53 protein-coding genes and 1 other RNA gene (1 of these 54 cut by a window edge) are annotated in these 55,768 nt (G+C 63.0%); 26 read left to right on the top strand and 28 right to left on the bottom strand.

The features are described 5' to 3' along the window. The 3 genes from secD to QCE49_RS01655 form a co-directional block, all read left to right on the top strand. Nucleotides 1-1,968, top strand: partial view of a protein translocase subunit SecD gene (gene secD / locus QCE49_RS01665; RefSeq protein ID WP_250433685.1) — the 3' portion only. The gene continues 99 nt to the left of window position 1, outside the view; only the last 1,968 of its 2,067 coding nucleotides appear in the window; its start codon lies beyond the left edge, outside the window; it ends in the stop codon at nt 1,966-1,968. 26 nt (nt 1,969-1,994) lie between these two features. After that, a complete protein-coding gene (gene secF / locus QCE49_RS01660) occupies nt 1,995-2,945 on the top strand; it encodes a protein translocase subunit SecF (protein WP_008351514.1) in 951 nt (316 codons plus the stop codon). A 345-nt stretch (nt 2,946-3,290) separates the two neighbouring features. Then, complete coding sequence (locus QCE49_RS01655) at nt 3,291-3,818, top strand: hypothetical protein (RefSeq protein WP_152563176.1); 528 nt, start codon at nt 3,291-3,293, stop codon at nt 3,816-3,818. A 58-nt stretch (nt 3,819-3,876) separates the two neighbouring features. Here the strand turns inward: QCE49_RS01655 and QCE49_RS01650 are convergent, their stop codons facing one another. From QCE49_RS01650 to QCE49_RS01635, 4 genes are all read right to left on the bottom strand, one after another. Continuing rightward, nucleotides 3,877-4,176: a hypothetical protein gene (locus QCE49_RS01650; RefSeq protein ID WP_250456597.1), complete on the bottom strand. Its 300-nt coding sequence runs from the start codon at nt 4,174-4,176 to the stop codon at nt 3,877-3,879. Between the two features lie 155 nt (nt 4,177-4,331). Continuing rightward, complete coding sequence (locus QCE49_RS01645) at nt 4,332-4,922, bottom strand: YceI family protein (RefSeq protein ID WP_008351520.1); 591 nt, start codon at nt 4,920-4,922, stop codon at nt 4,332-4,334. A gap of 59 nt (nt 4,923-4,981) precedes the next feature. After that, nucleotides 4,982-5,536 carry a YceI family protein gene (locus QCE49_RS01640; RefSeq protein ID WP_008351522.1) on the bottom strand — a complete coding sequence of 185 codons (555 nt, stop codon included), beginning with the start codon at nt 5,534-5,536 and terminating at the stop codon, nt 4,982-4,984. 116 nt (nt 5,537-5,652) lie between these two features. Continuing rightward, a complete protein-coding gene (locus QCE49_RS01635; protein ID WP_008351524.1) occupies nt 5,653-6,222 on the bottom strand; it encodes a cytochrome b in 570 nt (189 codons plus the stop codon). A 454-nt stretch (nt 6,223-6,676) separates the two neighbouring features. On the opposite strand from QCE49_RS01635, the gene QCE49_RS01630 reads away from it, so the two are divergent. From QCE49_RS01630 to QCE49_RS01610, 5 genes are all read left to right on the top strand, one after another. Continuing rightward, nucleotides 6,677-7,336 carry a paraquat-inducible protein A gene (locus QCE49_RS01630; protein ID WP_250456598.1) on the top strand — a complete coding sequence of 220 codons (660 nt, stop codon included), beginning with the start codon at nt 6,677-6,679 and terminating at the stop codon, nt 7,334-7,336. Then, nucleotides 7,333-8,013, top strand: coding sequence for a paraquat-inducible protein A (locus QCE49_RS01625; RefSeq protein ID WP_250456599.1), 681 nt, complete (start codon nt 7,333-7,335; stop codon nt 8,011-8,013). Before QCE49_RS01630 ends, QCE49_RS01625 begins: the two co-directional genes overlap by 4 nt. Further along, entirely contained in the window at nt 8,006-9,685 is a 1,680-nt protein-coding gene (locus QCE49_RS01620) for an intermembrane transport protein PqiB (protein WP_250456600.1), read from the top strand. The genes QCE49_RS01625 and QCE49_RS01620 overlap by 8 nt, the downstream gene beginning before the upstream one ends. Further along, the gene (locus QCE49_RS01615; RefSeq protein ID WP_008351532.1) at nt 9,682-10,386 is read left to right on the top strand and encodes a PqiC family protein; all 705 of its coding nucleotides are present in this window, start codon (nt 9,682-9,684) and stop codon (nt 10,384-10,386) included. The genes QCE49_RS01620 and QCE49_RS01615 overlap by 4 nt, the downstream gene beginning before the upstream one ends. A 144-nt stretch (nt 10,387-10,530) precedes the next feature. Continuing rightward, nucleotides 10,531-11,142: a glutathione S-transferase C-terminal domain-containing protein gene (locus QCE49_RS01610; RefSeq protein WP_250456601.1), complete on the top strand. Its 612-nt coding sequence runs from the start codon at nt 10,531-10,533 to the stop codon at nt 11,140-11,142. A gap of 292 nt (nt 11,143-11,434) precedes the next feature. Here QCE49_RS01610 and QCE49_RS01605 read toward each other — a convergent pair whose 3' ends face one another. From QCE49_RS01605 to QCE49_RS01595, 3 genes are all read right to left on the bottom strand, one after another. Continuing rightward, nucleotides 11,435-11,992, bottom strand: a complete 558-nt coding sequence (locus tag QCE49_RS01605) for a TetR/AcrR family transcriptional regulator (protein ID WP_034470623.1) — start codon at nt 11,990-11,992, stop codon at nt 11,435-11,437. Nucleotides 11,993-12,150: 158 nt separating this feature from the next. Then, on the bottom strand, nt 12,151-13,281 hold the full coding sequence (gene mnmA / locus QCE49_RS01600) for a tRNA 2-thiouridine(34) synthase MnmA (protein WP_008351536.1): 1,131 nt from the start codon (nt 13,279-13,281) through the stop codon (nt 12,151-12,153). 7 nt (nt 13,282-13,288) lie between these two features. Next, a complete protein-coding gene (locus QCE49_RS01595; RefSeq protein WP_175979798.1) occupies nt 13,289-13,771 on the bottom strand; it encodes an NUDIX hydrolase in 483 nt (160 codons plus the stop codon). Between the two features lie 223 nt (nt 13,772-13,994). Here QCE49_RS01595 and QCE49_RS01590 point away from each other — a divergent pair, with 223 nt between their 5' ends. The 12 genes from QCE49_RS01590 (at nt 13,995) to ruvB (ending at nt 26,617) form a co-directional block, all read left to right on the top strand. After that, the gene (locus QCE49_RS01590; protein ID WP_008351538.1) at nt 13,995-15,140 is read left to right on the top strand and encodes a Re/Si-specific NAD(P)(+) transhydrogenase subunit alpha; all 1,146 of its coding nucleotides are present in this window, start codon (nt 13,995-13,997) and stop codon (nt 15,138-15,140) included. Nucleotides 15,141-15,152: 12 nt separating this feature from the next. Further along, nucleotides 15,153-15,473: an NAD(P) transhydrogenase subunit alpha gene (locus QCE49_RS01585; protein WP_008351539.1), complete on the top strand. Its 321-nt coding sequence runs from the start codon at nt 15,153-15,155 to the stop codon at nt 15,471-15,473. Further along, nucleotides 15,474-16,916 carry an NAD(P)(+) transhydrogenase (Re/Si-specific) subunit beta gene (locus tag QCE49_RS01580; RefSeq protein WP_008351540.1) on the top strand — a complete coding sequence of 481 codons (1,443 nt, stop codon included), beginning with the start codon at nt 15,474-15,476 and terminating at the stop codon, nt 16,914-16,916. 153 nt (nt 16,917-17,069) lie between these two features. Next, a complete protein-coding gene (locus QCE49_RS01575) occupies nt 17,070-18,374 on the top strand; it encodes a class I SAM-dependent RNA methyltransferase (RefSeq protein WP_033536536.1) in 1,305 nt (434 codons plus the stop codon). Nucleotides 18,375-18,502: 128 nt separating this feature from the next. Continuing rightward, nucleotides 18,503-19,900, top strand: a complete 1,398-nt coding sequence (locus QCE49_RS01570) for an aminopeptidase P N-terminal domain-containing protein (RefSeq protein WP_250456602.1) — start codon at nt 18,503-18,505, stop codon at nt 19,898-19,900. A 2-nt stretch (nt 19,901-19,902) separates the two neighbouring features. After that, complete coding sequence (locus tag QCE49_RS01565) at nt 19,903-21,093, top strand: UbiH/UbiF/VisC/COQ6 family ubiquinone biosynthesis hydroxylase (protein WP_250456603.1); 1,191 nt, start codon at nt 19,903-19,905, stop codon at nt 21,091-21,093. Between the two features lie 214 nt (nt 21,094-21,307). Continuing rightward, nucleotides 21,308-22,402, top strand: coding sequence for a tRNA dihydrouridine synthase DusB (gene dusB, locus QCE49_RS01560; protein ID WP_034470615.1), 1,095 nt, complete (start codon nt 21,308-21,310; stop codon nt 22,400-22,402). Then, the gene (locus QCE49_RS01555; protein ID WP_008351548.1) at nt 22,399-22,632 is read left to right on the top strand and encodes a Fis family transcriptional regulator; all 234 of its coding nucleotides are present in this window, start codon (nt 22,399-22,401) and stop codon (nt 22,630-22,632) included. The genes dusB and QCE49_RS01555 overlap by 4 nt, the downstream gene beginning before the upstream one ends. 64 nt (nt 22,633-22,696) lie before the next feature. Beyond that, entirely contained in the window at nt 22,697-24,262 is a 1,566-nt protein-coding gene (gene purH, locus QCE49_RS01550) for a bifunctional phosphoribosylaminoimidazolecarboxamide formyltransferase/IMP cyclohydrolase (protein WP_250456604.1), read from the top strand. Between the two features lie 91 nt (nt 24,263-24,353). Next, on the top strand, nt 24,354-24,896 hold the full coding sequence (gene ruvC / locus QCE49_RS01545) for a crossover junction endodeoxyribonuclease RuvC (RefSeq protein ID WP_008351552.1): 543 nt from the start codon (nt 24,354-24,356) through the stop codon (nt 24,894-24,896). 21 nt (nt 24,897-24,917) lie between these two features. Then, nucleotides 24,918-25,499 carry a Holliday junction branch migration protein RuvA gene (ruvA, locus tag QCE49_RS01540; RefSeq protein WP_008351554.1) on the top strand — a complete coding sequence of 194 codons (582 nt, stop codon included), beginning with the start codon at nt 24,918-24,920 and terminating at the stop codon, nt 25,497-25,499. 56 nt (nt 25,500-25,555) lie between these two features. Next, complete coding sequence (gene ruvB / locus QCE49_RS01535; RefSeq protein ID WP_008351556.1) at nt 25,556-26,617, top strand: Holliday junction branch migration DNA helicase RuvB; 1,062 nt, start codon at nt 25,556-25,558, stop codon at nt 26,615-26,617. On the opposite strand, the gene QCE49_RS01530 is transcribed toward ruvB, so the two are convergent. From QCE49_RS01530 to tyrS, 3 genes are read right to left on the bottom strand one after another with little or no spacing between them, the layout of a single operon-like run. After that, a complete protein-coding gene (locus QCE49_RS01530) occupies nt 26,614-27,264 on the bottom strand; it encodes a histidine phosphatase family protein (RefSeq protein ID WP_250433659.1) in 651 nt (216 codons plus the stop codon). The genes ruvB and QCE49_RS01530 overlap by 4 nt on opposite strands. Beyond that, nucleotides 27,261-27,704 carry a D-aminoacyl-tRNA deacylase gene (gene dtd / locus QCE49_RS01525; protein ID WP_250456605.1) on the bottom strand — a complete coding sequence of 148 codons (444 nt, stop codon included), beginning with the start codon at nt 27,702-27,704 and terminating at the stop codon, nt 27,261-27,263. The genes QCE49_RS01530 and dtd overlap by 4 nt, the downstream gene beginning before the upstream one ends. A gap of 4 nt (nt 27,705-27,708) precedes the next feature. Next, the gene (gene tyrS, locus QCE49_RS01520) at nt 27,709-28,947 is read right to left on the bottom strand and encodes a tyrosine--tRNA ligase (RefSeq protein ID WP_008351563.1); all 1,239 of its coding nucleotides are present in this window, start codon (nt 28,945-28,947) and stop codon (nt 27,709-27,711) included. Nucleotides 28,948-29,260: 313 nt separating this feature from the next. Between tyrS and QCE49_RS01515 the strand changes: the two genes are divergently transcribed. Further along, nucleotides 29,261-30,391 carry an anhydro-N-acetylmuramic acid kinase gene (locus QCE49_RS01515; protein ID WP_409017202.1) on the top strand — a complete coding sequence of 377 codons (1,131 nt, stop codon included), beginning with the start codon at nt 29,261-29,263 and terminating at the stop codon, nt 30,389-30,391. A gap of 52 nt (nt 30,392-30,443) precedes the next feature. Here the strand turns inward: QCE49_RS01515 and erpA are convergent, their stop codons facing one another. The 3 genes from erpA to rplM form a co-directional block, all read right to left on the bottom strand. Further along, nucleotides 30,444-30,809: an iron-sulfur cluster insertion protein ErpA gene (gene erpA, locus QCE49_RS01510; RefSeq protein ID WP_008351567.1), complete on the bottom strand. Its 366-nt coding sequence runs from the start codon at nt 30,807-30,809 to the stop codon at nt 30,444-30,446. Nucleotides 30,810-31,004: 195 nt separating this feature from the next. Next, the gene (rpsI, locus tag QCE49_RS01505; protein ID WP_008351569.1) at nt 31,005-31,397 is read right to left on the bottom strand and encodes a 30S ribosomal protein S9; all 393 of its coding nucleotides are present in this window, start codon (nt 31,395-31,397) and stop codon (nt 31,005-31,007) included. 11 nt (nt 31,398-31,408) lie between these two features. Beyond that, nucleotides 31,409-31,837 carry a 50S ribosomal protein L13 gene (gene rplM / locus QCE49_RS01500; protein ID WP_008351572.1) on the bottom strand — a complete coding sequence of 143 codons (429 nt, stop codon included), beginning with the start codon at nt 31,835-31,837 and terminating at the stop codon, nt 31,409-31,411. Between the two features lie 583 nt (nt 31,838-32,420). On the opposite strand from rplM, the gene QCE49_RS01495 reads away from it, so the two are divergent. Further along, nucleotides 32,421-32,843, top strand: a complete 423-nt coding sequence (locus QCE49_RS01495) for an OsmC family protein (RefSeq protein ID WP_014190403.1) — start codon at nt 32,421-32,423, stop codon at nt 32,841-32,843. A gap of 66 nt (nt 32,844-32,909) precedes the next feature. Here QCE49_RS01495 and rnpB read toward each other — a convergent pair. The 3 genes from rnpB to pyrC form a co-directional block, all read right to left on the bottom strand. Continuing rightward, nucleotides 32,910-33,322: RNase P RNA component class A (gene rnpB, locus QCE49_RS01490), an RNA gene on the bottom strand. Between the two features lie 13 nt (nt 33,323-33,335). Next, on the bottom strand, nt 33,336-34,148 hold the full coding sequence (locus tag QCE49_RS01485) for a DUF3025 domain-containing protein (protein WP_033536582.1): 813 nt from the start codon (nt 34,146-34,148) through the stop codon (nt 33,336-33,338). Nucleotides 34,149-34,158: 10 nt separating this feature from the next. Then, a complete protein-coding gene (pyrC, locus tag QCE49_RS01480) occupies nt 34,159-35,223 on the bottom strand; it encodes a dihydroorotase (RefSeq protein WP_175979792.1) in 1,065 nt (354 codons plus the stop codon). A 180-nt stretch (nt 35,224-35,403) separates the two neighbouring features. Here pyrC and QCE49_RS01475 point away from each other — a divergent pair, with 180 nt between their 5' ends. Beyond that, nucleotides 35,404-36,306, top strand: coding sequence for a class II glutamine amidotransferase (locus tag QCE49_RS01475; protein ID WP_075583487.1), 903 nt, complete (start codon nt 35,404-35,406; stop codon nt 36,304-36,306). Between the two features lie 50 nt (nt 36,307-36,356). Here QCE49_RS01475 and QCE49_RS01470 read toward each other — a convergent pair whose 3' ends face one another. The 6 genes from QCE49_RS01470 to QCE49_RS01445 all read right to left on the bottom strand — a co-directional run bounded on the left by QCE49_RS01470 (nt 36,357) and on the right by QCE49_RS01445 (nt 42,126). Beyond that, on the bottom strand, nt 36,357-37,082 hold the full coding sequence (locus tag QCE49_RS01470) for an amino acid ABC transporter ATP-binding protein (RefSeq protein WP_033536539.1): 726 nt from the start codon (nt 37,080-37,082) through the stop codon (nt 36,357-36,359). Then, nucleotides 37,079-37,756 carry a glutamate/aspartate ABC transporter permease GltK gene (gltK, locus tag QCE49_RS01465; protein ID WP_008351586.1) on the bottom strand — a complete coding sequence of 226 codons (678 nt, stop codon included), beginning with the start codon at nt 37,754-37,756 and terminating at the stop codon, nt 37,079-37,081. The genes QCE49_RS01470 and gltK overlap by 4 nt, the downstream gene beginning before the upstream one ends. After that, nucleotides 37,757-38,497 (bottom strand): amino acid ABC transporter permease, encoded by a 741-nt coding sequence (locus QCE49_RS01460; RefSeq protein ID WP_008351587.1) that lies wholly within the window; start codon nt 38,495-38,497, stop codon nt 37,757-37,759. A 68-nt stretch (nt 38,498-38,565) separates the two neighbouring features. Beyond that, a complete protein-coding gene (locus QCE49_RS01455; protein ID WP_008351588.1) occupies nt 38,566-39,459 on the bottom strand; it encodes a glutamate/aspartate ABC transporter substrate-binding protein in 894 nt (297 codons plus the stop codon). Between the two features lie 273 nt (nt 39,460-39,732). Then, on the bottom strand, nt 39,733-41,046 hold the full coding sequence (locus tag QCE49_RS01450; RefSeq protein WP_008351589.1) for a Glu/Leu/Phe/Val dehydrogenase: 1,314 nt from the start codon (nt 41,044-41,046) through the stop codon (nt 39,733-39,735). A 108-nt stretch (nt 41,047-41,154) separates the two neighbouring features. Then, a complete protein-coding gene (locus QCE49_RS01445) occupies nt 41,155-42,126 on the bottom strand; it encodes a LysR substrate-binding domain-containing protein (protein ID WP_008351590.1) in 972 nt (323 codons plus the stop codon). Between the two features lie 275 nt (nt 42,127-42,401). On the opposite strand from QCE49_RS01445, the gene QCE49_RS01440 reads away from it, so the two are divergent. Beyond that, entirely contained in the window at nt 42,402-43,790 is a 1,389-nt protein-coding gene (locus QCE49_RS01440; protein ID WP_250456606.1) for an MFS transporter, read from the top strand. Between the two features lie 10 nt (nt 43,791-43,800). Here QCE49_RS01440 and QCE49_RS01435 read toward each other — a convergent pair whose 3' ends face one another. Further along, nucleotides 43,801-45,684: an ABC transporter ATP-binding protein/permease gene (locus QCE49_RS01435; RefSeq protein WP_250456607.1), complete on the bottom strand. Its 1,884-nt coding sequence runs from the start codon at nt 45,682-45,684 to the stop codon at nt 43,801-43,803. Nucleotides 45,685-45,922: 238 nt separating this feature from the next. On the opposite strand from QCE49_RS01435, the gene QCE49_RS01430 reads away from it, so the two are divergent. Beyond that, entirely contained in the window at nt 45,923-46,318 is a 396-nt protein-coding gene (locus QCE49_RS01430) for an acyl-CoA thioesterase (protein WP_008351593.1), read from the top strand. 10 nt (nt 46,319-46,328) lie between these two features. On the opposite strand, the gene QCE49_RS01425 is transcribed toward QCE49_RS01430, so the two are convergent. Next, nucleotides 46,329-49,451: an EAL domain-containing protein gene (locus QCE49_RS01425; protein WP_309805638.1), complete on the bottom strand. Its 3,123-nt coding sequence runs from the start codon at nt 49,449-49,451 to the stop codon at nt 46,329-46,331. A gap of 176 nt (nt 49,452-49,627) precedes the next feature. Continuing rightward, a complete protein-coding gene (locus QCE49_RS01420) occupies nt 49,628-50,107 on the bottom strand; it encodes a nitrate reductase associated protein (RefSeq protein ID WP_008351596.1) in 480 nt (159 codons plus the stop codon). Between the two features lie 190 nt (nt 50,108-50,297). Here QCE49_RS01420 and fdhD point away from each other — a divergent pair, with 190 nt between their 5' ends. Beyond that, entirely contained in the window at nt 50,298-51,125 is an 828-nt protein-coding gene (gene fdhD, locus QCE49_RS01415) for a formate dehydrogenase accessory sulfurtransferase FdhD (protein WP_250456609.1), read from the top strand. A 24-nt stretch (nt 51,126-51,149) separates the two neighbouring features. On the opposite strand, the gene QCE49_RS01410 is transcribed toward fdhD, so the two are convergent. The 3 genes from QCE49_RS01410 to QCE49_RS01400 are packed head-to-tail and all read right to left on the bottom strand — an operon-like array spanning nt 51,150 to nt 55,603. Continuing rightward, nucleotides 51,150-51,914 (bottom strand): enoyl-CoA hydratase, encoded by a 765-nt coding sequence (locus tag QCE49_RS01410; RefSeq protein WP_008351601.1) that lies wholly within the window; start codon nt 51,912-51,914, stop codon nt 51,150-51,152. A 53-nt stretch (nt 51,915-51,967) separates the two neighbouring features. Continuing rightward, a complete protein-coding gene (locus QCE49_RS01405; RefSeq protein WP_034470589.1) occupies nt 51,968-53,167 on the bottom strand; it encodes an acetyl-CoA C-acyltransferase in 1,200 nt (399 codons plus the stop codon). A gap of 15 nt (nt 53,168-53,182) precedes the next feature. Then, nucleotides 53,183-55,603, bottom strand: coding sequence for a 3-hydroxyacyl-CoA dehydrogenase/enoyl-CoA hydratase family protein (locus tag QCE49_RS01400; RefSeq protein WP_309805636.1), 2,421 nt, complete (start codon nt 55,601-55,603; stop codon nt 53,183-53,185). Nucleotides 55,604-55,768: the final 165 nt, after the last annotated feature.

Below are 55,768 nucleotides of genomic sequence, written 5' to 3'. Positions count from 1 at the left end.
GTTCAGGTATCGAGCGGCAAGGCGACGGTCAAGCTCGACTCGACCACGCTTTCGAACGTCGAAGCCGCGCTCGCCGCGAGCAGCATCAAGGCCGACGAAGTCACCTTCGACAATTCGCAGCTGAACGCGAACATCCGCGTGCGTCTGAAAGACACGGACACGCAGCTGCATGTGAAGGATCTGCTTTCGAAGGCGCTGAACACCGATCCGAGCGATCCGCAGTACATCGTCGCGCTGAATCTGCAGAGCGCCTCGCCGCGCTGGCTGACGGCCCTGCACGCACTGCCGATGTACCTCGGTCTCGATCTGCGCGGCGGCGTGCACTTCCTGCTGCAGGTCGACATGGCCGGCGCGCTCAACAAGAAGCTCGACTCCGACGCCGCCGATGCGCGCACCTATCTGCGCGACCGCAATATCCGCGATGGCGGCGTGAACCGGGTCGGGCAATCGGTCGTCGTGAGTTTCTCGGATCAGGCGGGCGCGGACAACGCGCGCACGCTGCTCCAGACGGGCGTGTCCGAACTGCAATGGACGACGCGCCAGGGCGGTGATGGCTTTCAGGTCGTCGGCACGTTCTCGCCCGCCGCGCAGAAAGTCGTCGAGGACAGCGCGCTCAAGCAGAACATCACCACGCTGCATAACCGCGTGAACGAACTCGGCGTCGCGGAGCCGGTGATCCAGCAGCAAGGCTCCGACCGCATCGTGGTCGAGCTGCCGGGCGTGCAGGACACGGCGAAGGCGAAGGACATCATCGGCCGCACGGCGACGCTCGAAGCGCGTCTCGCGGATCCGGTCAACACCTATATCGGCCCGAACGACGCGGTGCCGCCCGGCGACGAAGCGTTCAAGCAGGGCGATCGCATCGTGCTGCTGCGCAAGCAGGTGATCTTCACCGGCGACCGCATCATCGACGCGTCCGCGGGCTTCGACGACCATCAACGACCTTCGGTCAATATCCGTCTGGATTCTGCGGGCGGACGCGCGGTGTCGTCCGTGTCGCGCGACAACATCGGCAAGCCGATGGCGATGGTGCTGTTCGAAAAGGGCAAGGGCGAAGTGCTGACGGTCGCGACCATTCAGTCCGAACTCGGCGACCGCTTCTCGATCACCGGCCAGCCGACGCCGCAAGCCGCAACCGATCTCGCGCTGCTCCTGCGCGCGGGTTCGCTCGCCGCGCCGATGGACATCATCGAGGAACGCACGGTCGGCCCGAGCCTCGGCGCGGACAACATCAAGAAGGGCTTCGATTCGGTCACGTACGGTTTCGCCGCGATCGCCGTCTTCATGATCGCGTACTACCTGCTCTTCGGCGTGTTCTCCATGCTGGCGCTGTCGGTGAACCTGCTGCTGCTCGTCGCCGTGCTGTCGTTGCTTCAGGCGACGCTGACCTTGCCGGGTATCGCGGCTATCGCGCTCGCGCTCGGTATGGCGATCGACGCGAACGTGCTGATCAACGAACGTATCCGCGAGGAACTGCGTAACGGCGCGCCGCCGCAGACCGCGATTCAGGAAGGCTTCAAGCACGCGTGGGCGACGATTCTCGACTCGAACGTCACGACACTGATCGCCGGCCTCGCGCTGCTCGCGTTCGGTTCGGGTCCGGTGCGCGGCTTCGCGGTGGTGCACTGTATCGGCATTCTGACGTCGATGTTCTCGGCGGTGTTCTTCTCGCGCGGCCTCGTGAACCTGTGGTACGGCGGCAAGAAGAAGCTGAAGTCGCTCGCGATCGGTCAGGTGTGGCGTCCGGAAGGCACGAATGCCGAAGCGGCCGCGGCGGCTTATCTCGCGGCGCAACGCGGCGATGAATCGCCCGTCGACGAAATCGTGAAAACGGCCAAGGGCAAGACGAAGACCGCAGTGGCCGCGCCGCGCCAGACCGAACAAGCGCCGGCGCGCACGGGCAAGCCGACGGTGCGCCGTCGCTCGGGCCCCGGCATCGATCAACAGAAACCGGGCGAGTCCCGCTGAATCCGCTGAGTCCGGAGCAATAGACAATGGAATTCTTCCGCATTCGCCGCGATTTGCCGTTCATGGAGCGCGCGTTGATTTTCAACGTGATTTCGCTCGTGACATTCCTCGTGGCCGTATTTTTCCTCGTGCATCGCGGGCTGCATCTGTCGGTGGAATTCACCGGCGGCACGGTCGTCGAGGTGCAGTATCCGCAAGCCGCGCAACTCGAACCGGTGCGCGCGTCGATGTCGAAGCTCGGCTATCCCGACGCGCAGGTGCAGAACTTCGGCACGTCGCAGGACGTGTTGATCCGTCTGCCGCTCAAGCAGGGTTTGACGTCCGCGCAGCAGAGCGATCAGGTGATGACCGCGCTCAAGGCCGACAACGCTGCCGTGAAGCTGCAGCGCGTCGAGTTCGTCGGTCCGCAGGTCGGCAAGGAACTCGTGACGAACGGCCTGCTCGCGCTCGCGTGCGTGGTCATCGGCATCGTGATTTACCTGTCGTTCCGCTTCGAGTGGAAGTACGCGGTCGCGGGCATCATCGCGAACCTGCACGACGTGGTCATCATTCTCGGCTTCTTCGCCTATTTCCAGTGGGAGTTCTCGCTGTCCGTTCTGGCGGCGATTCTCGCGGTGCTCGGCTATTCGGTGAACGAGTCGGTGGTTATCTTCGACCGGATCCGCGAAACGTTCCGCAAGCAACGCAAGATGAGCGTGAAGGAAGTGATCGACCACGCGATCACGAGCACGATGTCGCGAACCATCATCACCCACGGCTGTACGGAAATGATGGTGCTGTCGATGTTCTTCTTCGGCGGCCCGACGCTGCATTACTTCGCGCTGGCGCTGACCGTCGGTATTCTGTTCGGCATTTACTCGTCGGTGTTCGTCGCGGCGGCGCTCGCGATGTGGTTCGGCGTGAAGCGCGAGGATCTCGTGAAGGACAAGAAAGACAAGTACGATCCGAACGATCCGAATGCGGGTGCGCAGGTTTGAGCGTTGCGGCGCACTGAAAGCTGAAACCAAAACGGGCCAGTCATCGTGACTGGCCCGTTTGCTTTTCCGGCTCCCGAATTTCATCAAATTTCGACGCAAGAACAAAAGACAACCTCGACTTCGACTAGGCTCGAATCCGCACGCAATGCGCTGCCGAGCAAATCAGTCCGTTAACCGTACGTTATGTCGTCCTCACAGAAAAACAAAATCGGGATTTTCATCCCGACTTACAATCGCCCGGAATTGCTACGGAGTTGTGTCCTGCAACTGCTCGCCCAAACGCGACGCCCGGATATCATTTGCGTGCATCAGAACGGAGCCGGAGACAACTACGCATGGTGCGTCATGGATCTCGGCGCACCCGTAGTATGGATGTACACGCCCCAGAGCATTCCCCAAAACGACTGGTATCGGATTCCGTTGAATCATCTCATCCAGGAGGACTGCACTCATTTTTTCTGGATGGATCACGACGACATCTATCTCACCAATCACATCGAAACCTGCGTCGCCGAACTCGATAGCGGCTACGACTTCAGGATCTCAAAACATTGCGGCATCCTTATTTCCCGTTCGGAGAAATACGAGTACCTACCGCATGCTTTATTCAAGGACATTCACGCCACGGGCGGAATGAGCGCTTCGATGGCGTTCACCATGCCGTTCGCGACGGCGCTGTCCGCCGACCTGAGCAATCCCGAGTTCAACCACGTCTTTTCGGACGAAGTTCTAGCGCGCCATACCATGCCGCGTTTCCGCTGCCTGCAGTCGACAGAGAGAACAACCATTTACTTTTCTCATGCGATGTCGCTGTCGTCCGCACATTGGGTTCGTGAGGAAACGTCTTTCCCCGAGTATCGAAGCGATGCGTGAAATACGTCGAGCCGATAAGAACGACCGGGCCTGTCTTCGCGGACAGGCCCGTTTTCATTCAGGCGATGAAGCGCTCAGGAGCCTCCGCCCATCGCGCCGCCTCGCGCAATCGATCTTCGCAAAATGAGATGCACAGTTGCGACACCGCGGCGGAAAAGCCGCAGTCAGTCAACGTATCCCTGATATGTTCCGCGCTTACCGTCTCCCGCATGCGGGCATACAGGATCTGCGCCGTCGCGACGTTCTGGGTGCCAACATAGTTGCCATATAGCGCGATCATGGCCCGCCCCGAAATCGTGCTCGGATGCGCGATCTGAAGCAGTTCGATCAATTCCGCCTCGCTGATATAGCGGTGCATATTGTGTGGCGAGTGAAAACCGAATGTCGGTCCGCTCGGCTGGGTGTTTTCGTATGAGAATCGATCGGCGACGTTGCCAAACCCAAAACTCGATCCACAAAAAAGGCTTCGCGCATGACACGCGAAGCCTTCTCTAAGCAGCAATGGAGCGCGAGTTACTGCTTCACGCCCTCAGCCTGAATATGCAGCACCGTCGTCAGGCTGAAACCATACGACTTGCCGTAATCCATCCCGAAGTCGCCGCGATCGAAGGTCGCCGTCGCTTCGACGCCGCACACTTCCTTCTTCATCATCGGGTTCATGAAGCACTTGAAGCTCTCGATCTTCAGGTTCATCGGCTTCGTCACGCCGTGCATCGTCAACGTGCCGATCACTTCGGAAGGCTTGTCGCCGTCGAATTTGATCGACGTGCCCTTGTACTCGGCTGTCGGATATTTCGCGACGTCGAAGAACTCGGCCTTTTGCAGATGCTCGTCCAGCTTCGCATTGCCGGTGTTGACCGAAGCGATGTCGATCGTCACGTTCACCGTGCCCGTCTTCGCCGCGCGGTCGAGCGTGACTTCACCGCTGCTCTTGTTGAACTTGCCGCGCCACGTCGACACGCCACCGAAGTGGTCCGCCTCGAAGCTCGGATAAGTGTGGTTCGGGTCGAGCTTGTACGTGTCGGCGGCGAATGCGCTCACCGAGGCGCCGAACGACAGTCCCAATGCGAGCGCGCTCGCGGCAATGATCGAAAGCTTTTTCAAGTTCTTCTCCTGACTAACCAGATACGCCGACTATGCGTCGTGTGTGACAAAAACGCCGCTCACTTCTTCGCGGCAACGATGTGAAACTTGATGACGACGTCGTCCGCGACGATCGACGTATCTTTCCATTCGCCCGTTCCGACATCGAACTGGGTGCGCTTGATCGGCAGCGCGCCGTCGAAGGTTTCCGTCGCGCCCTGCTGCGTGACCGTCACCGGCACCGTGACCGTCTGCGACTTGCCCTTGATCGTGATCTTGCCGGTCACGTTGTACTTGTTGCCGCCCGCCGGGGCGATCGCGCTGGAGACGAACGTCGCGCTCGGATACTTGCCCGCGTCGAACCATTCCGCGCCGCGCACCTGCTTGTTGTAATCGTCGTCGCCGAGGTCGTAGCTGCCGGTGTCGATCGTGATGTTCGCCGAGCCCGCCGTCGGCTTCGCCGGATCGAACGCAATCTGCGCGCTGAACTTGTTGAACTTGCCGTCGGTGGGCACGTTCATCTGCTTCGACGTGGCTGTCACCGTGCTCTTGCTCATGTCTACCTGCGCATGCGCGCCCGCGATCATCGCGAACGAAGCAGCGGCTGCCATCCAACGGTTGAGTTTCACTTTCATGTGTGCCCTATTCAAACGGTTCGAACGAACAAACCGGTATTGGAAATCATAAGTACGCGATCACAATCAGCCGCCGGGAAACGCCTTGCCAACGGCGAGGAAACAATGACACGCGTTCATCTGAGAAACGGCAGCATGCGGCCGAGCAGGCCGTCGCGATCGACGAAATGATGCTTCAGCGCAGCCAGAACGTGCATCACGACGAAGAACAGCAACGTGTAGTTCAACGCGATGTGCACGATGCGCAGCGTCGCCTTCAGCGCCTTGTCCGGCCCGATGATCGTCGGCAGCGGCAGCACGCCGAGATACACGACCTGAATGCCGGCCGCCGAGCTGTACAGATAACCCGACACGGGAATGACGAGCATCAGCGCGTAAAGCAGAATATGCGTGAGATGCGCCGCGCCCTGTTGCCAGCGCGGCATGCCATCGGGCATCGACGGCGCCTGGTGCGTGGCGCGCCAGACGACGCGCAGCAGCGCGAGCGCGAACACCGTTACGCCGATCCACTTGTGCCACGAGAAGTATTTGAGCTTCGTCGGCGTGAAGCCCGGAATGTCCGTCATGATCCAGCCGAGCCAGAAGCCGCCCACGATCAACAACGCGATCAGCCAGTGCAGGCCGATCGCCGTGGCGCTGTATCGTTGCGCCGGCGCGCTCGCCGTGATGCCAGCGGTGCTTTCCATATTGCTCTCACCCAAGTGTTCGATGTCGCACGGCCTGCCGCCGCCTGACGACAAGTGTTCAAGGCCGCCATGCTACCTCAACGATAACGAATTGCCAGCGCGCGCAAAAAGCCCGCGCCGAACCGGCAAACCCAGTCCCGACGCGGCTTTGCGGGCTTTCGAGCCGGCTCGGCGAGCCTCGTGTGCCGCCCATGCAACGAACTATTCCATGCGTGCAACGGTCGATGAAGGCGCGAACCGCGACCGATTCCGGCATCGATGTATTAACGGGCGGCCTGGCAGTTTAATTCCGCTTGTAAAGAAGCGTTCTGTCCAAATTCGCCCGCCCCGCGCCATTTGATACCATGCTGCTACCAATCTCGCTGGCCCGCCGTTTGCTATGCCCGGTCGGAGCCGGTCTCGCGGCGCCCGACCAATACGCTCGACAAGCCTCGGGCCTCGACCATGAACGCGAATGAACGCGAACGAATCCGATGACCTGATCGCGTGTCACGAATGCGACGCGCTCTTCCATAAACGTGCATTGCCTCGACGCACCTCGGCGAAATGCCCTCGCTGCGGATCGCTGCTCTATCGAAGCATCTCGTCGAACCTCGACAAGATCTCGGCGATGACGCTCGCCGCGCTCTTCACGTTCCTGATCGCGCAAGGCTTTCCCATCGTCGAGCTGGAGGCGAACGGCCTCACGTCGGAGACGACGCTCATCGGCGCGATCGTCGCGTTGTGGAACGAGCAGATGGAAATCATGGCGGTGCTCGTCTTCTGCTCGACCATCCTGTTTCCGTTGTGCGAACTCGTTGCCCTGCTCTACGTGCTGCTTCCGCTGCGTTCCGGTTACGTGCCGCCTGGCTTCAACGCAATCCTGCGGGGCATTCAGCTCGTGCGTCCGTGGGGCATGATCGAAGTCTTCATGCTCGGCGTGCTCGTCACGCTCGTGAAGATGGTGAGCATCGCGCGCGTGATTCCCGAAGCGGCGCTCTTCGCGTTCGGCGCGCTGACGCTCATGTTCGCCGTCGTCGTGAGCTTCGATCCGCGCGCGTTGTGGGACATCGCGGCAAGGCTCCGTCCGCTCGAATCGAAGCGCGTCACAACCACGGCGAGGCAAAAATCGTGAGCGATTCCATCGATCCGAAAACCGGCGAAGCGGCGCGCGAAACGCAGTTCATCACGGCGTCGCGCGCGAATGTCGTGTCGTGTCATGCGTGCGGACTCGTGCAGCCGCTCGCGCACACCGTCGAGAAACAGCGCTGCACGCGCTGCGACGCCGTCGTGCACCGGCGTCATCCGGACAGCATCGCGCGTACGTGGGCACTGCTCATCAGCGCGGCGATTCTCTACATTCCGGCGAACCTCTTTCCGATCATGCATACGTCGTCGATTCTCGGTTCCGAGGACGACACCATCATGAGCGGTGTCGCGCTCTTCTGGAACGACGGCGACTATCCGCTCGCGGCGGTGATTTTCATCGCCAGCATTCTCGTGCCGATGCTCAAGCTCGTCACGCTCGCCTTTCTTACCATCAGCGTGCAGCGGCGCTCCACATGGCAGCCGCGTCAGCGCACGACGCTCTTTCGCATCGTCGAGGGCATCGGGCGCTGGTCGATGCTCGACGTCTTCGTCATCACGCTCACCATCGCGCTCGTGCGCTTCAAGTCGCTCGCCGTCATCACGCCGGGTCCGGGCGCGCTCGCGTTCGCGTCGGTGGTCGTGCTGACGATGATCGCGTCCATGCAATTCGACCCGCGCCTCATGTGGGACAACATCGAACCGTCAGGAAAGAAACATGACTAGTGCCCAAGGTCCGAACGACCCGAAGCAGCCCGCGCCGCCCGCCAGCAACGCCGGCAGCGGTAACGGGGACAAGGGCGGCCTCCCGCCGAACCTCCCCGAACCCGTGATCGAGCCGCGCAGCCGCTGGCTGCCCTCGCTCGTGTGGGTGATTCCGCTCGTCGCGGCGCTGATCGGCGTGATTCTCGTCGTGAAGACGGTGTCGAGCCGCGGACCGACCGTGACGATCAGCTTCGTTTCCGCGGAAGGCCTCGAGCCCGGCAAGACGAAAGTGAAGTTCAAGGACGTGGATATCGGCACGGTGAAGACGATCACGCTGTCGAAGGATCACGCGCGCGTGCTCGTCGAAGTGCAGCTCACCAAGGAAGCCACCGATTTCGCCGTCAAGGACACGCGCTTCTGGATCGTGCGTCCGCGCGTTGCGGCAAGCGGCGTGACCGGCCTGTCGACGCTTTTGTCCGGCGCGTATATCGGCGTCGATGCGGGCAAGTCGACCGACGATGAGACTTATTTCGTCGGGCTCGAAACGCCACCCGCCGTCACCGGCGATCAGAAAGGCCATACCTTCACGCTGCACGGCGAATCGCTCGGCTCGCTCGATATCGGCTCGCCCGTCTATTACCGGCGCGTGCAGGTCGGCCAGGTCGTCGCGTTCTCGCTCGACAAGGACGGCACCGGCGTCACGCTGCAGGTATTCGTCACCGCGCCTTACGATCAGTACGTCGGCACCAACTCGCGCTGGTGGCATGCGAGCGGCGTCGATCTGCGGCTCGATTCGAGCGGCTTCACGCTCAACACGCAATCGCTCGCAACGGTCGTGCTCGGCGGCATCGCGTTCCAGACGCCGCCGAACCAGCAATCCGGCCCGCAGGCGCAAAACAACGCGACCTTCCGCCTGGCCGGCGATCAGTCCGACGCGATGCGCGATCCGGACGGCGAGGCCGTGCACGTCGTGATGAACTTCAATCAGTCGCTGCGCGGCCTGTCGGTCGGCGCGCCGGTCGATTTCCGCGGCATCGTGCTGGGGCAGGTCACGGGGATCGGCGTGCAATACGATCAGAAGTCGCATTCGTTCATGATGCCGGTCACGATCGACCTCTACCCGGATCGCCTCGGCAAGCGCGCGCGTCAGGCGCTGCCGGAGCAAGGTTCGGTGGCGAGCCAGGACATGCTGCAACTGCTCGTGAAGCGCGGGCTGCGCGGACAGTTGCGCACCGGCAACCTGCTGACGAGCCAGTTGTATGTCGCGCTCGACTTCTTCCCGAAAGCGCCGCCCGCGAAGGTCAGCGTTGGCAACGATCCGATCGAACTGCCGACCGTGCCGAACACGCTCGACGAGCTGCAGCTGCAGATCGCCGACATCGCGCGCAAGATCGACAAGATTCCGTTCGACGAGATCGGCACGAATCTGAACGGCTCGCTCAAGAACGCCAACGCGCTCTTCGACAAGATGGACAAGGAAGTCCTGCCGGAAATGCGCGACACGCTCACGCAGGCCAAGCAGACGTTCGGTCAGGCGCAATCGACGTTGCAGTCGGATTCGCCGCTTCAGTCGGACGTGCATCAGGCGCTGCAGGAACTCACGCGCACGCTGCAATCGCTCAACTCGCTCGCGGATTATCTGGAGCGCCATCCGGAATCGCTCTTGCGCGGAAAATCGGGAGATAAACCATGAAGTTCGGCTCGTTGATGTTGACTCTGAGCGCAGCGGCGATGCTCGCTGCCTGCGCCTCGCCGACGAGCCGTTTCTACACGCTCGGCGGCGGCGACGCGCGGCCCGTGCCGTCGACGCAGGCTTCGTTCTATTTCGAGCTTGCGCCCGTCGACATGCCGCAGCAGGTCGCGAAGAATCAGTTGGTGGTGCAGACGAGTCCCGCGCAGGTGCGCGTGCTCGAAGAGGAGCGCTGGGCATCGCTGCCGGGCGACGAAGTGCGGCGCGCACTCTCCGCCGATCTCACGCAGCAGCTCGGTGCGATCGACGTCTACGGCACGCCGCATCCGGAATCGGTGCCGGTGTATCGCGTGAAGGTGAACGTGCAGCGCTTCGAATCGTGGCCGGGCGCGCAAGCGGTGATCGACGCCGTGTGGAGCGTGCGCGCCGCCGGATCCGATACGGTGCTGACATGCCGGACGCTCGCGCAGGAACGCGTCGGCTCCGGTTACGACGCGCTCGTCGACGGCCATCGCAAGGCGGTCGACGAACTCGCCGCCGCGATCTCCGCAGGTGTGCGCAGCCTCGGTTCCTTGCCGCACGCGACGGCGAGCGCGCCTTCGGCATCCGCGAAGGGCAAGAGCGGCGCCAGTTCCAAACCCGCCGCGGCGCCGGTGCTGCCGTGTCCGCCAATGGGCGCGGCAACCACTGCCAGCGCGCAGTGATCCATGACGCCCGGCGCGCGCCGGGCGCGCTTCATGTTGTCGGCAGGCGACATTGTCGGCCGCCGCTATCTCTAATTCGCCGATGGTTCGCGCGCGCCGGTTAAGATCGTCGACGCCCGCATTTCGAATCAACGTGAAAATTAGATGATGAAACTGATCGGTTCGCACCCCAGCCCATTCGTCCGCAAGGTGCGGATCGTCATGGCGGAAAAGAAGATCGACTGCGAACTGGTGCTCGAAGACGTCTGGGCATCCGATTCGAAGATCCACGACTACAACCCGCTCGGTAAAGTGCCGTGCCTCATTCTCGACGACGGCGAAGCGGTATTCGATTCGCGCGTCATCTGCGAGTTCGTGGACACGCTCACGCCGGTCGGCAAGCTGCTGCCGCAGGAGCGGCGCGAGCGCACCGAAGTGCGCTGCTGGGAAGCGCTCGCCGACGGCATGCTCGACGCCGCCGTGCTGATCCGTCTCGAAGGCGTGTTGCGCCAAGAGGAACATCGCAGCGACAAATGGATCGCGCGGCAACGTCACAAGATCGAAGACGGCTTGCGCGCGATGGCGCGCGGCATCGGCTCGAAGCAATGGTGCTCGGCGAATCGCTTCACGCTTGCGGATATCGCCTGCGGCTGCGCACTGGGCTATCTCGATTTCCGTATGCCCGATCTGAACTGGCGCGACGCACATCCGAATCTCGACAAGTATTACGCGCGTATTTCGCAGCGTCAGTCGTTCGTGGATACCGCGCCGGTCTGATTCCTTTCTTGGACCAAGCTCCCGCGCGCGGCGGGAGCTTCCGGCGCACTCGGAAGCGCAAAGTGAGATCGAAGATTATCTACTGCTAGATAGATCACCGGCGAAGGGCGCGATCGACCGATTCTCTCCCAAACCCCTTTTCTTCCTGAAACCATCGGTCCGCGTGCGGCGACATGGTTCGAACGACGAATCGGGTCAGAGAAATGCTCTATTCCGCCAAAATCTATCTACTCAACGGTAGATAATCAACGCCCAGTTCAGGGGTTTTTCACAAGGTTATCCACAGGCTTATCTACCGCCGAAATGCGTCTGCGACCTCTTCAAGCCGCGACCGCGTCTGAAACAGGCGGCATGCAAGCAAACTCCCCTGAAACGCTGCATACAAGGTGCGTGCCGCCGCTTCAGGCTTTCCGCCAGCGTCGAGCGTGTCTTGCGCTTCGCCTTCGGCCAGAACTTTCGCCAGCCAGGTTTCATTCGCCTTGTAGAACGATTGCACCGCGTGCCGTACTTTCTCCGGCAGCGACTCGATATCCGACGCAAGCATGCCGCACAGACAAATCTGATTGCCGTCGCCGATGATCCTTCCAAATAGCTTCGTATAGCGGTCGAGTTTCTTGTCGGCCGGGGCGGAGCTGTCGATCGCGTAGATCGTCGACATCACGTCGGCGCTATACGCATTCACCGCTTCGAGCGCGAGATCTTCCTTGGTCGGGAAATAATAGTGAATGCTCGACGTTTTCACGCCGACCAGTTCGGACAAATCCCGAAAACTGAAGCCGTTATAGCCGCGCGTCATCAACAGCGTCTGAGCGTGATCCAGTAGAGCGTCGCGTACCGTGTTCTTGTCCATTTCGCGTATCTCTGCAATTGTCCCTGCATTCGGTGTGCGTTAATTATCTACTACTAGATAGACGATCAAGCGACTGTTTCAAAAAAGTTTTTATCGGATCGATAGGAAAAAGCCCCGACCGAAGTCGGAGCTGATCGCTCGTTTGCCGCCGGAGATGCTCAACGCGCCGCAGCGAGCGCCGCAACTTGCGGCGACTCGTGCCCAGCCGCCGCGTGTTCGATGATTCCGCCACCCAGACACACGTCTTCCTGATACAGCACGGCGGATTGTCCCGGCGTCACGGCCCACTGTGCGTCGTCGAAATGAAGCGCGAAACGGCCATCGTCCGCGTTGGCGAAGCGGCACGCCGCATCCTGCTGCCGATAGCGCGTCTTCGCGCCGCACGCCGCGCCCTCTTCCGGCGCGAAACCCGCGACCCAGCTCGTGTTTCCGGCCACGAGCGTCGGCGACAGCAGCCACGGATGATCGTGCCCCTGCACGACATAGAGCGTGTTCGACGCCATGTCCTTGCCCGCGACGAACCACGGTTCGCCGCTGCCGTCTTTCGCGCCGCCGATGCCGATGCCCTTTCTCTGCCCGAATGTGTAGAACGCAAGCCCGATATGCTCGCCGACGATCTTGCCTTCGGCCGTCTTCATGGGGCCGGGCTTTGTCGGCAGATAGCGGTTCAGGAATTCGCGGAACGGCCGCTCGCCGATGAAGCAGATGCCGGTCGAGTCCTTCTTTTTGGCGTTCGGCAGGCCGATTTGCGCGGCGATCTCGCGCACTTTCGTCTTCGGGATTTCGCCGAGCGGAAAGAGCGTCTTCGACAGTTGCGCCTGATTCAGTCGATGCAAAAAGTACGACTGATCCTTCGTCGAATCCGTTGCCTTGAGCAACTGGAAAAGTCCATCGCGCTCGCGCACGCGCGCGTAATGTCCCGTCGCGATGGTTTCCGCGCCGAGCGACATCGCGTGATCGAGGAACGCCTTGAACTTGATTTCGGCGTTGCAAAGCACGTCCGGATTGGGCGTGCGGCCGGCCGAATATTCGCGCAGAAACTCGGCGAACACGCGGTCCTTGTATTCGGCGGCGAAGTTGACCGCTTCGACGTCGATGCCGATCAAATCCGCGACGGAAACGACGTCGATCCAGTCCTGACGGGTCGAACAGTATTCGCCGTCGTCGTCGTCTTCCCAGTTCTTCATGAAGAGGCCGACGACGTCGTAACCCTGTTCCTTGAGAAGCCATGCCGTTACGGACGAATCCACGCCGCCCGACATGCCCACCACTACTCGTTTCTTGCTCATAGGGATATCACGCCCGCACCACCGGCGCGACCGAATGCGTATGGATGAAATCGAGCGGGACGCGCCGCCCGGATAAATAATCGTCGACACACTTCATCACGAGCGGCGTCCGATGCCGGTCGACCGATGCGCGCAATTCGTCCGCGCTGAGCCACATCGCGCGCACGATGCCTTCGTCGAGCGCGCGGCCTGCTTCTTCGCCGAGCGACTTGCCGCAAAACGTGAAACGCAAATACGTGACGTCGCGCCCCGGCCGCGCGAAGTGCGTCATATACGCGCCGACGATTGCCTCCGGCTCGAAGCGATGCGCCGTTTCTTCGAGCGCCTCGCGGACCACGGCATCGACGAGCGTTTCGCCCGCTTCGAGATGACCGGCCGGTTGGTTGATTCGCAGCCCTGCCGACGTGTGCTCCTCGATGACGAGGAAACGACCATCCTTTTCGATGATGGCAGCCACCGTAACGTGGGGGGCCCAAGTGTCTGATTTCATGGTGAGATATTTTACCGTCCTCGCACAGATCTCGCGCACGCGGACTAAGGGAAAGCGCTGACTGTGGCAAAACGGAACGGGTGCCGGATCGGATTCTTGCGCGTGCAATCTTCGGTTACAGTTGAGATAGCCGTCAGTTCCAGCATTTGAAATAAAACTCAGCCTTAAGCCTTCCTAAGCCTTGCCCGGGCGAAAAAGGCAACAAAGACAGGAGGATTACAAGATGCACATTGGAGTGCCTGCTGAAACGCGGGCGAACGAGGCGCGCGTCGCCGCCACGCCCGAAACGGTCAAAAAGCTCGTCACGCAAGGACATCGTGTTTCTGTCCAGAGCGGCGCGGGCTTGCCGGCAAGCTATATCGACGATGCGTTCGCGCAAGCAGGCGCGGACCTTGTCGATGCCGCCACGGCCTTTTCCGCCGAGATCGTCCTCAAGGTGCAATCGCCGAGCGAAAGCGAACTGGCGATGCTCAAGCCGGGCGCCGTGCTCATCGGCATGCTCGATCCCTTCAATACAGAGAACACCGCGCGGCTCGCGTCGGCGGGCGTCACTGCGTTCGCGCTCGAAGCCGCGCCACGCACGACGCGCGCGCAGAGTCTCGACGTGCTCTCTTCGCAGGCGAACATCGCCGGATACAAGGCCGTGCTGATGGCCTGCCAGTATTACCAGCGCTTCATGCCGATGCTGATGACCGCCGCCGGCACCGTGAAAGCGGCGCGCGTGCTCGTGCTCGGCGCAGGCGTCGCGGGCTTGCAGGCAATCGCGACGGCCAAGCGTCTGGGCGCGGTCGTCGAAGCATCCGATGTGCGTCCGGCGGTGAAGGAGCAGATCGAATCGCTCGGCGCGAAGTTCGTCGACGTGCCGTTTGAAACCGATGAGGAACGGGAAGCGGCGGAAGGCGTGGGCGGCTACGCGCGCCCGATGCCCGCAAGCTGGCTCGCGCGTCAATCGGCGCAGGTTCACGAACGTGCGAAGGCGGCGGACATTGTCATCTCGACGGCGCTGATTCCCGGCCGCCCCGCCCCGACGCTGATTTCCGTCGAAACCGTCAAGCACATGAAGCCGGGCAGCGTGATCGTCGATCTCGCCGCCGGACGCGGTCCCGAGTTCGAGGGCAGGAAAGGCGGCAACTGTCCGCTCACCGAAGTCGACACGGTGGTGATGAAGCACGGCGTGCATATCGTCGGCCACACGAATCTCGCTTCGATGGTCGGCGCCGATGCCTCCGCGCTCTACGCCCGCAATCTTCTCGACTTCCTGAAGCTGATCATCACGAAGGAAGGCACGCTCAACATCGATCTCGCGGACGATATCGTCGCGGCCACGCTCCAGTGCCGCGACGGACAACTCGCCCGCGCCACGGCCTGAACGGAGACGCACATGGATGTCATCAATCACACGGTGATCAACCTCATCATCTTCGTGCTGGCCATTTACGTCGGCTACCACGTCGTGTGGAACGTCACGCCCGCGCTGCATACGCCGCTCATGGCCGTGACCAACGCGATTTCGGCGATCGTCATCGTCGGCGCGATGCTGGCTGTCGGCCTGACGGTCGGCGCGGCGGGCAAGTTCTTCGGCACGCTCGCGGTGCTGCTCGCGGCCGTGAACGTGTTCGGCGGCTTTCTCGTCACACGGCGAATGCTCGAGATGTTCAAGAAGAAAGAGCCCAAGAAGATCACGAGCAAGGAGGGCGCGTAAATGAGCCTTAACGTCGTTACTCTCCTGTATCTCATCGCCTCGGTGTGCTTCATTCAGGCGTTGAAGGGCTTGTCGAATCCGAAGACCGCGCGCATCGGCAATACGTTCGGCATGGCGGGCATGGCGATCGCCATTCTCACCACGCTCGCGCTGATCGTGAAGCAGGCCGCGTTTCTCGAAGCGAATCTCGCGCTCGGGCTGTCGCTGCTGTTCGTCGCGCTGATCATCGGCGGCGGCGCGGGCGCGTACATCGCGGCAAAAGTCGAGATGACGAAGATGCCCGAGCTCGTCGCGGCGATGCACTCGCTGATCGGTCTCGCGGCTGTCTGCATCGCCTATGGTGTCGTGGCGGAGCCCGCCGCGTTCGGGCTCGCACCGCTCGGCGAGCCGATTCCGTATGGCAATCGGGTCGAGTTGTTCATCGGCACGTTTGTCGGCGCGATCACGTTCTCGGGCTCGGTCATCGCGTTCGGGAAGCTCTCGGGCAAGTACAAGTTCCGGCTCTTTCAGGGCGCGCCGGTCACGTACTCGGGACAGCATCTGATCAACCTGCTGCTCGCCATCGCGATGATCGGCTTCGGCGTGATCTTCATGCTCACCGAATCGTGGCTGCCGTTCATCATCATGACGATCATCGCGTTCGCGCTGGGCGTGCTCATCATCATTCCGATCGGCGGCGCGGACATGCCCGTGGTCGTGTCGATGCTGAACTCGTACTCGGGCTGGGCGGCGGCGGGCATCGGCTTCTCGCTGAACAATCCGATGCTGATCATCGCGGGTTCGCTCGTCGGCTCGTCGGGTGCGATTCTGTCGTACATCATGTGCAAGGCAATGAACCGCTCGTTCTTCAACGTGATTCTCGGCGGCTTCGGCGGCGAGGCGGGCGGTGCGGCGGCGGGCGGATCGACGGAGCAGCGCCCCGTCAAATCCGGTTCCGCGGATGACGCCGCGTTCATGCTCGGCAACGCGGAAAGCGTGGTGATCGTGCCGGGTTACGGCCTCGCGGTCGCGCGCGCGCAGCACGCGTTGAAGGAGCTGACCGACAAGCTCGTCGAGAAAGGCATCGATGTGCGGTACGCGATTCACCCCGTCGCGGGGCGGATGCCGGGGCACATGAACGTGCTGCTGGCGGAAGCCGAAGTGCCGTACGAGATGGTTCAGGAGATGGAGGACATCAATAGCGAGTTCGGTCAGACGGACGTGGTGCTCGTGCTCGGCGCGAACGACGTCGTCAACCCGGCCGCGAAGACCGATCCGAAATCGCCGATCGCGGGGATGCCGATTCTCGAAGCGTACAAGGCTCGGACGATCATCGTGAACAAACGGTCGATGGCGGCAGGTTACGCCGGCCTCGACAACGAACTGTTCTATATGGACAAGACGATGATGGTGTTCGGGGACGCGAAGAAGGTGGTCGAGGAGATGATGAAGGCGGTGGATTAGGCGCCAAGCCGGTTCGAATCCCCCGAACCGATCGCGCCAGCTTCCGCATTCGAGGAAGCTGGCGCTTTCTTTTTCCGGCAACGAAACCGCACCGCATGCCAGCTGTAACACCCCGCGTACAATACCGCCTTTACACGTCCGAAAAAGCACCACATGGCCTCCCCCCTCTTCGACTGGTTCGTCCCCTGCCCGCGCGGTCTCGAAGCACCGCTTGCCGCCGAGTTGGCGGAGATCGGGGAAAGGCACGTGGCCGACGCGCCCCTTTCCGGCGGCGGATCGCTGATCGTCGGCACGCAAGTGCCCGGCGGCGTGCACTTTCGGGGCGGCTGGGTCGCGGGCATGGCGGCGAATCTGCATTCGCGCATCGCGAGCCGCGTGCTTCTCAAAGTCGCGCAAGGCCCCTATCGCAACGAGCAAGACATCTACGAACTCACGCATCGCCAGCGCTGGGAGCAATGGTTCACGCCCAGCCAGACGATGCGCGTCGATCTCACCGCAATCAAATCGCCGGTGAAAAGCCTCGAATTCACGACGCTGCGCGTGAAGGACGCCGTCTGCGATCGCCTGCGCGACGTGGCCGGCGCGCGCCCGAGCATCGACACCGCCCAGCCCGACGTCCGCGTGTTCGCGTTCCTCACGCTGAACGAGTGCACGCTCTATCTCGATACCTCCGGCGAGCCGCTCTTCAAACGCGGCTGGCGCCTGGACAAGGGCGCCGCGCCGCTGCGCGAGAATCTCGCCGCGGGCATTCTGCGCCTGACCGGATGGACGCCCGGCACGCCGCTCTTCGACCCGATGTGCGGCAGCGGCACCTTCCTCGCCGAAGCCGCACAAACGGCGCTCAACATCGCGCCGGGCAACGATCGGCGCTTCGGCTTCGAAAAGCTGAAGCCGTTCCATCCCGGCATGTGGCAGAAGCTCAAGACGGCCGCGCTCGAACAACGCCGCGCCGCGCGTGCGTCGCAAGCCGAGTTGAGCATCTTCGGCAGCGACATTTCCGGCGATATGCTCGAAAAAGCGCGCGCGAACCTGACCCGCGCGGGCATCACCGACCTTTCGCTCAAGCAAGTCGATGCCCGCAATATGGTCCCGCCGACCGACGCGCCCGGCATTCTGATCGCGAATCCGCCGTACGGCGAGCGTATCGAAGTGCGCGGACGCGGCCCGCGCGGCGAAATTCGCGATACGGCGCGCTCCCGCCGCGAAGACGAGGACGCCTTCGCCCGCGCGCAACCCGATCCGGCCGACACCGAGTTCTTCGTCTCCTTCGGCAACGCGCTCAAACAGCGCTTTCCGGGATGGCGCGCCTACGTGCTCACGTCCGACCGCAAGTTGCCGGGCTTGCTGCGGCTGCGCGAATCGACGAAAACGCCGCTTTTCAACGGCGCGCTCGAATGCCGCCTGTTTCGCTTCGATCTGATCGCGGGCAGCGTGCGCAATCGTCCCGCTGGCGAATGAGTATGCGGCGCGGTCACTCGCCGCGCCACTAGGCCGAATGGCATAGGCAAATTCACGCGTCGCCGTCGTTTTGGCCTATGTCGAATGGCCGAGTGCGCGCATCGTGAAGCCGGCGCTACAATCGGCGCATGAACTCATCGACCGAACTCGCCAGCCCCATCGCCGTCGACATTTACCGTGCGCGTCGCGAGCGCGTGCTCGCCGCGTTGCGTGCACGCGGCGGCGGCGTCGCCATCGTGCCGACCGCGCCGGAAGTCCTGCGCAACCGCGACACGGACTACCCTTTCCGTCACGACAGCTACTTCTACTATCTGACGGGCTTCAACGAACCCGAAGCGACGCTCGTGCTGAACGCGAGCGCGCAGGACGGCGAGCCCGTGTCGATCCTTTTTTGTCGCGAGAAGAACGCGGAGCGCGAAACCTGGGAAGGCTTCCGCTTCGGCCCCGACGCCGCGCGCGACGCTTTCGGCTTCGACGCCGCGTTTGCCATCGATTCGATCGACCAGGAGATGCCGCGCCTGATCGCCGACAAGCCCGCGCTTCACTACGCGCTCGGCACATCGGCGGAACTGGATGCCCGGGTGCGCGCCTGGCTCGCCGCCGTGCGCGCGCAAAGCCGCACCGGCGTGCGCGCTCCCGCCCGCGCGGAGAACCTGCTGCCGGTTCTCGACGAGATGCGGCTCGTGAAAGACGCGCACGAAATCTCGATCATGCGCCGCGCGGCATCGATCTCCGCCGAAGCGCACCGTCGCGCGATGCGCGCGTGCCGCCCGGGCATGCGCGAGTACGAAATCGAAGCCGAATTGCTGTACACGTTCCGCCGCCACGGCGCGCAGTCGCCGGCGTATGGATCGATCGTCGCGGCGGGCGCGAACGCCTGCGTGCTGCACTATCCGGCTGGCAACGCGATCGCGCGCGACGGCGACCTGATTCTCATCGACGCCGCGTGCGAGCTGGACGGCTACGCATCCGACATCACGCGCACGTTCCCCGCTAGCGGCCGTTTCACTCCGGCGCAGCGCGAACTGTACGAAATCGTGCTCGCCGCGCAAGCCGCGGCCATCGAGGCCACACGCGCCGGCGTCAGCTTCGACGCGCCGCATCAGGCTGCGTTGAAAGTGCTGTCGCAAGGCTTGCTCGATACCGGCATCCTCGACAAGGCGAAGTTCGGCAGCGTCGACGACGTCCTCGCGCAACGTGCCTACGCGCGCTTCTATATGCATCGCACGGGACACTGGATCGGCATGGACGTGCACGACGCGGGCGAATACCGCGAAGCCGACGGCCCGCTCGACGAGCAAGGCGCACGACCATGGCGCGCGCTCGCGCCCGGCATGGCGCTCACGATCGAGCCGGGTCTCTACGTGCGCGCCGCCGAAGACGTGCCGGAACAATATTGGAATATCGGCATTCGCATCGAGGACGACGCCATCGTCACCGAAAACGGCTGCGAGTTGCTCACGCGCGAAGTGCCCGTCGCCGCCGACGAAATCGAAGCGCTGATGCGCGAATCAAACGCAAATTGACCATGAGCGACGTTCAAGGCATCGAACCGCATTTCGATTACGACATCGCCATCGTCGGCGCGGGGCCGGTCGGGCTCGCGCTCGCCGGCTGGCTTGCCCGGCGCAGCGCGACGTCACGGCTGTCCATCGCGCTGATCGATGCGCGCACGCCCGCAGCCGCCGCCAACGATCCGCGCGCGCTCGCGCTTTCGCACGGAAGCCGCGTGATGCTGCAGCCGCTCGGCTTTCCGGGCGATGCCACGCCGATCCGCCGCATCCATGTCTCGCAGCGCGGGCATTTCGGCCGCACGTTGATCGAGCACGACGAGCACGAGTTGCCCGAACTGGGCTACGTGGTGCGCTACGGTTCGCTCGTCGGCGCGCTCGCCGATGCGGTCCGCGCAACGAAGGTCGACTGGCTCACCGACACGTCCGCGCTCGCGCCGCTGCAGGACAACGACGGCGTCACCTTGCCGCTGCAATCGGCGCAAGGCGAGCGCTCCATCCGCGTGAAAGTGCTCGTGAACGCGGAAGGCGGTCTTTATCAGAAAGGCGAGTCATCCGATGAGCGCCGCGCGCGCGATTACGGGCAAACGGCCATCGTGGGCACGGTAAGCGTGTCCGATCCGCGCGCGAATGTCGCGTGGGAGCGCTTCACGCCGGAAGGGCCGATCGCGCTTTTGCCGTGCGGCGGCCAGCGTCACGCGGATTATTCGCTCGTTTGGTGCTGCTCGCCCGACGAAGCCGCGCGCCGCATGCAGCTCGACGACGACACTTTCCTCGCCGAACTCGGCGCTGCGTTCGGCACGCGCATGGGCCGTTTCACGCGCATCGCGTCACGCGCGGCGTTTCCGCTCGGGCTGACCGCGCTCGACGTGCTCGTCGACCGGCGCACCGTCGCGATCGGCAATGCCGCGCAGACGCTGCATCCGGTTGCCGGACAGGGCCTGAATCTCGGCCTGCGCGACGCGCTCGCGCTCACCGACGCGCTGTCCGCCGACGGTCCCCGGCCGCTCGCGCTCGCCCGTTTCGCGCAGCGCCGTGCGCTGGACCGGCGCCTGACGATCGGCGCCACCGATACGCTCGCGCGCATCTTCACAGTCGATTTCCCGCCGTTTGCGGCGATGCGCGGCCTCGCGCTGACCGCTCTCGAATTCCTTCCGCCGGTAAAAACGGCCCTCGCCCGTCAGATGATGTTCGGTCAAAGGCGCTGATCTAGCACGAAAAAAGGGCAATCGTCCAGGCGAAGTCCGGGAACTTATCCTCTATGGCCGGCCGTTCTTTCATAGAAGATTTAATGACTTGCACGCGATTGCTCTTAATTTCAGCACGCTCTTCGCGTTAAAATAGCTGTTTCCCCTTCAGCAACGTTGCATCCGCCTGACGCGGCTTCTCGCCGGCATCGACAGCGCGGATCGTTTAGCCTTCATGCCCACAATCGGTTCACACGTCCTGCGCAATAACCTGTTCGTCGCACCGATGGCAGGCGTCACCGACCGCCCGTTCCGGCAGCTCTGCAAGCGCATGGGCGCGGGCTACGCGGTGTCGGAGATGGTCGCGTCGAACGCGCAGTTGTGGAAGAGCGAGAAGACCATGCGCCGCGCCAACCATGCGGGCGAGGTCGAGCCGATTTCCGTGCAGATCGCGGGCGCGGATCCGCAGATGCTCGCCGAGGCCGCGCGCCACAACGTCGCGAACGGCGCGCAGATCATCGACATCAATATGGGCTGCCCGGCGAAGAAGGTCTGCAACGTGGCCGCGGGTTCCGCGCTGCTGCAGAACGAGCCGCTGGTCGCGCGCATCGTGGAGGCCGTCGTCCAGGCGGTCGGCGTGGGGCCGGACGCGGTGCCGGTCACGCTCAAGATTCGCACGGGCTGGAATCGCGAGAACAAGAACGCGCTGACCATCGCGCGGATCGCGCAGGAAGCCGGCATTTCGATGCTCACCGTCCACGGCCGCACGCGCGCCGATCTCTACAAGGGCGACGCGGAGTACGAAACCATCGCGGCAGTGAAGGCGTCGGTGAAGATTCCGGTGGTCGCGAACGGCGACATCACCACGCCCGAAAAAGCCCGCGACGTGCTCGCCGCCACGCACGCCGACGCCATCATGATCGGCCGCGCGGCGCAGGGCCGTCCGTGGCTCTTTCGCGAGATCGAACACTTTCTGAATACCGGCGAGCGCCTGCCGCCGCCGCGCATCGACGAGATCCAGCAGGTGATGAACGAGCACCTCGAAGATCACTACGCCTTTTATGGGGAATTCACGGGCGTTCGGACTGCGCGCAAGCATATCGGCTGGTACACTCGCGGCCTTTCCGGCGCCAACACCTTCCGGCACCGGATGAATACGCTGGACACGACCAAAGAACAATTGCTCGCTGTCAACGAATTCTTTGACGCGCAAAAGGCGTTGTCGGACCGTCTCGTCTATGTGGACGAGGCCGGTGACGCCGAGGACGCGGACGGGGAAGAATCGTGCGGCGGGCTCAACAACACGACAGACCGACTGATTGCCGCATGAGCAGACATAACATCGAACAATGCGTCCGCCAGAGCCTCGACAACTATTTTCAGGACCTGGACGGCTCCAACCCGCACGACGTGTACGACATGGTGATTTCGTGCGTGGAAAAACCGATGCTCGAAGTGGTGCTCGAGCAGGCGGGCGGAAACCAATCGCTCGCGGCCGAGTATCTCGGCATCAACCGCAACACCTTACGCAAGAAGCTTCAGCAGCACGGATTGATTTGATTCATCGGACTGAGGCGCGCGCCTTGGTCCGGCCTGGTTTCCCTTTTCGGTTTCAGTGTTCATCATGATCAAGCAAGCGCTCCTCTCCGTTTCCGACAAATCCGGCATCGTCGATTTCGCCAAATCGCTGTCGGCGCTTGGCGTCAAGCTCCTCTCGACCGGCGGCACGGCGAAACTGCTCGCCGACGCGGGCCTGCCCGTGACCGAAGTCGCCGATTACACCGGCTTTCCGGAAATGCTCGACGGGCGCGTGAAGACGCTGCATCCGAAGGTTCACGGCGGCATTCTCGCGCGCCGCGACCTGCCCGAGCACATGGCCGCGCTGGAAAAGCACGACATTCCGACCATCGATCTGCTGGTGGTGAATCTGTATCCGTTCGTGCAGACGGTCTCGAAGGAAGAGTGCTCGCTGGAAGACGCGATCGAGAACATCGACATCGGCGGTCCGACGATGCTGCGCTCGGCGGCGAAGAATCATCGCGACGTGACGGTCGTCGTCGATCCGGCCGATTACTCCGCCGTCCTCGACGAGATGCGCGCAAACGGCAACAACGTCGGCTACCAGACGAATTTCCGTCTCGCGACGAAAGTCTTCGCGCACACTGCGCAGTACGACGGCGCGATCACGAACTATCTGACGAGCCTGACCGAAGAGCTGCAGCATTCGAGCCGCAATACGTATCCGGCGACTTTCAACCTCGCGTTCGAGAAAGCGCAGGATTTGCGTTACGGCGAGAATCCGCATCAGAACGCGGCCTTTTATCGCGATCTGAGCGTGCCGGCCGGCGCGCTCGCGAACTACGAGCAGTTGCAGGGCAAGGAACTGTCGTACAACAACATCGCAGATTCGGACGCCGCGTGGGAATGCGTGAAGACGTTCGACGCGCCGGCGTGCGTCATCATCAAGCACGCGAATCCGTGCGGCGTGGCGCTCGGCGCGAATGCGGCCGAAGCGTATTCGAAGGCGTTCCAGACGGACCCGACTTCGGCGTTCGGCGGCATCATCGCGTTCAATCGTGAAGTGGACGAAGCGGCGGCGCAGGCTGTCGCGAAGCAGTTCGTCGAAGTGCTGATCTCGCCGTCGTTCAGCGAGGCGGCGCGCGCCGTGTTCGCGGCGAAGCAGAACGTGCGTCTCTTGCAGATCGCGCTCGGCGACGGCCACAACGCGTTCGATCTGAAGCGCGTCGGCGGCGGTCTGCTCGTGCAATCGCTCGATGCGAAGAACGTGCAGCCGCACGAGTTGCGCGTCGTGACGAAGCGTCATCCGACGCCGAAGGAAATGGACGATCTGATGTTCGCGTGGCGCGTCGCGAAGTTCGTGAAGTCGAACGCCATCGTGTTCTGCGCGAACGGCATGACGATGGGCGTCGGCGCAGGCCAGATGAGCCGCGTGGATTCGGCGCGCATCGCGGGCATCAAGGCGCAGAACGCCGGCCTGACGCTGAACGGCTCGGCGGTGGCATCGGATGCGTTCTTCCCGTTCCGCGACGGCCTCGATGTCGTCGTGAACGCGGGCGCGACCTGCGTGATCCAGCCAGGCGGATCGATGCGCGATGACGAAGTGATCGCCGCCGCCGACGAGCACAACATCACGATGATTTTCACGGGCACGCGGCATTTCCGCCATTGATCGCGGCCGCTTCATTTAAGATTGGCCTGTTTGCGCTTCGAACGGCGCAAACAGGCCTTTTTAGTTTCAACGAGCCGCGAAACGCGAACGAATGAGAATCCTTGGCATCGACCCCGGCCTGCGCGTGACGGGCTTCGGCATCATCGAGAAGACGGGGCACACGCTCAACTACGTGACGAGCGGCGTCATCAAGACGGCCGAGGCGGATCTGCCTTCGCGTCTCAACACCATTTTCAGCGGCATCTCGACGCTCATCGCGCAGCACAATCCGGATCAGGCGGCGATCGAAAAAGTCTTCGTCAACGTGAATCCGCAGTCGACGCTGCTCCTCGGGCAGGCGCGCGGCGCGGCCATCTGCGGGCTCGTCGCGAGCGGCGTGCCGGTTGCCGAATACACGGCGCTGCAACTGAAGCAGGCGGTCGTCGGCTACGGACGCGCGACCAAGGAACAGATGCAGCAGATGGTCGTGCGTCTGCTGTCGCTTTCCGGCGTGCCCGGCACCGACGCCGCCGATGCGCTCGGCATGGCGATCTGTCACGCGCACGGCGGCACCGGCCTCGCGGCCCTGGGCGGCATCGCGCCGGGGCTGGCCAAGAAGGGCTTGCGCGTGCGGCGCGGTCGTCTCATCGGCTAATTTCCTCTACGAATACCAAACATGATCGGTCGCATCGCCGGCGTTCTGCTGGAAAAAAATCCGCCGCATTTGCTCGTCGATTGCAACGGCGTCGGCTACGAAATCGACGTGCCGATGAGCACGTTCTACAACCTGCCGAATGCCGGCGAGAAGGTCGTGCTGCTCACGCAGTTGATCGTGCGCGAGGACGCGCATCTGCTGTACGGTTTTCTCACCGCGCAGGAGCGTTCGACGTTCCGCGAGTTGCTGAAGATCAGCGGGATCGGCGCGCGCATGGCGCTCGCGGTGCTTTCGGGCATGAGCGTGCACGAGCTCTCGCAAACCGTGACGACGCAGGACGCCGCGCGCCTCACGCGCGTGCCGGGCATCGGCAAGAAGACGGCGGAGCGCCTGCTGCTCGAACTGAAAGGCAAGCTCGGCGCGGATCTCGGCGCGATCGCGGGCACGGTTTCGCAGTCCGATCACGCGTCCGACATTCTCAACGCACTGCTCGCGCTCGGCTATTCGGAGAAGGAAGCGCTCGCCGCGGTCAAGAACGTGCCGGCCGGAACGGGCGTGTCCGAGGGCATCAAGCTGGCGTTGAAGGCGCTTTCGAAGGGCTGATAGCCTAGGCCATTCGGCCAGCTTCGTCGCGCAAAAGCTCGCTGTACAATCGAAAAATGATCGAAACCGACAAACTCGCCGCCGAACGCGTCATCTCGGCCTCGCCCGTCTCGCCGAACGAGGAAGCGTTCGAGCGCGCACTGCGTCCGCACAAGCTCGATGAATACATCGGGCAGGAAAAGGCGCGCGGCCAGCTCGAAATCTTCATCGAGGCGGCGAAGCGCCGTTCCGAAGCGCTCGATCACGTGCTGCTGTTCGGGCCGCCGGGTCTCGGCAAGACGACGCTCGCGCACATCATCGCGCGGGAAATGGGCGTGAATCTGCGGCAGACGTCGGGACCGGTGCTCGAGCGCGCGGGCGATCTCGCCGCGCTGCTCACGAATCTCGAAGCGAACGACGTGCTGTTCATCGACGAAATTCATCGGCTTTCGCCGGTCGTCGAGGAAATCCTGTATCCGGCGCTCGAGGATTATCAGATCGACATCATGATCGGCGAAGGGCCGGCCGCACGCAGCGTGAAACTGGATCTGCAGCCGTTCACGCTAGTCGGCGCGACCACGCGCGCGGGCATGCTGACGAACCCGCTGCGCGACCGCTTCGGCATCGTGTCGCGGCTGGAGTTCTATAACGCGAGCGAACTGGCGCGCATCGTGTCGCGATCCGCGTCGTTGTTGAAGGCGGAGATCGTGCCGGAAGGCGCGCTGGAAATCGCAAAGCGCTCGCGCGGCACGCCGCGTATCGCGAACCGGCTGCTGCGCCGCGTGCGCGATTACGCCGAAGTAAAGGCGAACGGCATGATCACCGCCGACGTCGCCGACAAAGCGCTGAAAATGCTCGACGTCGATCCCGTCGGCTTCGATCTGATGGACCGCAAGCTGCTCGAAGCCATCCTGCACAAGTTCGATGGCGGGCCGGTCGGCGTGGATAACCTCGCTGCGGCTATCGGCGAGGAGCGCGACACGATCGAGGACGTGCTGGAGCCGTATCTGATTCAGCAGGGCTTTTTGCAGCGCACGCCACGCGGACGGGTCGCGACGATGCTCACGTATCGGCACTTCGGTCTTGCTGCGCCGGATGCGGGGCCGATTCGGGATCTTTGGGATACGAACAACGGCTAGGCCCGCTTGCGCAGATTGTCGTCGTCCGTGTCCGTCGACAGATGCGCGATATCGCCCCACGACGCGACCTTCGCGCCGCCATCGGCATAGTCCACCACGTTCACGCTGCAATTGAGCAGCGGCCAGTTGCGCGGCTCCTGCAACGGCAGGTTCATCGCGAACCTGTACACACAATCGAGCACGCCGCCATGCGCGACGACCGCGATGCGCCCGCCCGCGTGCGCCGCGACGATCGGTTCAATCGCATGCACGATGCGGTGATAAAACACGCGCTGCGATTCACCGTCGCCGGGTGGCGAGAAGCCGGGGTCGCGCGTCTGCCATTCGATATATTCGGCGGGAAACTTGTCGTTGATCTCGTCGCTGTCGTGGCCTTGGAACGCGCCATAGAAACGCTCGCGCAAGTTCTCCGATAACCGCACGTCGAGCCCGAGCGCATCCGCGAAAGGACGCGCCGTCTGCTGCGCGCGTTGCAGATCGCTCGAATAGACCGCGTCGATGCGCCCGTCGTGCGCCAGACGCCGGCCGAGCTGTTCCGCCTGCAGAAAGCCATGTTCGGACAACGGGATGTCGATATGCCCTTGAATGCGCTTGATGCGGTTCCAGTCGGTTTCGCCGTGTCGAATAAAGAGAACCTGAGTCGTCATGGTCGTACCTGAAGCCAGAAAGTGACTGGCCCGTCGTTCACGAGCGACACCTGCATTTCCGCGCCGAACTCGCCCGTTTCGACGACGGGATGCTTCGCGCGCGCTTGCGTCACGAAATAATTGAAGAGCCGCTTGCCTTCGTCGGGCGGCGCGGCGGGCGTGAAGCTCGGGCGCAAGCCGCTGTTCGTGTCGGCGGCAAGCGTGAACTGCGAGACGAGCAGCAAGCCGCCGGCAACGCCTTGCACCGAGAGATTCATCTTGCCCGCTGCATCGCTGAACACGCGGTAGCCGAGCATCTTCGCGAGCAGCTTGTCGGCGGCGGCTTCGCTGTCGCCGCGCTCGGCGCAGACCAGCGCGAGCAGGCCCGCGTCGATCGCGCCGGTCACGCGCTCGCCCACGCGCACATCGGCGCGCTTCACACGCTGAATGAGCGCGATCATCGGCTTACGCCGTCAGCGTGACGCGCGCGAAGCGGCGCTTGCCCACCTGCACGACGAACTCGCCCGCTTCGACCTTCAGCCCCTTGTCGGAGACCGTCGCGCCGTCGATCTTCACGCCGCCCTGCTCGATGTTGCGCAGCGCTTCGCTCGTCGACGGCACGAGTCCCGCCTGCTTGAGCAGCTGGCCGATCGCGACCGGCGCGCCTGCGAGCGTGACAGTCGGAATGTCGTCGGGCACGCCGCCCTTCGCGCGATGATTGAAGTCTTCGAGCGCACGCTCCGCATCCGCCGGCGAGTGAAAGCGCGCGACGATTTCCTGCGCCAGCATCACCTTGAAGTCGCGCGGATTGCGGCCGCCTTCGGCTTCGCGCTTGTAGCCTTCGATTTCGCTCATCGGGCGGAAAGACAGCAGTTCGAAGTAACGCCACATGAGCACGTCCGAAATGCTCATCAGCTTGCCGAACATCTCGGTCGGCTTCTCGCTGATGCCGACGTAGTTGTTCTTCGACTTCGACATCTTTTCGACGCCGTCGAGACCTTCGAGCAGCGGCATCGTCAGAATGCACTGCTGTTCCTGGCCGTACTGCTTCTGCAACTCGCGGCCGACGAGCAGATTGAACTTCTGGTCCGTGCCGCCGAGTTCGAGATCCGCGTTGAGCGCGACGGAATCGTAGCCCTGCATCAGCGGATAGAGGAATTCGTGGATCGAAATGGGCACGCCGCCCTGGAAGCGCTTCGTGAAGTCCTCGCGCTCAAGAATGCGCGCGACCGTGTAGCGCGATGCGAGCTTGATCATGCCGTCGGCGCCGAGCGGCATCGACCATTCGCTGTTGTAGCGGATTTCGGTCTTTTCGCGATCCAGCACGAGCGCCGCCTGCTCGAAGTACGTCTTCGCGTTCATCTCGATCTGCTCGCGCGTGAGCGGCGGGCGCGTCGCGTTGCGGCCAGACGGATCGCCGATCAGCGACGTGAAATCGCCGATCAGAAAAATGACCTGGTGGCCGAGATCCTGCAACTGGCGCATCTTGTTCAGCACGACCGTATGGCCGATGTGAATGTCGGGCGCGGTCGGATCGAGGCCGAGCTTGATACGCAGCGGCTTGCCCGTCGCGGCGCTTCGCGCGAGCTTCTGCGCGAATTCGTCTTCGATCAGCAGTTCGTCGCAGCCGCGCTTGGCGATGGCGAGCGCGCTTTTGACATCTTCGGTGATCGGGAAGCTGGGCGCGTTGGAATCAGTGGTCATGCTTGCGGCTTGTGAAGTCAAAAGGGTTCGATGACCGGCGATGCGGTGGCGTGGCCTGCGCAGATGCCGCGTCGAGAAGTGGGGCGCGGAAAATGACGAAATCGCGCGCAATTGCTTGTTCAGGCTCACGATTTTACGCGATGACGCGGGCATTCGCGCCCTTTCGTGTCTGATCGCGCGGTTTTGCGCGGCATTCGGCGCTCAGGAGTGTGGAATCGCGTCTTAACGATTCGCCCCGTAACGCGGATAATCGCCGCTGATTGGCAACATCGGCATCGACGAGGAGATCAGCGTGGGAAAGAAAACCGAAGCAATCGAAACCGGCAAGGCGGACGGCGTGTACTTCGGTTTGATGTCCGGAACCAGCATGGACGGCGTCGATGGTGTCGCGGTCCAGTTCGCGACGGGCAAGCCGCCCGTCGTGCTCGGCGAGGCGCATGTCTCCTTTTCCAAAGGCTTGCGCGATGCGCTGTTCGAACTGCAGTCGCCCGGCGACAACGAACTCGAACGCGAAGCGCTCGCCGCGAATGCGCTCGCGACACGCTATGCCGTCTGCTGCCACGAACTGCAGAGCATGAGCGGATGCTCGGCGACGAAGGTGCGCGCGATCGGCGTGCACGGCCAGACGGTGCGGCATCGGCCTGACAAAGGCTACACACGGCAGATCAACAATCCGGCGTTGCTCGCGGAGATGACCAGCATCGACGTGGTCGCCGATTTCCGCAGCCGCGATGTCGCCGCGGGCGGCCAGGGCGCGCCGCTCGTGCCGGCGTTCCACACGACCGTGTTCGGCGAAAAGAACGAGACGCGCGTCGTGTGCAACCTCGGCGGCATCAGCAACATCACGATTCTCGCGGCGAACGGAGACGTGCGCGGCTTCGATTGCGGCCCGGCCAACGCGCTGATCGACGAATGGGCTTTGCGCCACACACAGCGCGCCTATGACGACGGCGGGCAGTTCGCAGCCAAAGGCCGAATCGATCAATCGCTTCTCGACGCGCTACTCGACGAACCGTTTTTCGACCTCGCGCCGCCGAAGAGCACAGGGCGCGATCTGTTCAATCCGGCGTGGATGGACGCGAAGCTCGCAGCCTTCGCGAACCTCGCTCCCGCCGATGTCCAGGCGACGCTCACGGCCCTCACCGCGACGACCGTCGCGCGCGAGATCGCGCGACACGCGCCGGACACGCGCGCCGTGTACGTGTGCGGCGGCGGCGCACGCAATCCTGTGTTGATGAAGATGCTCCAGCAGGCGCTCGAAGGCAGCAAAATCGCAGGCGTTCCCGTGATGACGACCGAGGCGCTCGGCGTGCCGCCGCAACAAGTGGAAGCGCTTGCTTTCGCGTGGCTCGCGATGCGCTGTGTCGCGCGCGAGCCGGGCAATCTGCCCGCGGTGACGGGCGCGGCGGGCGAGCGCGTGCTCGGCGCGATTTATCCGCGTTAACAAAAAACGGAGCCGCTGAGGCTCCGTTTTCTTCAGCGTCAGAAATGCACGCTTAGACCGAGAACGACGAACCGCAACCGCAAGTCGTCGTGGCGTTCGGATTCTTGATGACGAACTGGGCGCCGTTGATGTCGTCCTTATAGTCGATCTCCGCACCGACGAGATACTGATAGCTCATCGAATCGACGAGCAACTGCACGCCAGCCTTGTCCATGACGGTGTCGTCTTCGTTCACTTCTTCGTCGAACGTGAAACCGTACTGGAAACCCGAGCAGCCGCCGCCTTGCACGAACACGCGCAGCTTCAGATCCGGATTGCCTTCTTCATCGATCAATGACTTGACCTTTTCCGCGGCCGCGTCGGTGAAGACGAACGGCATCGGCATTTCGGTCGTGGGGGTGTCGCTGACAGCGCTCATTCGAATTCTCCAATTAAGCTTCTAGCCGCTATTGTAGGGCTGATCTCAATATCGTGCCGAATGTCCATGGAATCAATGGGCTATATGAAAATTCGACATGGTCCAGCCCAAACGCGCCAAAACGAAAAAAGCCGCCTGCACAGGGCGTGCGGGCGGCTTTTGCAGCTTCGCCGGAACCCGTCCGGCAAGAAACGCTTAACGCTTCGAGAACTGCTTGCGGCGGCGTGCCTTGTGGAAACCGACCTTCTTACGTTCCACTTCACGCGCGTCACGCGTGACGAAGCCTGCGTTCGACAGTTGCGACTTGAGCGTAGCGTCGTAGTCCATCAGCGCGCGGGTGATGCCGTGGCGAACCGCACCGGCTTGACCCGTCTCGCCGCCACCGTTGACGTTGACCTTGATGTCGAACGTGGTGGCGTGGTTCGTGAGTTCGAGCGGCTGGCGCACGATCATCAGCGACGTTTCACGCGAGAAGTAGTCGGCGATGGGCTTGCCATTGACGATGATTTCGCCCTTGCCCGACTTGATGAAGACACGAGCGACGGCGCTCTTGCGGCGGCCCGTACCGTAGTTCCAGTTACCGATCATGTGGGCTCCCCTTAGATCTCGAGCGCTTTAGGCTGTTGAGCCGTATGCGGATGCGTTGCTTCGGCGTAGACCTTCAGCTTCTTGATCATCGCGTAGCCGAGCGGACCCTTCGGAAGCATGCCCTTGACAGCCTTCTCGAGCGCGCGGCCCGGGAAACGCTCTTGCATCTTGCCGAACGTCGTTTCGTAGATGCCGCCCGGGTAGCCCGAGTGACGATAGTACTTCTTGTCCGTGGTCTTGTTGCCGGTGACCTTCAACTTGCCGGCATTGACGACGATGATGAAATCACCGGTGTCGACGTGCGGAGTGAATTCAGGCTTGTGCTTGCCGCGAAGACGGCGTGCCACTTCGCTGGCGACACGGCCGAGAACCTTATCCGTCGCGTCAATCACGTACCATTCGCGCGTCACCTCTTCGGCTTTTGCGGAAAACGTCTTCATGATCGATCCAAAAAATTGATCTGCCCTTGAACTGTGTCTTGTTCGGCCCTGCTTATATGAGTGCGCTCAGGTCGAAACCGGGCGCGTGCAGGCTCTCACAAGCCTCTCTCCGCGGGCGTGTGGCGAAGAGAACTTTGAATTATAAAGGGAATTTGGTCGCCGCGTCAAAAGAATGCTTCGACAGGCGCGAGGACGAAAAAAAGCCCGAGCAGCTTGGCTCGGGCTTAATCCACCAAAGGAGGAGGTGGAGGAGACAGAAACGAGTATAGGCACGGTCATGCTGCAAAGCAAGAAGATTTGCATGGTGGAATATGATTTCATAATCTGGAATCTGAGCACAATGGACATGTCCCCCGAAAGCCCTTTATTTTCAGATGTTTACGGGCCGCGACTGCCTGGACGCCGTCGCGATGAGCCTTTAGAGCCCGTCCTCGACTGGCGCGCTCACGGCCGGCATCAGAATCGCCGCGCCGATTTACGCTTCGTCAACCGGTAGATGCTCGTAAGCAGCGACCGGTGGAAAAATTCCGAACCGCTACAATGTAGCCTCTGTAACGACGCGCTGAACAGCTGGAGCCTGAGCATGGAATGCAAAGTTAGCTGGATGGGACAAGACGGCATGGCCTTCGCCGCCGAGACGGGAAGCGGCCATCTCGTAAACATGGACGGCGCACCGGAAGGCGGCGGCCGCAATCTCGCGCCGCGCCCGATGGAAATGGTGCTGCTCGGCACCGGCGGATGCACCGCCTACGACGTCGTGATGATCCTGAAAAAGAGCCGTCAGGAAATCCAGGGCTGCTCGGTCACGCTGAAGGCCGACCGCGCGAGCGAAGACCCGAAAGTCTTCACGAAGATCCACTTTCACTTCACCGTGACGGGCAAGAACCTGAACCCGGCGACCGTCGAGCGCGCGATCAACCTGTCGCACGACAAATATTGCTCGGCGTCGATCATGCTGGCGAAATCGGCGGAGCTGACGCATTCGTTCGAGATCGTCGAAGCGTAAGTTTCATCGGAAGCAAAAACGAAAAGAGCCGACGTCGCGAGACGCCGGCTCTTCTCTTTTGAATGACGACAAAGCGGGCCGATAAGCCGGATTCTGTGCACGCGCCGCCCGAAAGCGACGCGCGTGGCAATCATTCCTCTAGACGCGTCATTACTGACGCGCTCAAGCTTCCTACCCGCAGACGAACGGGGGCCCCGTCCTGCATCGCGAAGATGCGCGCCTGCCTATTTGGAATTGCTCCGGGTGGAGGTTACCGTGCCGGAACGTCTCGCGACGTCCGCGGTGCGCTCTTACCGCACCGTTTCACCCTTACCTGATCTCCGGACTTGCGCCCGGAGCCATCGGCGGTTTGCTTTCTGTTGCCCTGTTCCGCGTGTCGCCACGGATGGCCGTTAGCCATCACCCTGCCCTGTGGAGTCCGGACTTTCCTCGCCCTCTTCGGCTTTCACCTCGGAGGCCGCGATTGCCTGGCCCGCTTTGCAACTCGTCATTTTAGCATCCGCGCGATCGGCGGCCCGGTCGAAAGACGGAAACGTCGTCGTAGAAATCGGGCGATGCATTCGCGTCCCACCAGCCCGGCACGCCCAGCACCGGCAGCGGCGCGAACGCGCGGCTGTCGATCGGCGCGGCGTTCAGCCGTTCGGACACGCATCCGTCGATGAACGCGCGGCGCGCGGCATCGTCGAGCGAAAAATAGTCGGCGGGAACATCGACGATCCACGCGTGCCCCGTGCACGCCTTGTACGGCGCGACGAGCTTTTCCAGCAACGCGTGCCCGAAAATGCGCGCCTCGCAGCGCGTGCCCCACGCCGCGCGCTCGCCGACGAAGAGCGTGCGCCAGCCGAAACCGCGCAGCGCGCGTCCAAGCGATGCATCGGCGCAGGCGAAGAACACCGCGTTTTCATCGAAGAGCGTGAGCGCGTCGCGCACGCCGCCGCGCGTCGGTCCGATGCCGAGCGTATCGATCTGCTCGGCCTGCCGCGCGTTGAGCGCCGCCTTGATGCGCGGATACGCGAACCACATCGAGGCGTTGAAGAAATCGTGGAGATTGTGGCGCGTCGGCACGCAGCCGGTCTGCGCGATGTGACCTTCGTACGACGCACCCGAAGGCAGCGCTTCCTGCGCGATGAATGCAAGCGGCTTGCCGCGGCCCGTGACCTGCGCGGCGGCCGTGGCGTCGTCGTTCAATGTCGCGAGATAGTTGTCGTAACCCGCGAGCGCCGCCGTCTGCCAGCGCCTGCCGCGCGCTTCGATGGACGCGAGCCAAGGCCGCGCCCAGTCGATATCGGCGAAACCCGCGCTCACGTCGGCGTGCTTACTGCGCGTCCACGAAACGCCAGCCGATCGATTCGCCGCCACGCAGCGGCACGACGGTCGAATCGCCGGCGGTGAATTCGGCGGGCAACGTCCACGAACCGCGCTCGATCGTCACCGATTCCTTGCTGCGCGGCAGACCGTAGAAGTCCGCGCCGTGGAAGCTCGCGAAGCCTTCGAGCTTGTCGAGCGCGCCGGCTTTGTCGAAAGTTTCCGCATAGAGTTCGAGCGCGTGCAGCGCCGTGTAGCAACCCGCGCAACCGCACGCGTGCTCCTTCAAGCCCTTCGGATGCGGCGCGCTGTCCGTGCCGAGGAAAAAGCGCGGATTGCCCGACGTCGCCGCTTCGACGAGCGCCACGCGATGCGTCTCGCGCTTCAGCACCGGCAGGCAGTAGTAATGCGGACGCATGCCGCCGACCAGCATGATGTTGCGGTTGTACAGCAGGTGATGCGCGGTGATCGTCGCGCCGATCTCGCCGTCCGCGTCGCGCACGTAATCGGCGGCGTCCTTCGTCGTGATGTGCTCGAACACGACTTTCAGCGCGGGAAAATCGCGGCGCAGCGGCGTCATCACGCGGTCGATGAACACTTTCTCGCGATCGAACACGTCGATGTCGCTATCGGTCACTTCGCCGTGAGTCAGCAAGGGCATGCCGACTTCCTGCATCGCTTCGAGCGTTTTCGCGCATTTGCCGAGCAGATCGGTCACGCCTGCGTCGGAATTGGTCGTCGCGCCCGCCGGATACAGCTTCACGCCATGCACGAAGCCGCTTTCCTTCGCGCGGCGGATTTCGTCGGGCGGCGTGTTGTCGGTGAGATAGAGCGTCATCAACGGCTCGAAGCGCGCGCCCTTCGGAAGCGCCGCCAGAATGCGCTCGCGATAGGCCGCGGCCATTTCCGTCGTCGTCACGGGCGGCTTCAGATTCGGCATGATGATTGCGCGGCCGAACTGGCGCGCCGTGTGCGGCAGGACGGCCGCGAGCGTCGCGCCGTCGCGCACGTGCAGATGCCAGTCGTCGGGACGCGCGATCGTGAGCGAATTGGGCGAGGATGAAGTAGCGGACATGGCGAGATGACGGGGAACGTTGGAATGGCGCAAGTCCACGCAAGGACCGGAAAAAATCGCCGTGGAATTTCCACAACGCGCGCATCGACGAGCGTTTGCGCGTTTTTTTCGATTCGGTCTCGGTGATATGCTTGTCGGACGTATTGTAACAACAGGCCAAAAGCCGACCGCCTCAGCATCATGTGCCAACTTCTCGGAATGAACTGCGCCGAACCGACCGACGTGACGTTCTCGTTCACCGGTTTCGCGGCGCGCGGCGGCGTCACCGATCATCATGCCGACGGCTGGGGCATCGCGTTTTTCGAGGACAAGGCCTGCCGGCTTTTCATCGATCATCAGTCGTCCGCCAGTTCGCCGCTCGCGGACATGGTGAAGCGCTATCCGATCAAGTCGAAGAACACGATCGCGCATATCCGCAAGGCGACGCAGGGGCATATCCTGCTCGAGAACTGCCATCCGTTCATGCGCGAACTGTGGGGCCGGCACTGGATCTTCGCGCACAACGGCGACCTCAAAGGCCACGCACCCGAACTCACCGGCGTATATCAGCCGGTCGGCACGACGGACAGCGAGCTTGCCTTCTGCGCGCTGCTGCAAGGCTTGCGGCGCGCGTTTCCGTGCTCGCAGCCGCCGCTCGACGAACTGTTCGACGCGCTCGCCGAACTCACCCGCGACATCACGCAATACGGCGTCTTCAACTTTCTGATGTCGAACGGGCAGGCGCTCTTCTCGCACTGCTCGACGCATTTGTACTACCTGGTGCGTAGCTGGCCGTTCTCGACCGCGCATCTGATCGATGCCGACATGTCGATCGATTTCGCCAAGTACACGACGCCGGAAGACCGCGTCGCCGTGATCGCGACGTCGCCGCTCACCGACAACGAAATCTGGACGCGCTTCGCCCCCGGCGATCTCGCGATGTTCCAGTGCGGCGATCTCGCCCGCGCGACGAATATTCCGGTGCCGGAGGAAGTGGCGAGGAAAGCGGCCGAGCCGCTCGCGAAGGCGTGCATCGGATCCGCGCTGAAGATCGACGAGATACGGACGACAGCGGCGATGGAATCGGAACTCGGGATCGAATAAAAAACGGCGCTTCTTTTCGGAAGCGCCGTTTTGCTTTGCCGAGCCGAGACTCAGTGCAGGATCTTCGCGAGGAAATCCTTCGCACGATCCGACTTCGGATTCGCGAAGAACGCTTCCTTCTGATCGTCCTCGACGATGAGCCCGCGATCCATGAAGATCACGCGATTCGCCACCTTCTTCGCAAAGCCCATTTCGTGCGTCACGCACATCATGGTCATGCCTTCCTGCGCGAGTTCGACCATCACGTCGAGCACTTCGTTGATCATCTCCGGATCGAGCGCGGACGTCGGCTCGTCGAAGAGCATCGCGATCGGGTCCATCGACAGCGCGCGCGCAATCGCCACGCGCTGCTGCTGACCGCCGGACAACTGGCCCGGAAACTTGTCCGCATGCGCGCGCAGGCCGACGCGATCCAGCAGCTTCATGCCCTTCTGCGTGGCTTCGTCGCTCGAACGGCCGAGCACCTTGATCTGCGCGAGCGTCAGGTTCTGCGTGATCGTCAGATGCGGAAACAGCTCGAAGTGCTGGAACACCATGCCGACCTTCGAACGCAGCTTCGACAGATTCGTCTTCTTGTCCGTCAGCGACTGGCCGTTGATCGTGATTTCGCCCTTCTGGAACGGCTCCAGGCCGTTCACGGTCTTGATGAGCGTCGACTTGCCCGAACCCGACGGGCCGCACACCACGACGACCTCGCCCTTCTTCACTTCGGTCGTGCAGTCGGTGAGCACCTGGAACTGCCCGTACCACTTGGAAACATTCTTGATAGAGATCATCTTGCGACCTTTTTCTGAAGACTTTTGACGAGCGCCGACGCCACCACGCAAATCACGAAATAGCACGCGCCCGCGAACAGAACCATTTCGACGGACGTGCCGTCTCGATCCCCGATGTTCGTCGCCGTGCGGAAGAAGTCCGCGAGACTGATGACGTAGACGAGCGACGTATCCTGAAACAGGACGATCGCCTGCGTGAGCAAGAGCGGCACCATCGCGCGGAAGGCCTGCGGCAGCACGACGAGCTTCATCGCCTGGCCGTAGGTCATGCCGAGCGCGAACGCCGCGTTCACCTGACCGCGCGGCACCGCTTGAATGCCGGCGCGGATGATTTCCGAATAGTACGCGGCTTCGAAGAGCGAGAACGCGACCATCGCCGAGGCAAGACGGATGTCGATGTCGGCCGACAGTCCGAGCACGTTTTGCAACAGCTGCGGCACGATCAGGAAGAACCACAGCAGCACCATCACGAGCGGAATCGAGCGGAACAGCGTGACGTACGCGCTCGCGAACCATTGCAGCGGCTTCACGCCCGAAAGGCGGAACAGCGCGAGGATCGTGCCCCAGATGATGCCGACCACGATGGCGAGCACGGTGATCTGCAGCGTGATCTTCGCGCCCGTCATCAGCGTGGGCCACGACGCGAGCACACCGCTCCAGTTGAACTGATGCATTTATTTGCCTCCGATGTAGCCAGGCAACCGCGTCTTCGCCTCGACCCAGCGCATCAGTTGCATCACGACGAGGTTGATGAGCATGTAGGCGATCGTCACCGCGATGAACGATTCATACGTCTGCGCCGTGTAATCGACGAGCTGGCGCGCCTGAGCGGACAGATCCAGCAGACCGATGGTCGACGCGACCGCCGAGTTCTTGAACACGTTGAGGAACTCGGACGTGAGCGGCGGCACGATGATGCGGTACGCGACCGGCATCAGCACGTAGCGATACGTCTGCCATTGCGTGAAGCCCATCGCGAGACCCGCGTTGCGCTGTCCGCGCGGCAGCGCGTTGATGCCCGAGCGGACCTGCTCGCACACGCGTGCGCCAGTGAAAAGCCCGAGACAGATGATCGACGACGAAAAGAACTGCGCGGTGGGCGGCAGTTGCTTGAACCAGTTGCCGATGGAAGGCGGCAGCAATTCCGGTATCACGAGATACCAGACGAAGAACTGCACGATCAGCGGAATGTTGCGGAAGATCGCGACGTAGACGGTGCCGATGCCCGCCAGCGTGCGATTCGGGACCGTGCGCAAGATGCCGAACAACGAGCCGACCACGAGCGCGATCACCCAGGCCGCGAGCGACACGGTGATCGTCACCCAGAAGCCGGAAATCAGCCAGCCGAGATAGGTGGTGGGCTCGCCGGTCGAAACCGGACTCAGCAGGATGCCCCAGTTCCAGTGATAAGACATGGACTCACTCCAAAAAGAAACGGAAGAAGCAAGCTCCTTCCGTTTCGTCTGTTCGATTACCGAACCGGTTAGTCGATTGCCTTGTCATTCGGGCTCTTGTAGAGAGCCTTCATGTCTTCACTTTCGGGGAAGTTGAGGTTGAGACCCTTCGGCGGAATCGGGCTTTCGAACCACTTCTTGTAGATCTTGTCCGCTTCGCCCGAGGTTTCGACCTTGGCGATCGCGTCGTCGACGACCTTCTTGAACTCCGGATCGTTCTTGCGGATCATGCAGCCGTACGCTTCATGCGATTGCGGCGCACCGACGATCACGAAATCGTTCGGGTTGTTCGACTTCGCGCGCTCGCCCGCGAGCAGCGCATCGTCCATCATGAACGCGACGGCGCGGCCGGTCGACAGCGTCAGGAACGACTCGCCGTGATCCTTCGCGCTGATGATGTTCATGCCCATGTTCTTGTCCTGATTCATCTTGCGAAGCAGGCGCTCGGACGTGGTGCCGGCGGTCGTCACGACGGTCTTGCCCTTCAGGTCGGCCCAGTCCTTCACGCCCGAATCCTTCTTGGTCATGAGGCGCGTGCCGATCACGAAGATCGTGTTCGAGAAGGAAACTTGCTGCTGACGCTCGGCGTTGTTCGTCGTCGAGCCGCACTCGATATCGACGGTGCCGTTCTGCACGAGCGGAATGCGGTTCTGCGAAGTGATCGGCGTGAGCTTCACCTTCAGGTCGGACATGCCGAGCTTCTGCTTGACCGCGTCCACGACCTTCAGCGCGAACTCATGCGAGTAGCCGACGACTTGCTGCTTGTCGTCATAGTAGGAAAACGGAATGGACGATTCGCGATGCCCCAGCGAGATCACGCCCGTGTCCTTGATTTTCTTCAGCGTGCCGGCGTCTTGAGCGTATGCGCCGGTGGCGAGAAACCCGAGCGCGGCGACGAGCAGCGCAGCCTTTTTAACCTTCATGTGTTCGATCTCCTGTGGCGAAAAACCGGGGCAAGTTTAGCAGGGTAATTATTCTGAAAGAATGATTGTTAACCCACGACCGTCTTATTTCTGAGACGCTGTCGCCGTAAGGGTGCAACCCGGTGCGACCGCGCATATTACTGGCGTTTTTGTGACCATGCTTGACCGAATGCAGCGAGTCGGCCGACTTGTCGCTTTCATGCAAATGCGGGCGGCATTCCGAATGAAATGCCGCCCGCAATCAATTAAAGGGCACGACCGCCTGACACCGAATCAGGGATACAGCCCGCGCATCTCGCGCGCCTGCAGAATGCGCGTACACGCGACGATGAACGCCGCCGTGCGCACCGATACCTTGTGCTCGCTCGCGACCTGCCACACGCCCGCGAACGCTTCGCGCATCACGCGCTCGAGACGCTGATTGATCTCGTCCTCGGTCCAGAAGAAGCTCGAGAAGTCCTGCACCCATTCGAAGTACGACACGGTCACGCCGCCCGCATTCGCGATCACGTCCGGGATCACGAGGATACCCTTGTCGTTGAGGATGTCGTCGGCCGCGGTCGTGGTCGGGCCGTTCGCGCCTTCGACGACGATCTTCGTGCGGATCTTCGACGCGTTCTTCTCGGTGATCTGGTTTTCCAGCGCGGCCGGAATGAGGATGTCGCTTTCGATCATCCAGAATTCTTCCGCCTGTACCGGATCCGCGCCCGCGAAGCCGCCCACGCCGCCGTTCTTCGCGACGTGATCGAGCAGCGCGACGGTATCGATGCCCTTCGAGTTATGAATCGTTCCCGTGTGATCCTGCACGGCGATGACCTTCGCGCCCGCTTCCTGGAACAGCTTGGCCGCGATGCCGCCGACGTTGCCGAAGCCCTGCACCGCGATGCGCGCGCCTTCGATCTCCATGCCGATGCGCCGCGCCGCTTCCGTGCCGACGACGAACACGCCGCGCCCCGTCGCTTCCTTGCGGCCGAGCGAGCCGCCGAGCGAAATCGGCTTGCCGGTCACGACGCCGGTTGCCGTCTGGCCCTGGTTCATGGAGTAGGTGTCCATCATCCACGCCATGATCTGCTCGTTCGTGTTCACGTCCGGCGCGGGAATGTCCGTGTTCGGCCCGATGATGATGCCGATCTCGCTCGTATAGCGACGCGTCACGCGTTCCAGTTCGCCACGCGACAGCGTGCGCGGATCGACACGAATGCCGCCCTTCGCGCCGCCGTACGGCACGTTTACCGCCGCGTTCTTCACCGACATCCACGCGGACAGCGCCATCACTTCGGAGAGCGTCACGTCCTGGTGGTAACGCACGCCACCCTTGCCGGGACCGCGCGACGTGTTGTGCTGCACGCGATAACCCTCGAAATGCGCGACGGTGCCGTTATCCAGCTCGATCGGGCAATCGACGACGAGAATGCGCTTCGGGCGCTTGAGGGTTTCGAGCCAGCGGGAGAGAGAACCGAGATACGGGGCAACGCGATCGACCTGTTGCAGATAGTTTCCCCAGGGACCGAGATCATCGGCATGGAGATACGACGGGATGGCGTGTTTTGCGTCCGGCGCTTGCACAGGTTGCTTCGAGGCAGACATTGATGCTCCAGCGGTGAAGGAATTCGCTCATTGTCGAAAAACGTCGTTTCCAAATCCAATGCCGTTTCCTTATCCCGTCATGCAAAACTTGCATAACGTCGCGGAGCCTTATGCCGCGGGCTTCTCAGGCTGCGCCTTCAGCAATTCCTCACCGACCGCGTCCCATAGCGCGCGCATCAATGCCTGTCGCGGCTCTTCGCCCTGCGCTGCGAGCTTGTCGCGATAAAGGCGGATTTCCATCGTCAGCGTGAACTGGCCGGCGGGCGTGCCGCGCGTGCCGCGATCGAGGCGCACGAGCCGCCCTTCTTCCACTGCATCCTCGACAGCGCTGTGCGGCAGGAACGCGACGCCATGACCGGCGAGCGCCATCGCTTTCAGACCTTCGGCCATGTCGGTTTCATAGACCTTGTCGAGATAGAGGCGCGTCGGCGCGGTCGCGATGATGACTTCCGTCATGCGCCCGAGGTACGCATTAGGCGTGTACGACAGATACGGCACCGGCGATTCGGCCGTCGCGGGCAGCGTGAAGCGCGCGCGTCCGCCTTTGGTCACGGCGGAAAACGGGCTGATCGGTTCGGCGCCGAGCGTGAGCATGTCGTAGCGCGCGGGATCGAGCGCAACCGGATGACTCGGATGGTGATAGCCCATCACGAGATCGACACCGCCTTCGACGAGCGACAGCACCGCATCGTGCACATTGAGCGCGCGCAGCCGCGTGCGGATGCGTCCGAGCCGCGCCTCGATGTGTTCGAGCCAGCGCGGAAAATACGTGAGCGAAAGCGTGTGCGGCACGGCGAATTCGATGGTCGCCGACGGCACGCCGCCTTGTCCGCGCAATAGCGTGCGCGCTTCGTGGAACTGCGAGAGCATCGCGAGCGCCTGCTCGTAGAACACGTTGCCGGCTTGCGTGAGGCGCGTCGGATACACCGACCGGTCGATGAGTTCCGTGCCGAGCCACGCTTCGAGCGCCTGAATGCGTCGCGAGAACGCGGGCTGCGTGATGTGCCGAAGCTCGGCGGATCGACTGAAGCTGCGCGTCTCCGCGAGCGACACGAAGTCTTCCAGCCATTTCAGTTCCATGCGTTTCTCGGGCGCGCGCGGCGCTTCCTTGGCAAAGAACGCATTCTAGCCGGCGCATGAGCCGTGCGAAGGCGCGGCGCACCATTCGCATGCGGTCACGCACGGACGCGGTGCTGTCGGTTTGCGGGACGCGGAACCTCACGCGTGCTCTGATCCCTCGCCGACCCTTGCGCTACCCGGCGCATCGGTAAATATGCATTCCATTGGCATGATGCTTGCAATTTTCGGGGCCGTCGCGTGCTCATTCGGCAGTACGCGCATATACGGAACCCGCAATGTCCAATCTGATCGCATCGCTCAAGAGCGGCAACTGGCGCTCGCTCCTCGCCTGCTTCCTCTACTTCGATACGGGCTTTACCGTTTGGGTACTGTATGGGCCGCTCGCGCCGTTCATCGGACGCGACGTGACGATGTCCGCCGCGCAGCAAGGCTTTCTCGTCGCGGTGCCGGTGCTGGCCGCCGCCATTCTGCGCGTGACGCTCGGCAACCTCTATCAATCGACCGATGGACGGCGCGTCGCGCTGATGGGCGTCCTGCTCTCGTCGATTCCGTCGATCGTGCTGCCGCTCATGCCCGGCGTGCCGTCGTATGCGGTGTTGCTTGTGCTCGGCGTGTTCCTCGGCATGGGCGGCGCGAGCTTCGCCGTCGCGTTGCCGATGGCTGGCAGCAACTATCCGCCGAAGGTGCAGGGCCTCGTGCTCGGACTCGCCGCGGCAGGCAACATCGGCGCGGTGCTCGACGGCTTCCTGTTCCCGCATCTCGCCGATGCCTTCGGCTGGCAGATGTCGACCGCCGCCGCGCTGCCGCTGCTCGCGATTACGGGCATCGCGCTCTTCGCATGGGCGTCCGATGCCGGCGTGAAAACCGGCAGCACGATGCGCGCGCTGTCGAGCTTCGCGGTGACGCTCGTGAGCCTGATCGTGCTGGTGCTCGCGGTCAACGCGGGCGTGTTCGGCGGCGGCAAGGCGGGCGTGCTGCTCTTGCCGGTGATCGGCGCGCTCATTGCGATCGCGGTGCTGCCGCGGCATTATCGGTCGGTGCTCGGCGAGCGCGATACGTGGGTCATCATGCTCATTTACAGCATCACGTTCGGCGGTTTCGTCGGCATGTCGTCGTATGTGACGCTGCTGCTTACCTCGCTTTATCAGATGCCGAAGCTCGAAGCCGGCCTCTTCATGTCGCTGCTCGCGTTTCTCGGCGCGATCGTGCGTCCGTTCGGCGGTTATGTCGCCGATCGCGTGACCGGCGTGCGTGCGCTGCTCGTGCTGCTCGCGGCCATCGCCATCGGCGACTTCGCGTTCGCGATCTGGATGCCGCCGGTCGCGGGCGGTCTCGCGATTCTCATCTGCCTGTATATCGCGTTCGGCCTGGGCAACGGCTCGACGTTCCAGCTCGTGCCGCATCGCTGGAAGGGCAAGACGGGATTGCTGTCGGGAATCGTCGGCGCAGCGGGCGGTATCGGCGGGTTCTATCTGCCGGTCATCATGGGCATCGCGAAGGAAAGCACGGGCAGCTATCAAATGGGCTTCGCCACGTTCGGCGTGCTCGCAACGTGCGCGTTCGGCGCGCTCTTCGCGCTGCGCGGTCAGTGGCTGCGCTGGTCGTCGACGGCTTCGCAATCGCACGATGGCGTCGCCATCGGCGGCGCGCACGCGATGGAGTGAGGACAGCGCGTCATTCGCCCAGTGTCGCCAGCGCCGCCTCTCCTTCGCCGGAGCTGGCGGCGCGCTGTTGCTGAAGCGCCCACATCTGCGCGAACAGCCCGCCCGCACGCAGCAACTCCGCATGCGTGCCGCGCTCGACGATGCGCCCGTGATCCATCACGATGATCTGCTGCGCATGCACGACCGTCGATAGCCGATGCGCGATGATGAGGGTCGTCCGCTCGCGCGCGATCGAGTCGAGTTCGTGCTGAATCGCGCGCTCGGACTTCGAATCGAGCGCGGACGTGGCTTCGTCGAAGATCAAAATCGGCGGATTCTTGAGCAGCGTGCGCGCGATCGCGACGCGCTGCTTCTCGCCACCCGACAGCTTCAATCCACGCTCGCCGACGGCCGTGTCATAGCCCGCCGGCAACGCCTCGATGAAATCGTGGATATGCGCCGCGCGCGCCGCCGCGATCACTTCGTCGCGGCTCGCCGAAGGACGCCCGTACGCGATGTTGTAATAGATCGAATCGTTGAAGAGCACGGTGTCCTGCGGCACGATGCCGATCGCCGCGCGCAACGAATCCTGTGTGACGTCGCGAATGTCCTGCCCGTCGATGCGAATGCTGCCGCCCTGCGCGCGATCGAGATCGTAGAAGCGAAAGAGCAGCCGGCCGAGCGTCGATTTGCCCGAGCCGCTGTGTCCGACGACCGCCGTCGTCGTGCCCGCGGGAATCGTGAAATCGACGCCATGCAGGATCGGCCGCGCCTTCTCATACGCGAAGCTCACGTTCTCGAAGCGCACTTCGCCGCCGCGCACGGCAAGCGCGGGCGCGTTCGGCGCATCGGGCACTTCGCGGCCCGCGCCGAGCAGCGTGAACATGCGATCCATGTCGGTCAGCGCCTGCTTCAGTTCGCGATACACGACGCCGAGAAAATTCAGCGGAATGTACAACTGCAACACGAAGGTGTTGATGAGCACGAGATCGCCGAGCGTCAGACGCCCCGCCATCACGCCCTGCGTCGCGCGCCAGAGGATGAAAACGAGCCCCACGCCGATGATCGTCTGCTGCCCGAAGTTCAGCATCGACAGCGAGCGCTGCGACTTGATCGCGGCCGCGCGATAGCGCTGAAGATTTTCATCGTAACGGCGCGTTTCCCACTCTTCGTTGCCGAAGTATTTCACGGTCTCGTAGTTGAGCAGCGAATCGATCGCGCGCGAATTCGCTTTCGAATCGAGATCGTTCATCGTGCGGCGAAAGTGCGTGCGCCACTCCGTCACCTTCACCGTGAACACGATATACGTGACGAGCGCGATGAACGTGACGATCGCGTAATACGCCTCGTACTTCGTCACGAAGAACGCGAGCACGAGCCCGACCTCGACGAGCGTCGGCAGAATGCTGTAGAGCGAATACGAAACGAGCTGCTGGATGCCGCGCGTGCCGCGTTCGATATCGCGCGACATGCCGCCCGTCTGTCGCTCCAGATGAAAGCGCAGCGACAGCGAATGCAGATGCCGGAACACTTGCAGCGCGAGTTGCCGCACGGCGCTTTCCGTGACCTTGGCGAAGAGCAGTTCGCGCAACTCGGTGAAGAGCGACGTAGAAAGCCGCGCGGCCGCATACGCGACGACGAGCAGCCCGATTCCGCCGATCAGCACGATGCCCGGCGAATCGTTCGCGCGTCCGAGCGCGGTGAGATGCTGCACGGAAGCGAGGCCGTCGACGATGCGCTTCATCACGATCGGCACGCCGAGGTTCGCAACCTTCGCGCCGATGAGGCACGTCAGCGCGAACGCGACGCGCCATTTGTACGTCGTGAGATAAGGCAGCAGCGAGCGGATCGTCTGCCAGTCGTTGCGCGGGCCTTGCTGCGCGGGCCCGGGCTCTGCGTTCGGGAAGCGGCGCATGAGTTCGTATCGTTCGAGCGCGTCGCGCGAATGGAGTCGGGCGCGGCGTGGGGAAGGTTTTTATCGTCGAAACGGGCGCAACTTCGTCTGGATGCTTTCCCGTACAATTTGCTGCAAGCCCCTGGCGCGACGTCGCGCGCAATCGGGCTCATTCATAAATAGGCATTGTCGCAGAAGGTTCAAGAGGCCGCTCACGCGCGCCAGCCTTCGCGCCGCCTTGCAAACCGGAACGCCTCCCATGACCGACCATCCCAATCTTCCTGAGAAACACGTCGCGCTGCGCGTCGTGCCGCAGCCCGCCGACGCCAACGTCCACGGCGACGTGTTCGGCGGATGGATCATGGCGCAGGTCGATATCGCCGGCTCCATTCCGGCGAGCCGCCGCGCGAACGGCCGCGTCGCGACCGTCGCCGTGAATTCGTTCCTGTTCAAGCACCCGGTTTTCGTCGGCGATCTGCTGAGCTTTTACGCCGACATCGTCAAGACGGGCAACACGTCCATCACGGTGTCGGTCGAAGTCTGGGCGCAGCGCATGAGCCTCGCCGAAGAAGTCGTCAAGGTGACGGAAGCGACGCTCACCTACGTCGCGACTGACCGCGATCGCCGCCCGCGCGTGCTGCCGTCGCTGGACTGATAAAAATCGATCAGTGGGGCAGCACGCCCTGCTGCAAAAGGCCCGGAATCGCCTCGTGCGGCATCGGGCGCGAGAAAAGGTAGCCCTGCATTTCGTCGCAATCGCGCTCGCGCAGGAAATCGTGCTGCGCGTGCGTTTCGACGCCCTCCGCGATCACCTGCATCTCGAGCGAATGCGCGAGCGCGATGATCGCCGACGTGATGGTTTCATCGTCGCCCGACGAGCCGATATCCGCGACGAACGAGCGATCGATCTTCAGCCGATGCACCGGAAAGCGCTTGAGATACGACAGGCTCGAATAGCCGGTGCCGAAGTCGTCGATTGCAATACCGATGCCGAGCGCCGATAGCTCCGAGAGCATCGTGATCGCTTCCTCGGCGTTGCGCATGATCGCGCTTTCGGTGAGTTCGAGTTCGAGATAGCGCGGCGCAAGGCCCGTCTCTTCGAGCACCGAAGTCACGAGCCGGGCGATGTCGCGCTGCTGGAAATGCCGCGCCGACAAGTTCACCGACACGCGCGCCGGCGGCAGCCCCGCATCCTGCCACGCCTTGTTCTGCCGGCACGCTTCGCGCAGCACCCATTCGGAAAGCGGTCCGATCAGCCCGCTCTCCTCCGCCACCGGAATGAACGACGCCGGCGACACGAGCCCTTGCTCGGGGTCGTGCCAGCGCACGAGCGCTTCGATGCCGACGAACAGACGCGTCGACATGTCGACCTGCGGCTGATAGTGCAGCAGGAATTCGCCGTCGCGCAGCGCGCGCCGCAAGCGCCGTTCGAGATTCATGCGCGCGCCGACGCTCGCGTTCATCTCCGGCTGATAAAACTGATAGTTGTTGCGGCCCATGTCCTTCGCGCGATACATCGCGAGGTCGGCCTTCTTCATCACGGTTTCGGCGTCGTCGCCGTCTTGCGGATAAAGACTCGCGCCCATGCTGCAGCCGACATACAGCTCGGTGTCGTCGATCCACACCGGTTCGGAGATCGCCGCGCGCGTGCGCTCCATCCACACGATGAGACCGGCTTCGTCGGTGATGTCCGGCAGCACGACGACGAACTCGTCGCCGCCGTGACGCGCGACCGTATCGCTCGTACGCGCCGAGCGCGCGAGCCGCTCCGCGATCACCGCAAGCAGACGGTCGCCGACGCTGTGGCCGAGACTGTCGTTGACGTTCTTGAAGCCGTCGAGATCCATGAACACGACCGCGATCTTCGCATCGCGCCGCCGCGCCGTTTCTATCGCGTGCTGCAGGCGATCTTTCAGCAGATTGCGATTCGGCAGGCGCGTGAGCGTGTCGTAATTCGCCTGATATTCGAGCTCTTCCTGATAGCGCATCAGATCGGTCACGTCGTTGATGATGCCGATGTGATGCGTGGTCATGCCCTGCGCGTTCGGCACCGGCGCGACGAAGAGCTGGTTCCAGAAGAGCGCGCCGTCCTTGCGATAGTTGCGCACGACGACGCTCGCTTCCATGTTCGCGTCGAGCGCGCGGCGGATCGACGTGAGCCCTTCCTGATCTCCGTCCGGGCCGTGCAAAAAGCGGCAATCCTGGCCGATGACCTCGCTCGGGTCATAACCCGTGATGCGCTTGAACGCCGGATTCGCATACTCGATCACGTTCGCGCCATCGACGACGCCGGTGATCAGAATCGCGTTCACGCTCGCGTCCAGCGCGCGGCTTTGCAGACGCAGCGCGAGTTCGGCGCGCTTGTGATCGGTGACGTCGTGATACGAACCGAGCACGCCGATGGTCTGCCCTTCGCCGTCGAGCAACGGCAGCTTGCTCGAAACGACGGTGCGCAACTGGTCGCCCATCACGATGTCGCGCTCGTGATGCATCTTCGGCACGGTCGTGACGATGACCTCTTCGTCGTCCGCGCGCACCAGATCCGCGAGCGCGCTCCACGGCAAGTCGAAATCCGTCTTGCCGATGACCTGCTCGTTGTACGCGAGACCCGCATCGCGCGCGAACGCATTGTTGCAGCCGAGATAGCGCAGTTCGCGGTCCTTCCAGAACACGCGCTGCGGAATGTTGTCGATGACCGCTTCGAGCATCTCGTTCGAGCGGCGCGCTTCGGCTTCCGCGTTGATGCGGTCGGTCACGTCGTTCGCCAGCATGAAGATGCCCGGCCGGCTCGAGTAGATGAGCGAGTGATGCGACACGTCCGCGCCCACGATCGATCCGTCCTTGCAGCGATAGCGCCAGACGCCCGCCGAACCTCGTCCCGACTGAGCGCGCTCGCCCCGCTCGCCGCCTTCGCCGCCGCTGCGCGCAAGACGCGCGGCGAAGCTGTCGAAGTCGTCCGCATGATGCAGATCGCGCAGCGTCATGTCCATGAACTCCGGCTCGTTGAAGCCGAAGTGTTCGATCGCGGCCTGATTCACGGCAACGAAGCGCATCGTCTCGCTATCGACGATCCACATCGGCACCGGATGCGCCTCGAACATGCCGCGAAAGCGCTCGTTGCTGCGCTGTCGCGCGCGCGCCGCGCCGAGCTTCTCGCGCGATTGCCGCTCGCGACTCGCGAAGAGCCAGATCAGCACGGCGCTGCCCGCGAGCATCGTGAAGACGAGCAGCAGCATGGCGCCGCTCGACGCCCGCGCGGACTGATCGAGCGCGCCGATCGTCGCGTTGTCGATGCGCGAGCGCACCGCCGCGAGCTCGTCGTCGACGCCTTGCTGATCCTCGCCGAGCGTAACGAACGCCGCATCGGCCCATGCACGGGACGCGTCGGGGCTCGCGTTCTTCGCGCGCTGGAAGGCGACGTCGGCGTCGTGCCGCATGACGGCGGCGCGGGCGGCGAGCGCATCGAATGCGCCCATCATGCCGGGCTCCATCTCGAACTGCGCGCGCAGGCCGCTTTCGAGCGCGTCGAGATGCGCCACGCGTTCCTGATGGCCCGCTGCGGTTTCCGCGATGCCGGTCGCTTCGAAGCGGCTCAGTTGCGTCAGCGATTCGCCGAGCGTGCTGCGATAGTTCGCGAGGTCGCGCAGCAGGCTCATCGAGCGCAAGGTGCGCGCGTCGCTTTCACGCAGACCGCCGATCCGCTCGCAGGCGACGAACGCGTTGGCGCCGAGCGCGGCCAGCACGACGGCAATGTTGACGAGCAAACCTCTGGAGAGGAATCGAGTCATGAAGAGCGGGCTAATCCCTTTGATGCGCGCACATCGAACGCAATGCGCGGCGTGGCGAACGGCTCCACGCCCGATTAATGGATAACGTCCATTAACGGCGCCTCTCGCCCGACATTTAGGGCTCACCCGCAAATAATCTGATTAAAGCGGCTGCTTAACGTTTGCGAGCCGCGTGCTCACTCCGTGAGACCGAACTCTTTCATCGCGGGCAGGAAATCGTGATTGACCTTGTCGGTGTTGCGCGAGAGTTTCGCGAGCGCGTAACGCTGGAAACGATCGAGTTGGCCCCAGCGATCGAGACTCGGCGCGCTGATCCCGGAGAGGCTGCTTTGACGGATCACGGTTTCCGGCACGGCATCGGCGTGCATCCACACCGGATCGGGATCGCGTTCGATCTTTTCGGGCGCGGCATTGGCGTGCGTCTTCAGCATCTCTTCAAGCGCGAGGTCGAAGTTCTTCTCGAGCTCGGCCTCTTCTTCGATCGGAAAGCGCGCCAGCAACGCGCGATCTTCGTAAGGAAGCTGCTGCCATTGGTCAAGCGAGATGCGCATGCCGAAGCGGTCGAGATTGAAGCGCACGGCAAGCGGAATGAAGCGCAGATTGTCAGAGGATTCGACTTCGAATCCGAAGAGACGCGCGGCGTCGTAAAGTCCCATAGCGAAGCCTCGTTGGATTGAAGCGGGCGGCGCGGCGCGCGATGCCCGCTTAAGTTATTGTAGGGCCTTGGATCTGGCTGGAACCATTGCAATCTAGCCGCTGTTCGCGTCGCGATGCGTGCGGACAGCAACTTTTGGCAGCAAGTCACATACCCGACTTTACTCGAAGTGAGCGGTCAGGAGCATTGAAGTGGAACAACTCGAAACCGACGACCAACCCGGCTTCGTCGAGCGCCAGGTGCGCAGGCATCGCAAGAACGAAGTTGCGATCGCCGCTGACAACGTCGGTCAGGAATGGCCCGTCGCGCTGGTTTTCAACGGCATTTCGCACGCGGTGATGATGTGCACGCCACGCGATCTCGAAGCGTTCGCAGTGGGCTTTTCGATGACGGAAGGCATAGTTGAGCGCGGCAGCGATATCCACGATATCGAGGTTTATTTGCGGGATGACGGCGTCGCGTTGCCGCATGCGGAAGTGCATCTGCAGGTCGTGCAGCAGGCTTTCGCGTCGCTGAAGGACAAGCGGCGCGCGCTCGCCGGGCGCACCGGATGCGGCGTGTGCGGCATCGAAAGCATCGACTTGCTCGATCTTCAGCCGGAACGCGTGCCGGAGACCGGCTTTCTGAATCGTCTCGCGCCCGATGCGATCGAACGCGCCGCGCGCGAATTGCCCGCGCATCAGCAATTGACGAAGCTGACGGGCGGTCTGCACGCCGCCGCGTGGTGCGACGAAAACGGCGCGGTGCGCTACGCCTTCGAGGACGTCGGGCGGCATAACGCGCTCGACAAGCTCATCGGCCAGTTGATCCTGCGCCGCGAGGACACGACGCAAGGTTTCGTGTACCTGTCGAGCCGCGCGAGCTATGAACTCGTGCGCAAATCGGCGCGCGTCGGCGTGCCGATGATCGCGACGATTTCCGCGCCGACCTCGCTCGCCATTTCGATCGCGAAGCAGGCGGGCCTGCGGCTCGTCAGCTTCGCGCGCGAGAACAGCTTCGTCGAATACGATGTCGAGTGAAGCGCGCTATTCGAACTATCCGAGCTATTCGAACTTGCTGAAGTCCGGCTTGCGCTTCTCGAAGAACGCCTGAAACGCCTCGCGCGCTTCGGGCGCGACGAGCATCCGCGAGAAATGCGCGGCTTCGTCTTCCATGCGCGCGGTCACTTCGTGCGCGTGCGCGCCTTTCATCAGCGACTTGGTCACGCGCAGCGACGACGCCGGCAGGAGCGCGAGCCGCTTCGCCTTGTCGAACGCGTAGGCGTCGAGTTCGGCGGCATCGATCGCGCCGTTGAGGAAGCCCATGCCGATCGCTTCGTTCACGTCGAACGCTTCGCCCAGCAAGAGCTTTTCCGCCGCGCGCTGATAACCCGCCGTGCGCGGCAGCAGCAGGCTCGACGCCGCTTCCGGACACAGCCCCAGTTGCGAAAACGGCAGCGAGAACTTCGCGTTCGGGCTCGCGTAGACGATGTCGCAATGCAGGAGCATCGTGGTGCCGATGCCGACCGCCGTGCCCGCGACCGCCGCGACGATCGGCTTCGGAAAGCCGGCGATGCGCCGCAGGAACTGGAAGACGGGCGCGTCGAGTCCCTTCGGCGGATCGTTCAGGAAGTCATCGAGGTCGTTGCCGGCGGAGAACGTCGTGCCGTTCGCGCGGATCAGCACCGCGCGCACGGTCGGGTCCATCTCGGCTTCGTAGAGGCCGTCGGCCATTTCCTGATACATCGCCGCGGTGATCGCGTTCTTCTTTTCCGGACGATTGAGCACGATGCTCAGCACGCCGTCCGCGCGTTCGATCTGAATCTCCATCCGCTGTCTCCTTTGTCGGTCCGCGAGCTTTCGGCACTCGCGGACCGTTTGCGTCAAAGCCGCTCGATGATGCCCGCCGCGCCCATGCCGGTGCCGACGCACATCGTCACCATGCCGTACTTCAGGTTGCGGCGACGCAGGCCGTGCACGACCGTCGACGCGCGGATCGCGCCCGTCGCGCCGAGCGGATGGCCGAGCGCGATCGCGCCGCCGAGCGGATTGACCTTGGACGTATCGAGTCCGAGATCGCCGATCACCGCGAGCGCCTGCGCCGCGAACGCTTCGTTCAGCTCGATCCAGTCGAGATCGTCCTGCTTCAGGCCCGCCGCCTTCAACGCGGCCGGAATCGCTTCCTTCGGCCCGATGCCCATGATCTCGGGCGGCACGCCGCGCACCGCGAAGCTCACGAAGCGCGCGAGCGGCGTGAGGTTGAACTGCTTCAGGATCTTTTCCGACACGACGATCAGCGCGCCGGCGCCGTCCGACGTCTGCGAGCTGTTGCCCGCCGTCACCGAGCCTTTGTTCGCGAACACGGGACGCAGCTTCGCGAGACCTTCGACCGACGTATCCGCGCGCGGACCTTCGTCGAGCGCGATCTCGCGCGCGTTCACGCGAACTTCGCCCGATGCGAGATCGGGGAAGCGCTCGTTCAACGTGTATGCGGCGATTTCATCGGCGAATTCGCCCGCTTGCTGCGCGGCCAACGCCTTGCGATGCGACTCCGCGGCGAACGCGTCCTGCGCCTCGCGGCTCACCTTCCAGCGTTCCGCGACGCGCTCCGCCGTCAGCCCCATGCCGTACGCGATGCCGACATCTTCGTTGCGATCGAAGATATGCGGCGACAGCGAAGGCTTGTTGCCCATCATCGGCACCATGCTCATCGACTCGCAGCCGCCGGCGATCATCGCATCGGCTTCGCCGACGCGGATGCGGTCCGCCGCCATCGCGAGCGCCGTCAGGCCCGACGCGCAGAAGCGGTTCACCGTGACGCCGCCGACGGTATTCGGCAAGCCCGCGAGCAACGCGCCCATGCGCGCGACGTTCAGTCCTTGCTCGGCCTCGGGAATCGCGCAGCCGACGATCGCGTCCTCGATCACGTTCGTATCGAGCCCCGGCACCTGCGCGACGGCCGACCTGATCGCGTGGACGAGCAGCTCGTCCGGGCGCGTGTTCCTGAACACGCCGCGCGGCGCCTTGCCGATCGGCGTGCGGCTCGCGGCGACGATGTATGCGTCTTGAAGTTGTTTGCTCATCTTATGCAGCTCCGCTTAGTTACGCACCGGCTTGCCGGTCTGCAACATGCCCATGATTCGCTCTTGCGTCTTTTGCGTGCCGAGCAGCTCGACGAACGCGCGGCGCTCCAGCGCCAGCAGCCATTCTTCGTCGACGAGACTGCCCGCTTCGACATCGCCGCCGCACACGGCTTCGGCGATACGGCTCGCGATCAGATAGTCGTGATCGCTGATGAAGCGGCCGTCGCGCATGTTGACGAGCGACGCCTTGATCGTCGAGATCGCCGAGCGGCCCGCGACCGGCACCTGCTTCACGCGCAACGGCGGACGATAGCCCGATGCGCTCAATGCGCGCGCTTCCTTCTTCGCGATGTCGAGCAGTTCGTGCACGTTGAAGACGATCGTGTCGGACGGCTTCAGATAGCCCATCGCGCGGGCATCGAATGCGGAGGACGACACTTTCGCCATCACCGCGTTTTCGAAGGACTTCTGCAGGAACTTGAGCAGATCGCTGGTCGCGTTAACGGCGCTCGCCGCTTCCGCCGCGCGGAGTGCCGCTTCCTTGAGACCGCCGCCCGCCGGCACGAGACCGACGCCCACTTCGACGAGACCGATATAACTCTCGACATGCGCGACGCGCTTCGCCGAATGCAGCAGCAGCTCGCAACCGCCGCCGAGCGCAATGCCCGAAACCGCCGACACGACCGGCACGTTCGCGTATTTCACGCGCATCATGCCTTGCTGGAACTTTTTCACGAACGGCTCGATGCCCTTCGCGCCGCCCATCATGAACGCGGGCATCGCTTCTTCGAGATTCGCGCCCGCCGAGAACGGACCGCCCGGCGCGCCGAGTTGCAGCGAAGTCGGCTGCCAGATCACGACCCCACGGTATTCCTTCTCCGCGAGTTCGATGGCTTGCGTGAGGCCGTCGATCACGCCCGGACCGATGGTGTTCATCTTCGACTTGAACGACACGATCACGACATCGCTTTGATCGTCGTCGAGCCACGCGCGCACGTTTTCGGTTTCGAAGAGCGTCTTGCCGTAGGTCTTCGGATCGGCGCCCGTCTCACCGACGAGCGGCGCGCGGAACACCTGCTTCTCGTACACGGGCAGCCTCGAGCGCGGCTCGAAACGGCGCGCGGCGGGCGACCACGAACCTTCGTCCGTGTGCACGCCGTTCTTCTCGGCGACGGGACCATCGAGCACCCACGCGGGCAGCGGCGCGTTCGAGAGCGCCTTGCCTGCATCGATGTCTTCCTGGACCCACTTCGCGATCTGCTGCCAGCCCGCGGCTTGCCAGCTTTCGAACGGTCCCTGGTTCCAGCCGAAGCCCCAGCGGATCGCGAGATCGACGTCGCGCGCGTTGTCCGCGATCGATTCCAGATGGACCGCGATGTAGTGGAACACGTCGCGGAAGATCGCCCAGAGGAACTGCGCCTGCTTGTTGTCGGTTTCGCGCAAGAGCTTGAAACGCTCGGCTGGCGGACGCTTCAGAATGCGGCCGATGAGTTCGTCGGCTTTCGCCCCGCCATCGACATAAGAAGCCGTCTTCGGATCGAGAACCTTGATCGCCTTGCCTTCCTTGCGATAGAAACCCGCGCCCGTCTTCTGGCCGAGCGCGCCGTTCTTGACGAGCGCGTCGAGCACGGGCGGCGTCTTGTAGACGGCGAAGAACGGATCGTCGGGCAGGTTGTCCTGCATCGTCTTGATGACGTGCGCCATCGTGTCGAGACCGACGACATCGGCTGTGCGGAACGTCGCGGACTTCGCGCGGCCGAGGCGCGAGCCGGTGAGATCGTCGACTTCGTCGAAGCGCAGGCCGAACTTTTCGGCTTCGGCGATGACCGCGAGAATCGAGAACACACCGACGCGATTCGCGATGAAGTTCGGCGTGTCTTTTGCGCGCACGACGCCCTTGCCGATCACGCTCGTCAGGAACGTTTCGAGTTGATCGAGGATCTCGGGCTTCGTGGATGCGGTCGGGATCAGCTCGACCAGATGCATGTAGCGCGGCGGATTGAAGAAGTGCACGCCGCAGAAGCGCGATTTGAGTTCATCGGAGAAGCCGTTCGACAGCTCCGTGATCGACAGGCCCGACGTGTTGCTCGCGAAGATCGCGTGCGGCGCGATGTGCGGTGCGACCTTCTTGTAGAGATCGTGCTTCCAGTCCATGCGCTCGGCGATGGCTTCGATCACGAGATCGCATTCTTTCAGTTTCTCGATGTCGTCGTCGTAGTTCGCGGGTTCGATGTACTGAGCGTCGTCTTTCACGCCGAACGGGGCGGGCGACAGCTTCTTCAGATTCTCGATGGCCTTCAGCGCAATGGCGTTCTTCGGGCCTTCCTTGGCCGGAAGGTCGAAGAGCATGACCGGGACGCGGGCGTTGATCAGATGGGCGGCGATCTGCGCGCCCATCACGCCCGCGCCGAGCACGGCGACTTTTTTGACGTTCACGGTGGGGTCACTCCGGGGTTCGTGAATGTTTGGGGTTTCGTCTTGCTGCGGCTTTCGCTTTTTTGTTCGCTTTCGCTTTCGCTCGGGTTCGCTTCCGCCTTCGTGCAATCCTGTTTTCGCGTCGGTCCATTAGCACTGCCGCCCCGCACAGGGGCAGAGCTAATA

The sequence above is a fragment of the Caballeronia sp. LZ008 genome, from assembly GCF_031451435.1.
Classification (GTDB): Bacteria; Pseudomonadota; Gammaproteobacteria; order Burkholderiales; family Burkholderiaceae; genus Caballeronia; species Caballeronia zhejiangensis.
The sequence above is the reverse complement of the archived record's forward strand: the minus strand, read 5'-3'. Positions and strand labels throughout refer to the sequence as shown.

Excerpts from the sequence above, each read along its gene's own strand:
- QCE49_RS01495 (WP_014190403.1), top strand. The coding sequence starts at position 32,421 with ATGGAATGCAAAGTTAGCTGGATGGGACAAGACGGCATGGCCTTCGCC.
- QCE49_RS01580 (WP_008351540.1), top strand. The coding sequence starts at position 15,474 with ATGAGCCTTAACGTCGTTACTCTCCTGTATCTCATCGCCTCGGTGTGC.
- QCE49_RS01435 (WP_250456607.1), bottom strand. The coding sequence starts at position 45,684 with ATGCGCCGCTTCCCGAACGCAGAGCCCGGGCCCGCGCAGCAAGGCCCG.
- purH (WP_250456604.1), top strand. The coding sequence starts at position 22,697 with ATGATCAAGCAAGCGCTCCTCTCCGTTTCCGACAAATCCGGCATCGTC.
- QCE49_RS01410 (WP_008351601.1), bottom strand. The coding sequence starts at position 51,914 with ATGGAGATTCAGATCGAACGCGCGGACGGCGTGCTGAGCATCGTGCTC.
- dusB (WP_034470615.1), top strand. The coding sequence starts at position 21,308 with ATGCCCACAATCGGTTCACACGTCCTGCGCAATAACCTGTTCGTCGCA.
- secF (WP_008351514.1), top strand. The coding sequence starts at position 1,995 with ATGGAATTCTTCCGCATTCGCCGCGATTTGCCGTTCATGGAGCGCGCG.
- dtd (WP_250456605.1), bottom strand. The coding sequence starts at position 27,704 with ATGATCGCGCTCATTCAGCGTGTGAAGCGCGCCGATGTGCGCGTGGGC.
- ruvA (WP_008351554.1), top strand. The coding sequence starts at position 24,918 with ATGATCGGTCGCATCGCCGGCGTTCTGCTGGAAAAAAATCCGCCGCAT.
- QCE49_RS01555 (WP_008351548.1), top strand. The coding sequence starts at position 22,399 with ATGAGCAGACATAACATCGAACAATGCGTCCGCCAGAGCCTCGACAAC.
- QCE49_RS01405 (WP_034470589.1), bottom strand. The coding sequence starts at position 53,167 with ATGAGCAAACAACTTCAAGACGCATACATCGTCGCCGCGAGCCGCACG.
- QCE49_RS01605 (WP_034470623.1), bottom strand. The coding sequence starts at position 11,992 with ATGGACAAGAACACGGTACGCGACGCTCTACTGGATCACGCTCAGACG.
- QCE49_RS01575 (WP_033536536.1), top strand. The coding sequence starts at position 17,070 with ATGGCCTCCCCCCTCTTCGACTGGTTCGTCCCCTGCCCGCGCGGTCTC.
- QCE49_RS01565 (WP_250456603.1), top strand. The coding sequence starts at position 19,903 with ATGAGCGACGTTCAAGGCATCGAACCGCATTTCGATTACGACATCGCC.
- QCE49_RS01440 (WP_250456606.1), top strand. The coding sequence starts at position 42,402 with ATGTCCAATCTGATCGCATCGCTCAAGAGCGGCAACTGGCGCTCGCTC.
- QCE49_RS01570 (WP_250456602.1), top strand. The coding sequence starts at position 18,503 with ATGAACTCATCGACCGAACTCGCCAGCCCCATCGCCGTCGACATTTAC.
- QCE49_RS01655 (WP_152563176.1), top strand. The coding sequence starts at position 3,291 with ATGGATCTCGGCGCACCCGTAGTATGGATGTACACGCCCCAGAGCATT.
- ruvB (WP_008351556.1), top strand. The coding sequence starts at position 25,556 with ATGATCGAAACCGACAAACTCGCCGCCGAACGCGTCATCTCGGCCTCG.
- QCE49_RS01630 (WP_250456598.1), top strand. The coding sequence starts at position 6,677 with ATGAACGCGAACGAATCCGATGACCTGATCGCGTGTCACGAATGCGAC.
- erpA (WP_008351567.1), bottom strand. The coding sequence starts at position 30,809 with ATGAGCGCTGTCAGCGACACCCCCACGACCGAAATGCCGATGCCGTTC.
- QCE49_RS01635 (WP_008351524.1), bottom strand. The coding sequence starts at position 6,222 with ATGGAAAGCACCGCTGGCATCACGGCGAGCGCGCCGGCGCAACGATAC.
- QCE49_RS01585 (WP_008351539.1), top strand. The coding sequence starts at position 15,153 with ATGGATGTCATCAATCACACGGTGATCAACCTCATCATCTTCGTGCTG.
- QCE49_RS01610 (WP_250456601.1), top strand. The coding sequence starts at position 10,531 with ATGATGAAACTGATCGGTTCGCACCCCAGCCCATTCGTCCGCAAGGTG.
- QCE49_RS01590 (WP_008351538.1), top strand. The coding sequence starts at position 13,995 with ATGCACATTGGAGTGCCTGCTGAAACGCGGGCGAACGAGGCGCGCGTC.
- mnmA (WP_008351536.1), bottom strand. The coding sequence starts at position 13,281 with ATGAGCAAGAAACGAGTAGTGGTGGGCATGTCGGGCGGCGTGGATTCG.
- rplM (WP_008351572.1), bottom strand. The coding sequence starts at position 31,837 with ATGAAGACGTTTTCCGCAAAAGCCGAAGAGGTGACGCGCGAATGGTAC.
- QCE49_RS01425 (WP_309805638.1), bottom strand. The coding sequence starts at position 49,451 with ATGACTCGATTCCTCTCCAGAGGTTTGCTCGTCAACATTGCCGTCGTG.
- QCE49_RS01445 (WP_008351590.1), bottom strand. The coding sequence starts at position 42,126 with ATGGAACTGAAATGGCTGGAAGACTTCGTGTCGCTCGCGGAGACGCGC.
- QCE49_RS01640 (WP_008351522.1), bottom strand. The coding sequence starts at position 5,536 with ATGAAAGTGAAACTCAACCGTTGGATGGCAGCCGCTGCTTCGTTCGCG.
- QCE49_RS01595 (WP_175979798.1), bottom strand. The coding sequence starts at position 13,771 with ATGAAATCAGACACTTGGGCCCCCCACGTTACGGTGGCTGCCATCATC.
- QCE49_RS01455 (WP_008351588.1), bottom strand. The coding sequence starts at position 39,459 with ATGAAGGTTAAAAAGGCTGCGCTGCTCGTCGCCGCGCTCGGGTTTCTC.
- ruvC (WP_008351552.1), top strand. The coding sequence starts at position 24,354 with ATGAGAATCCTTGGCATCGACCCCGGCCTGCGCGTGACGGGCTTCGGC.
- rpsI (WP_008351569.1), bottom strand. The coding sequence starts at position 31,397 with ATGATCGGTAACTGGAACTACGGTACGGGCCGCCGCAAGAGCGCCGTC.
- QCE49_RS01470 (WP_033536539.1), bottom strand. The coding sequence starts at position 37,082 with ATGATCTCTATCAAGAATGTTTCCAAGTGGTACGGGCAGTTCCAGGTG.
- tyrS (WP_008351563.1), bottom strand. The coding sequence starts at position 28,947 with ATGACCACTGATTCCAACGCGCCCAGCTTCCCGATCACCGAAGATGTC.
- QCE49_RS01430 (WP_008351593.1), top strand. The coding sequence starts at position 45,923 with ATGACCGACCATCCCAATCTTCCTGAGAAACACGTCGCGCTGCGCGTC.
- QCE49_RS01620 (WP_250456600.1), top strand. The coding sequence starts at position 8,006 with ATGACTAGTGCCCAAGGTCCGAACGACCCGAAGCAGCCCGCGCCGCCC.
- pyrC (WP_175979792.1), bottom strand. The coding sequence starts at position 35,223 with ATGTCCGCTACTTCATCCTCGCCCAATTCGCTCACGATCGCGCGTCCC.
- QCE49_RS01475 (WP_075583487.1), top strand. The coding sequence starts at position 35,404 with ATGTGCCAACTTCTCGGAATGAACTGCGCCGAACCGACCGACGTGACG.
- QCE49_RS01460 (WP_008351587.1), bottom strand. The coding sequence starts at position 38,497 with ATGTCTTATCACTGGAACTGGGGCATCCTGCTGAGTCCGGTTTCGACC.
- QCE49_RS01650 (WP_250456597.1), bottom strand. The coding sequence starts at position 4,176 with ATGCACCGCTATATCAGCGAGGCGGAATTGATCGAACTGCTTCAGATC.
- QCE49_RS01450 (WP_008351589.1), bottom strand. The coding sequence starts at position 41,046 with ATGTCTGCCTCGAAGCAACCTGTGCAAGCGCCGGACGCAAAACACGCC.
- QCE49_RS01420 (WP_008351596.1), bottom strand. The coding sequence starts at position 50,107 with ATGGGACTTTACGACGCCGCGCGTCTCTTCGGATTCGAAGTCGAATCC.
- QCE49_RS01530 (WP_250433659.1), bottom strand. The coding sequence starts at position 27,264 with ATGACGACTCAGGTTCTCTTTATTCGACACGGCGAAACCGACTGGAAC.
- QCE49_RS01615 (WP_008351532.1), top strand. The coding sequence starts at position 9,682 with ATGAAGTTCGGCTCGTTGATGTTGACTCTGAGCGCAGCGGCGATGCTC.
- gltK (WP_008351586.1), bottom strand. The coding sequence starts at position 37,756 with ATGCATCAGTTCAACTGGAGCGGTGTGCTCGCGTCGTGGCCCACGCTG.